This is a genomic window from Thiopseudomonas acetoxidans (assembly GCF_030362935.1).
Taxonomy (GTDB): Bacteria; Pseudomonadota; Gammaproteobacteria; order Pseudomonadales; family Pseudomonadaceae; genus Thiopseudomonas; species Thiopseudomonas acetoxidans.
This window is the reverse complement of the sequence record NZ_JAUCDY010000005.1, coordinates 56,145-113,815: the sequence shown is the minus strand read 5'-3', so window position 1 is coordinate 113,815 and position 57,671 is coordinate 56,145. Positions and strand designations below refer to the sequence as shown.

At 48.8% G+C, this 57,671-nt stretch carries 49 protein-coding genes (2 of these 49 cut by a window edge); 41 read left to right on the top strand and 8 right to left on the bottom strand.

Translation table 11 applies throughout. The features are described from left to right. Nucleotides 1-1,732: the 5' portion of an excinuclease ABC subunit UvrA gene (uvrA, locus tag QEZ41_RS05865; protein ID WP_289410464.1), read on the bottom strand. Its footprint begins 1,094 nt before the window's first position; only the first 1,732 of its 2,826 coding nucleotides appear in the window; its start codon is at nucleotides 1,730-1,732; its stop codon lies beyond the left edge, outside the window. A gap of 163 nt (nucleotides 1,733-1,895) precedes the next feature. Between uvrA and QEZ41_RS05860 the strand changes: the two genes are divergently transcribed. The 15 genes from QEZ41_RS05860 to QEZ41_RS05790 all read left to right on the top strand — a co-directional run bounded on the left by QEZ41_RS05860 (nucleotide 1,896) and on the right by QEZ41_RS05790 (nucleotide 20,375). Beyond that, complete coding sequence (locus tag QEZ41_RS05860; protein ID WP_289410463.1) at nucleotides 1,896-3,287, top strand: MFS transporter; 1,392 nt, start codon at nucleotides 1,896-1,898, stop codon at nucleotides 3,285-3,287. 14 nt (nucleotides 3,288-3,301) lie between these two features. After that, the gene (ssb, locus tag QEZ41_RS05855; protein WP_289410462.1) at nucleotides 3,302-3,829 is read left to right on the top strand and encodes a single-stranded DNA-binding protein; all 528 of its coding nucleotides are present in this window, start codon (nucleotides 3,302-3,304) and stop codon (nucleotides 3,827-3,829) included. Between the two features lie 221 nt (nucleotides 3,830-4,050). Then, the gene (locus QEZ41_RS05850) at nucleotides 4,051-4,707 is read left to right on the top strand and encodes a hypothetical protein (protein ID WP_289410461.1); all 657 of its coding nucleotides are present in this window, start codon (nucleotides 4,051-4,053) and stop codon (nucleotides 4,705-4,707) included. Beyond that, complete coding sequence (locus QEZ41_RS05845) at nucleotides 4,700-5,176, top strand: protein kinase (protein ID WP_289410460.1); 477 nt, start codon at nucleotides 4,700-4,702, stop codon at nucleotides 5,174-5,176. The genes QEZ41_RS05850 and QEZ41_RS05845 overlap by 8 nt, the downstream gene beginning before the upstream one ends. 60 nt (nucleotides 5,177-5,236) lie before the next feature. Then, on the top strand, nucleotides 5,237-6,382 hold the full coding sequence (locus QEZ41_RS05840; protein WP_289410459.1) for a helix-turn-helix domain-containing protein: 1,146 nt from the start codon (nucleotides 5,237-5,239) through the stop codon (nucleotides 6,380-6,382). After that, the gene (locus QEZ41_RS05835) at nucleotides 6,382-6,933 is read left to right on the top strand and encodes a PIN domain-containing protein (protein WP_289410458.1); all 552 of its coding nucleotides are present in this window, start codon (nucleotides 6,382-6,384) and stop codon (nucleotides 6,931-6,933) included. The genes QEZ41_RS05840 and QEZ41_RS05835 overlap by 1 nt, the downstream gene beginning before the upstream one ends. A gap of 97 nt (nucleotides 6,934-7,030) precedes the next feature. Then, nucleotides 7,031-7,255 (top strand): helix-turn-helix domain-containing protein, encoded by a 225-nt coding sequence (locus tag QEZ41_RS05830; protein ID WP_166163631.1) that lies wholly within the window; start codon nucleotides 7,031-7,033, stop codon nucleotides 7,253-7,255. Between the two features lie 12 nt (nucleotides 7,256-7,267). Beyond that, complete coding sequence (locus QEZ41_RS05825; RefSeq protein ID WP_289410457.1) at nucleotides 7,268-9,409, top strand: class I SAM-dependent DNA methyltransferase; 2,142 nt, start codon at nucleotides 7,268-7,270, stop codon at nucleotides 9,407-9,409. Then, nucleotides 9,406-10,614: a restriction endonuclease subunit S gene (locus tag QEZ41_RS05820; protein ID WP_289410456.1), complete on the top strand. Its 1,209-nt coding sequence runs from the start codon at nucleotides 9,406-9,408 to the stop codon at nucleotides 10,612-10,614. The genes QEZ41_RS05825 and QEZ41_RS05820 overlap by 4 nt, the downstream gene beginning before the upstream one ends. Nucleotides 10,615-10,628: 14 nt before the next feature. Continuing rightward, a complete protein-coding gene (locus QEZ41_RS05815) occupies nucleotides 10,629-12,737 on the top strand; it encodes a RecQ family ATP-dependent DNA helicase (RefSeq protein ID WP_289410455.1) in 2,109 nt (702 codons plus the stop codon). Beyond that, nucleotides 12,737-14,086: a DNA-processing protein DprA gene (locus tag QEZ41_RS05810; RefSeq protein WP_289410454.1), complete on the top strand. Its 1,350-nt coding sequence runs from the start codon at nucleotides 12,737-12,739 to the stop codon at nucleotides 14,084-14,086. Before QEZ41_RS05815 ends, QEZ41_RS05810 begins: the two co-directional genes overlap by 1 nt. Nucleotides 14,087-14,098: 12 nt before the next feature. Then, the gene (locus QEZ41_RS05805; protein WP_289410453.1) at nucleotides 14,099-17,341 is read left to right on the top strand and encodes a type I restriction endonuclease subunit R; all 3,243 of its coding nucleotides are present in this window, start codon (nucleotides 14,099-14,101) and stop codon (nucleotides 17,339-17,341) included. Nucleotides 17,342-17,928: 587 nt separating this feature from the next. Then, nucleotides 17,929-18,825 carry a sugar nucleotide-binding protein gene (locus tag QEZ41_RS05800; RefSeq protein ID WP_289410452.1) on the top strand — a complete coding sequence of 299 codons (897 nt, stop codon included), beginning with the start codon at nucleotides 17,929-17,931 and terminating at the stop codon, nucleotides 18,823-18,825. Next, nucleotides 18,822-19,739 carry a 1-aminocyclopropane-1-carboxylate deaminase/D-cysteine desulfhydrase gene (locus QEZ41_RS05795; RefSeq protein ID WP_289410451.1) on the top strand — a complete coding sequence of 306 codons (918 nt, stop codon included), beginning with the start codon at nucleotides 18,822-18,824 and terminating at the stop codon, nucleotides 19,737-19,739. The genes QEZ41_RS05800 and QEZ41_RS05795 overlap by 4 nt, the downstream gene beginning before the upstream one ends. A gap of 51 nt (nucleotides 19,740-19,790) precedes the next feature. Continuing rightward, a complete protein-coding gene (locus QEZ41_RS05790; RefSeq protein WP_289410450.1) occupies nucleotides 19,791-20,375 on the top strand; it encodes a uracil-DNA glycosylase family protein in 585 nt (194 codons plus the stop codon). A gap of 89 nt (nucleotides 20,376-20,464) precedes the next feature. On the opposite strand, the gene QEZ41_RS05785 is transcribed toward QEZ41_RS05790, so the two are convergent. Both QEZ41_RS05785 and glnE read right to left on the bottom strand, forming a co-directional pair. Beyond that, on the bottom strand, nucleotides 20,465-21,388 hold the full coding sequence (locus QEZ41_RS05785) for a branched-chain amino acid transaminase (protein ID WP_289410449.1): 924 nt from the start codon (nucleotides 21,386-21,388) through the stop codon (nucleotides 20,465-20,467). A 47-nt stretch (nucleotides 21,389-21,435) separates the two neighbouring features. Further along, entirely contained in the window at nucleotides 21,436-24,378 is a 2,943-nt protein-coding gene (gene glnE, locus QEZ41_RS05780) for a bifunctional [glutamate--ammonia ligase]-adenylyl-L-tyrosine phosphorylase/[glutamate--ammonia-ligase] adenylyltransferase (RefSeq protein WP_289410448.1), read from the bottom strand. Nucleotides 24,379-24,976: 598 nt separating this feature from the next. Here glnE and aceE point away from each other — a divergent pair. After that, nucleotides 24,977-27,631, top strand: a complete 2,655-nt coding sequence (gene aceE / locus QEZ41_RS05775) for a pyruvate dehydrogenase (acetyl-transferring), homodimeric type (protein WP_289410447.1) — start codon at nucleotides 24,977-24,979, stop codon at nucleotides 27,629-27,631. 14 nt (nucleotides 27,632-27,645) lie between these two features. Continuing rightward, the gene (gene aceF / locus QEZ41_RS05770; RefSeq protein ID WP_289410446.1) at nucleotides 27,646-29,295 is read left to right on the top strand and encodes a dihydrolipoyllysine-residue acetyltransferase; all 1,650 of its coding nucleotides are present in this window, start codon (nucleotides 27,646-27,648) and stop codon (nucleotides 29,293-29,295) included. A 58-nt stretch (nucleotides 29,296-29,353) separates the two neighbouring features. Here aceF and QEZ41_RS05765 read toward each other — a convergent pair whose 3' ends face one another. Further along, entirely contained in the window at nucleotides 29,354-29,803 is a 450-nt protein-coding gene (locus QEZ41_RS05765) for a Z-ring associated ZapG family protein (RefSeq protein WP_289410445.1), read from the bottom strand. Nucleotides 29,804-29,971: 168 nt separating this feature from the next. Here QEZ41_RS05765 and QEZ41_RS05760 point away from each other — a divergent pair, with 168 nt between their 5' ends. Both QEZ41_RS05760 and QEZ41_RS05755 read left to right on the top strand, forming a co-directional pair. Further along, complete coding sequence (locus QEZ41_RS05760; RefSeq protein WP_289410444.1) at nucleotides 29,972-30,616, top strand: alpha/beta hydrolase; 645 nt, start codon at nucleotides 29,972-29,974, stop codon at nucleotides 30,614-30,616. Between the two features lie 12 nt (nucleotides 30,617-30,628). Beyond that, complete coding sequence (locus QEZ41_RS05755) at nucleotides 30,629-31,966, top strand: tryptophan--tRNA ligase (protein WP_289410443.1); 1,338 nt, start codon at nucleotides 30,629-30,631, stop codon at nucleotides 31,964-31,966. A 101-nt stretch (nucleotides 31,967-32,067) separates the two neighbouring features. On the opposite strand, the gene QEZ41_RS05750 is transcribed toward QEZ41_RS05755, so the two are convergent. Together QEZ41_RS05750 and QEZ41_RS05745 are read right to left on the bottom strand one after the other, a co-directional pair. Beyond that, entirely contained in the window at nucleotides 32,068-32,763 is a 696-nt protein-coding gene (locus QEZ41_RS05750; protein WP_289410442.1) for an energy-coupling factor ABC transporter permease, read from the bottom strand. Nucleotides 32,764-32,922: 159 nt separating this feature from the next. Continuing rightward, the gene (locus QEZ41_RS05745) at nucleotides 32,923-33,444 is read right to left on the bottom strand and encodes a GspH/FimT family pseudopilin (RefSeq protein ID WP_289410441.1); all 522 of its coding nucleotides are present in this window, start codon (nucleotides 33,442-33,444) and stop codon (nucleotides 32,923-32,925) included. Nucleotides 33,445-33,570: 126 nt separating this feature from the next. On the opposite strand from QEZ41_RS05745, the gene trxC reads away from it, so the two are divergent. The 5 genes from trxC (at nucleotide 33,571) to QEZ41_RS05720 (ending at nucleotide 39,241) form a co-directional block, all read left to right on the top strand. Next, a complete protein-coding gene (gene trxC / locus QEZ41_RS05740) occupies nucleotides 33,571-34,005 on the top strand; it encodes a thioredoxin TrxC (RefSeq protein WP_289410440.1) in 435 nt (144 codons plus the stop codon). Nucleotides 34,006-34,133: 128 nt separating this feature from the next. Next, nucleotides 34,134-35,540: an argininosuccinate lyase gene (gene argH / locus QEZ41_RS05735; protein ID WP_289410439.1), complete on the top strand. Its 1,407-nt coding sequence runs from the start codon at nucleotides 34,134-34,136 to the stop codon at nucleotides 35,538-35,540. A gap of 31 nt (nucleotides 35,541-35,571) precedes the next feature. Then, nucleotides 35,572-36,033 carry a hypothetical protein gene (locus tag QEZ41_RS05730; RefSeq protein WP_289410438.1) on the top strand — a complete coding sequence of 154 codons (462 nt, stop codon included), beginning with the start codon at nucleotides 35,572-35,574 and terminating at the stop codon, nucleotides 36,031-36,033. A 53-nt stretch (nucleotides 36,034-36,086) separates the two neighbouring features. Beyond that, nucleotides 36,087-36,323, top strand: a complete 237-nt coding sequence (locus tag QEZ41_RS05725) for a TIGR02647 family protein (protein ID WP_289410437.1) — start codon at nucleotides 36,087-36,089, stop codon at nucleotides 36,321-36,323. A gap of 92 nt (nucleotides 36,324-36,415) precedes the next feature. Then, entirely contained in the window at nucleotides 36,416-39,241 is a 2,826-nt protein-coding gene (locus QEZ41_RS05720; protein WP_289410436.1) for a class I adenylate cyclase, read from the top strand. Nucleotides 39,242-39,257: 16 nt separating this feature from the next. Here QEZ41_RS05720 and cyaY read toward each other — a convergent pair whose 3' ends face one another. Beyond that, the gene (gene cyaY, locus QEZ41_RS05715; protein ID WP_289410435.1) at nucleotides 39,258-39,590 is read right to left on the bottom strand and encodes an iron donor protein CyaY; all 333 of its coding nucleotides are present in this window, start codon (nucleotides 39,588-39,590) and stop codon (nucleotides 39,258-39,260) included. Nucleotides 39,591-39,707: 117 nt separating this feature from the next. On the opposite strand from cyaY, the gene lptM reads away from it, so the two are divergent. The 16 genes from lptM (at nucleotide 39,708) to QEZ41_RS05635 (ending at nucleotide 56,430) form a co-directional block, all read left to right on the top strand. Further along, nucleotides 39,708-39,848, top strand: coding sequence for an LPS translocon maturation chaperone LptM (gene lptM, locus QEZ41_RS05710; protein ID WP_289410434.1), 141 nt, complete (start codon nucleotides 39,708-39,710; stop codon nucleotides 39,846-39,848). Between the two features lie 9 nt (nucleotides 39,849-39,857). Further along, nucleotides 39,858-41,105 (top strand): diaminopimelate decarboxylase, encoded by a 1,248-nt coding sequence (gene lysA / locus QEZ41_RS05705; RefSeq protein WP_289410433.1) that lies wholly within the window; start codon nucleotides 39,858-39,860, stop codon nucleotides 41,103-41,105. A gap of 2 nt (nucleotides 41,106-41,107) precedes the next feature. Continuing rightward, nucleotides 41,108-41,707 (top strand): diaminopimelate epimerase, encoded by a 600-nt coding sequence (locus QEZ41_RS05700; protein ID WP_289410432.1) that lies wholly within the window; start codon nucleotides 41,108-41,110, stop codon nucleotides 41,705-41,707. Then, the gene (locus QEZ41_RS05695) at nucleotides 41,704-42,393 is read left to right on the top strand and encodes a DUF484 family protein (protein ID WP_289410431.1); all 690 of its coding nucleotides are present in this window, start codon (nucleotides 41,704-41,706) and stop codon (nucleotides 42,391-42,393) included. Before QEZ41_RS05700 ends, QEZ41_RS05695 begins: the two co-directional genes overlap by 4 nt. A 1-nt stretch (nucleotide 42,394) precedes the next feature. Further along, nucleotides 42,395-43,282 (top strand): tyrosine recombinase XerC, encoded by an 888-nt coding sequence (gene xerC / locus QEZ41_RS05690; RefSeq protein WP_289410430.1) that lies wholly within the window; start codon nucleotides 42,395-42,397, stop codon nucleotides 43,280-43,282. A gap of 175 nt (nucleotides 43,283-43,457) precedes the next feature. After that, the gene (gene waaF / locus QEZ41_RS05685; RefSeq protein WP_289410429.1) at nucleotides 43,458-44,504 is read left to right on the top strand and encodes a lipopolysaccharide heptosyltransferase II; all 1,047 of its coding nucleotides are present in this window, start codon (nucleotides 43,458-43,460) and stop codon (nucleotides 44,502-44,504) included. Further along, nucleotides 44,504-45,514, top strand: a complete 1,011-nt coding sequence (gene waaC, locus QEZ41_RS05680) for a lipopolysaccharide heptosyltransferase I (protein WP_289410428.1) — start codon at nucleotides 44,504-44,506, stop codon at nucleotides 45,512-45,514. Before waaF ends, waaC begins: the two co-directional genes overlap by 1 nt. Before the next feature lie 3 nt (nucleotides 45,515-45,517). Further along, nucleotides 45,518-46,654 (top strand): glycosyltransferase family 4 protein, encoded by a 1,137-nt coding sequence (locus tag QEZ41_RS05675; RefSeq protein WP_289410427.1) that lies wholly within the window; start codon nucleotides 45,518-45,520, stop codon nucleotides 46,652-46,654. 48 nt (nucleotides 46,655-46,702) lie between these two features. Then, on the top strand, nucleotides 46,703-47,509 hold the full coding sequence (gene rfaP, locus QEZ41_RS05670; RefSeq protein WP_289410426.1) for a lipopolysaccharide core heptose(I) kinase RfaP: 807 nt from the start codon (nucleotides 46,703-46,705) through the stop codon (nucleotides 47,507-47,509). Continuing rightward, nucleotides 47,509-48,240 carry a lipopolysaccharide kinase InaA family protein gene (locus tag QEZ41_RS05665; RefSeq protein ID WP_289410425.1) on the top strand — a complete coding sequence of 244 codons (732 nt, stop codon included), beginning with the start codon at nucleotides 47,509-47,511 and terminating at the stop codon, nucleotides 48,238-48,240. Before rfaP ends, QEZ41_RS05665 begins: the two co-directional genes overlap by 1 nt. An 88-nt stretch (nucleotides 48,241-48,328) precedes the next feature. After that, the gene (locus tag QEZ41_RS05660; RefSeq protein ID WP_289410424.1) at nucleotides 48,329-49,081 is read left to right on the top strand and encodes a lipopolysaccharide kinase InaA family protein; all 753 of its coding nucleotides are present in this window, start codon (nucleotides 48,329-48,331) and stop codon (nucleotides 49,079-49,081) included. Then, the gene (locus QEZ41_RS05655; RefSeq protein ID WP_289410423.1) at nucleotides 49,078-50,508 is read left to right on the top strand and encodes a lipopolysaccharide kinase InaA family protein; all 1,431 of its coding nucleotides are present in this window, start codon (nucleotides 49,078-49,080) and stop codon (nucleotides 50,506-50,508) included. The genes QEZ41_RS05660 and QEZ41_RS05655 overlap by 4 nt, the downstream gene beginning before the upstream one ends. Nucleotides 50,509-50,536: 28 nt before the next feature. Beyond that, the gene (locus QEZ41_RS05650) at nucleotides 50,537-52,279 is read left to right on the top strand and encodes a carbamoyltransferase family protein (RefSeq protein WP_289410422.1); all 1,743 of its coding nucleotides are present in this window, start codon (nucleotides 50,537-50,539) and stop codon (nucleotides 52,277-52,279) included. A gap of 70 nt (nucleotides 52,280-52,349) precedes the next feature. Further along, on the top strand, nucleotides 52,350-54,059 hold the full coding sequence (locus QEZ41_RS05645; RefSeq protein WP_289410421.1) for a carbamoyltransferase C-terminal domain-containing protein: 1,710 nt from the start codon (nucleotides 52,350-52,352) through the stop codon (nucleotides 54,057-54,059). Between the two features lie 20 nt (nucleotides 54,060-54,079). Then, complete coding sequence (locus tag QEZ41_RS05640) at nucleotides 54,080-54,979, top strand: glycosyltransferase family 2 protein (RefSeq protein ID WP_289410420.1); 900 nt, start codon at nucleotides 54,080-54,082, stop codon at nucleotides 54,977-54,979. Beyond that, nucleotides 54,976-56,430, top strand: coding sequence for a glycosyltransferase family protein (locus QEZ41_RS05635; RefSeq protein WP_289410419.1), 1,455 nt, complete (start codon nucleotides 54,976-54,978; stop codon nucleotides 56,428-56,430). The genes QEZ41_RS05640 and QEZ41_RS05635 overlap by 4 nt, the downstream gene beginning before the upstream one ends. 179 nt (nucleotides 56,431-56,609) lie before the next feature. Here QEZ41_RS05635 and QEZ41_RS05630 read toward each other — a convergent pair whose 3' ends face one another. After that, on the bottom strand, nucleotides 56,610-57,182 hold the full coding sequence (locus QEZ41_RS05630) for a toluene tolerance protein (protein WP_289410418.1): 573 nt from the start codon (nucleotides 57,180-57,182) through the stop codon (nucleotides 56,610-56,612). A gap of 170 nt (nucleotides 57,183-57,352) precedes the next feature. Here QEZ41_RS05630 and QEZ41_RS05625 point away from each other — a divergent pair, with 170 nt between their 5' ends. Further along, nucleotides 57,353-57,671, top strand: partial view of a GNAT family N-acetyltransferase gene (locus QEZ41_RS05625; protein WP_289410417.1) — the 5' portion only. 581 nt of this gene lie beyond the right edge of the window; 319 of the gene's 900 nt are visible here — the first part of the coding sequence; the start codon lies at nucleotides 57,353-57,355; its stop codon lies beyond the right edge, outside the window.

Here is a 57,671-nt window from a genome sequence, read left to right as displayed (position 1 = left end):
GTTGCGGTGTGCCTTGGGCGACGATTTCACCGCCATGCACGCCAGCGCCCGGGCCGATATCGACGGTATAGTCGGCCAAGCGGATAGCATCTTCATCGTGCTCAACCACAATCACGGTATTACCAATATCGCGTAGGTGGGTCAGGGTGGCGAGCAGGCGCTCGTTGTCGCGCTGATGTAGACCGATGGACGGCTCGTCCAGAATGTAGAGCACTCCAACCAGCCCTGCACCGATTTGACTGGCCAGCCGAATACGCTGTGCTTCACCGCCAGATAGGGTGTCAGCGCTGCGATCAAGGGTTAGATAATCCAGCCCAACGTTCACGAGAAACTGCAGTCGAGCACAGATTTCTTTAAGAATTTTATCGGCAATCTCGCCACGGCGACCGGGCAAGGTTAACTGATGATAATAGGCATGGGCATCACCCACCGGCATGCGGGTGATTTCGGGAAGTGTTTTATCGCCCACCCAAACATGACGCGCCGAGCTGCACAGGCGTGAACCTTGGCAATCTGGACAGGCTTGGGTGCTGAGGTATTTACCCAGCTCTTCACGCACGCTGTTAGATTCGGTGTCGCGGTAGCGGCGCTCAAGATTGGGCACTACACCTTCAAAGGGGTGTTTGCGCTGCACAATATCGCCGCGATCATTGAGGTATTTAAACGCGATTTCTTCAAAACCGCTGCCGTTTAATAGGAGTTGCTGATGCTCAGTATCCAGTTGCCCGAAGGGTGTTTCCAGATCAAAGCCATAGTGATCAGACAGAGACATGAGCATCTGAAAATAATAGGCGTTACGTCTATCCCAGCCGCGCATCGCCCCTTCAGCGAGGGTTAGCTCTGGATTGACCAAACGACGGCTATCAAAAAACTGTTTCAGTCCTAAACCATCACAGGTTGGACAGGCACCTGCTGGGTTGTTAAAAGAAAACAGCTTGGGTTCTAATTCACTGACCGAATGACCGCAGTGGGGGCAGGCAAAGCGTGCGGAAAAGACGCTGTTAATATCCACGCCTTCATCCATGCTGGTTATAGTGGCAATACCGTCGGCCAGTTGCAGAGCGGTTTCAAAGGATTCTGCCAAACGCTGGGCTAAATCGTCACGAATTTTAAAACGATCAACCACCACGTCAATGCTGTGACGTTTTTGTTTGTCTAGCTTGGGCAAATCATCCATTTCATAGACTTTGCCGTTGATGCGTACCCGGATAAAGCCCTTAGCGCGCAACTCATCAAGCACCGTTAAATGCTCACCTTTACGCTCACGAATCACCGGCGCCAGCAGCATGTAGCGGTGTTCGGCAGGTAGCGCCATGGCTAAGTCAACCATCTGACTGATAGTTTGCGCCTCTAACGGTGCATTGTGCGTTGGGCAGTGCGGAATTCCCGCGCGGGCATAGAGCAGGCGCAGGTAGTCGTAAATTTCGGTAATGGTGCCCACGGTTGAACGTGGGTTGTGTGAAGTGGATTTTTGTTCAATGGAAATCGCCGGCGATAGCCCTTCGATGGTGTCCACGTCGGGTTTTTCCATCATCGATAAAAACTGTCGTGCATAGGCTGAAAGCGATTCAACGTAACGGCGCTGTCCTTCCGCATAGAGCGTATCAAACGCCAACGATGACTTGCCCGAGCCGGATAAGCCGGTAATCACGATCAGCTTGTTGCGCGGTAAAGTGATGTCGATGTTTTTTAAATTGTGGGTACGTGCGCCCCGAACAATGATGTTATCCACTGCATGCCTCTGGTGGCAAAGAAACAGAGCATTATACGGGAAAGAGTAAGCACGTGCTGAGTTAAGGAAGCGCTGAAAGCATGCACAGGCATTTTTAGACAGGTTTCTTAGCATTCCCACGATAGCCTGTTAAACTTAGCCGCTTGAAAATCGAGGGGGCTAAATGGCTAAGCAGGTAAGTGATGCAATGAATACAAACGAACGCCGCGCAATGAGCGGGTTATCGTTGGTATTTGCTTTCCGCATGTTAGGCATGTTTATGGTGTTGCCCGTTTTGGCTACCTATGGTCAGGAATTAGAAGGTGCCACGCCCTTGCTGATTGGTTTAGCGATTGGTGCTTACGGTTTAACTCAAGCCGTACTGCAAATACCCTTTGGTATGCTCTCAGACCGTATTGGGCGGATGCCGGTTATCTATGCAGGACTGTTGATTTTTGCCGCTGGCAGCGCGGTTGCTGCCATGGCCAGTTCCATTGAAATGATTATTGTTGGACGGGTTTTACAGGGCGCTGGCGCTATTTCTGCCGCCGTGATGGCGCTGTTATCGGATTTAACCCGTGAGCAAAACCGTACTAAGGTGATGGCGGCAATAGGCATGAGTATTGGCCTGTCTTTCGTTGTCGCCATGGTGTTAGGACCGCTGGTAACCCGCTACTTTGGTTTGTCGGGGCTGTTTTGGTTCACGGCATTAATGGCGTTAGCGGGCATGCTGATTATGGCGGTTTGGGTGCCTAAGCCAGGCCATCAAGTTAAGCATTTGGATTCAGGTGTTAATCCTGATTCGTTTTTAAAGGTGCTTGGCCATGGCCAGTTATTGCGCCTAGATGTGGGTATCTTTGTTTTACATGCCTTGTTGATGGCAAGCTTTATGGCTCTGCCGCTAGCACTCATCGAACAGGGCGGACTGGCGCGCGACGAACACTGGTGGGTGTATCTAATAGCAATGGGCGTCGGTTTTTTCGCGATGCTGCCCTTTATTATTTACAGCGAGAAAAAGCGGCAAATAAAGAAGGTGTTTTTAGGTGCGATTGCCATGGTTTTATTTAGCCAGCTGTACTTCCTGTGGTTGGGTACCAGTCTTGCGCTACTGGTGGTTGGAGCGGTTATTTTCTTTGCTGCTTTTAATTTGCTGGAAGCGACGCTGCCATCACTAATCAGTAAGATTTCACCGGCAGGTTCTAAAGGCACGGCAATGGGAATTTATTCTACCAGTCAGTTTTTGGGCGCGGCGGTAGGCGGTATTTTTGGCGGCTGGTTATTTCAGCTGGCGGGCACCAATGCGGTTTTTGCTGGATGTGCGATTTTGGCTGCACTTTGGCTAGCATTTGCTGTTAATATGCAAGAGCCACCTTATGTCACAAGTACGCGTTTAGAGGTAGAGCAGGCGCCGGCTTTGACTGATGATTGGTTAAAGCAACTGCGCGCGCAGTCTGGCGTAATGGATGCGCTGTATGTGGCAGAGGAAGCTGCAGTCTATGTAAAATTTGACAATAAACGTATAGAACGAGCCCAGCTGGAACAGCTTTTAGCTTCTATTATTGGGCGCGATAGATAATTAGGAGAAGTAAGATGGCACGTGGAGTCAATAAAGTAATCTTAATCGGTAATCTAGGCGCTGATCCGGATACACGCTACTTGCCTAACGGTAATGCGGTATCCAACATCACCCTGGCTACTTCCGACAGCTGGAAAGACCGCGAAACTGGTCAGCAGCAAGAGCGTACCGAGTGGCACCGTGTGGTGTTTTTCGGCAGATTGGCAGAGATTGTGGGTCAATATCTGCGTAAAGGCTCAAAAATCTATGTAGAAGGTCGCCTGCAAACCCGCGAGTGGGAAAAAGACGGCATTAAGCGTTACACCACAGAAGTAGTGGTAGACATCAATGGGCAAATGCAGATGCTAGACGGTCGTGGCGGTAGCGATGATATGAGCGCAAGCCAAGCCCCTCGTCAACAGCAGCAAGCCCCGCAGCAGCAGTCGTATCAGCAACAGCAGCCGTCGCAAGCGCAACAGCCGCGCCAAGCACCGGTGGCGACACCGCCACAGCAACCAGCTGATAACTTCGGTGAGTCGTTTGATAACGATATTCCGTTTTAGCCCTGATAAATATTAATTTGTAACCTTTTAAGTTTAATTGGTTTTAAAAAAGACATATAAATTAATAGGTTAAGTTGATAATTGTCCCTCTCTTGTCTGTAAAGATACTAGAGGGCCAATTTGGCAAAGAATACTACCTAAAAGATCTGTTATTCATTCGTCCTATGGGACTTTCTAGTGGGAGCTACGCGCACTGGCTAGCTACCATTTGCCCCCATGCGATGCTCGCCACATTTCTCCGTTATTTCCCTGCGCTTGCCGACGAATACGCTTCCGGCAGTATCGAGGTGGATTTTACCAGTCACCATTTCCATCACACGCTTAATACCCTGCTTGATGAGGGCGGGTTAAGTGACCTGCTGCAAACTGAATGGTTTGGTCGAACCAACCCAAGAGACACCAAAGCCTATCAGCATACATCCCGCGAAAAACGAGCACTGATGCTCCGTGACGACATCAAAAAAGGTCTGGTTGGAGGTCAGTTAGCTGAGCAAATCAAAGTGGTTCCGGTAGAAATCCAGGATGCCATTCTGAAAGCGCGAATTCAGGCCGTACATGATGTCGGTACCGGTATCTGTATCCACAATTTCTCTCAAACACCCTGCGAGCGGCATTTGCAATGTTCGGCGGACTGCAAAGACTACGTGTGGGCTAAGGATGATAAGGGTCGTCTGGACGAGCAGAAGCGCCAATATGCTCTCACTGCTCTAGCCCGAAAAAATGCTGAAAAGCAGTTGGATAGCACTAAGCCGAAAAAGAGTGCTGACTGGCTAGCACACAACGATAAAAAACTGAAAACACTGGCTTCCCAACTGGCCGACAACGGGGTGGAGCACTTTGATCCCGAAGAATATCTAAATGAGGTAGAGCATGGTTAAGCGCTTCAGACGCATGTCCGACAGTGACATCAATACAATTGTTGCTGACTTGGATCGCTGGGCACTGGGTGAGCTTGGGTCAAAACTCACCTGGGCGGTGCTAGAAGAGCGCTTTGGCTTTAGTCGCCAGTCGCTCCAGGCCAAATCACAAATAAAAGCTGCGTACGATAACGCGAAACGAGCACTGTCGGGCGGATTGGTGAAAACCAAAGAGCAGGCCACCAAAGAGGCCGAAGAGCTTCAGATAGAGGTAGATCGCCTCAAGGCTGAGCTAGAAGCCTACAAGCGAAAGGAAGAGCAATGGCTGCGCCGCTGGCAGCAAATCGCCTTTCATGTGCGGCAGAAAGGCATGCAGATGGCTAGCGTTGATAAGGTCCCGCCAGAAGGGGCTGATCTGCCCTCTAATACTGAAACCGCGCAGATTCTCCGGCCGTTCGATAAAGAGATACCGCCATCTGGAAGGGTTTAGTAGATACTAGTCTGGAAAAGTTAAACTTGACAAAACTTGACTGCTGCATATACTTCGCGCATGCAAAAAAGACTAAATACAGATAAAGCACAGCAGGCAATCGATAAGGCAGGCTTAACCCAAACTGCCGTCGCTGATGCTCTAGGCGTAACCAAAGAAGCCGTTTCCCAATGGCTTTTGCACAAGTCTTTTCCCCGACCTAACAAACTACTTCAGTTAGGCAAGTTGTTAAATCTTGCTTTTGATGATTTGATCATCAAGGAAGATCCGCATGCCCCGAAGGTGGCATTCCGCAAAATGCGCGGTACCAAAACCAAGGATCACCATATCGAAAAAGCGCAAGAGATTGGTCGTTTTCTCCGTCATCTCGTGCCTTATCTGCCGTTTGACACCTTTGAGATGCCGCCGGTGCTTAAGTCTCCGAGTTGTGATTACGACTACCTTCGCACGGTTACAGCGAAAGTCAGAGAAGACATAAATCTTGGCCCAATAGAGTGTGTGGATTTTACGCACCTGATTCGCCGCTTCAGTGAGCTACAGGCCGTTGTGGTTCCCGTTATGTGGGGAGCAAAGCAGCGGCATGAAAATGCGGTGCACATACACCTTCCTGACTCGGGAAGCACATGGGTTTACCTGAATCTGGATACCAATATTCATGACTTCAAGTTCTGGATGGCGCATGAGTTGGGACACTGTCTTTCGCCAAGCCTTGAGGGCGATGATGCTGAAGATTTTGCCGATGCGTTCGCCGCGAGCTTGCTTTACCCTCATGAGTTGGCGGAGCAGGCATACGCCTCAATCATGTCGCAAGTCTCTCCTGCGGCCAAAATTGCACATGTCATCGGTTTGGCTGATCAGTTAACCATATCGCCTTGGACAGTGATTGGGCAGGTGAATAAATATGCCGAGTCCGCAGGGCAGCCTCAAATACAGCTCAGCGAATCGGCTTTCCCTGGTGCGGTGACCAACTTCAATAAGAAGTATAAGAACCTCAGCGAAGCCCTGTTTGGCAATACCGAGCTCGACGAACACGGCCACCCAAGCGCCCGTGACTATATTGAAAAGGCAGAAGCTGCTTTCGAAACTCCATTTTTCGACTTGCTCCGTAAATACCTGAAAGAGCACGATAAAGGGCCAGGTTATGTTCAAACTGTGCTGGATATGCCACTCCTCGATGCACGGAGTATCCACGCAGAGTTGACCTGATGCCGCAATCGAAAATCCTCGTTGATACCAACGCCTACCTAAGGTTGGCCAAAACCATACGCCCCTTACTGTTTGTGCCCTTTGGTGACAACGAGTATTGCCTGTACATTCTGCCTGAACTGAATGACGAGCTAGGTACCAGAAAACTGCAAAGTAAGTTCCCATGGGTGGATGACGAGGAATTCGCCGAGAATCGCAAACACTTCCCCCAAATCGGCAAAAAACAAAAGAAACCCATTCAGCAAACCTTCGAATACGTCTGGGAGCATGTGCAAACTGAATTGCCCGGGCCGTCCCGTGTTGATGCCTGGTATATCGCCTATGCATTGGAGTTGGGTGTTCCGGTAGTGACGGACGATCAGGATATGACCGAGCTGGCTAAAGCCTTCGATGCGCAAGTCATGCCAACCTTAGAGCTGCTCAAAATCATGCTGGACTGTGGTCATACAGACATGAAAACCATCAATGGCCTAGTCGAGTTCTGGAAGTACTTTTCAGACATGCATGCCAACTTCAAGGCCGACTACCAGCGCCTGTTTGGCGATCAATAAGCCTGAGAACCGTTCTTACTTGATCTCTCTCTCAGATCCTATATATTGACAGTTCTGTACTTTTTCGACACCTCCGACATAGCTGAGATATCTCGTCATGAGTGACCCCATATTAACCATCAAAGACGTGGCCGATTACCTCAAGGTGAATGAGCGGACCATATACCGGCTGGCTGCAAGCGGCGAATTACCGGGCTTTAAAGTGGGTAACTCCTGGCGATTCAAACAGAGCGAGCTGGAGCAATACATCGCCGCCCAGCACAACCGCGCCGGTGTCAGCGAAGCAATGAAATCAGCAAACAGTAAATCAGAAGATAACTAGGAATCCGGCCCCATGGCACAACTGGAAAACATCGAAGCAATTGAAAAACGCCTGTGGAAATCGGCTGATACCTTACGCGCCAACTCCGAGCTAGCCAGTAACGAATACTTTTTGCCGGTGATGGGGCTGATCTTTCTGCGCCACGCTTATAGCCGCTTCCTCTCGGTAAAAGACGAGATTGTCGCTACCTTGCCCAGCCGAGGAGGTAAAACCCGCGAGCTCACCAAAGAAGACTTCTCTAAAAAGAGCGCTATCTATCTAAAGCCCGAAGCGCAGTTTGATTACTTGATTGCCCTGACCGATGCGGACAATCGGGCCGAAGCCATCATTCATGCCATGGAATCCATCGAGGCAGATTACACCAACCTTCGCAATCAGCTGCCGAAGCAGGAATACAACAATATTCCTAACGACGTACTGGGCATGCTGCTGCGTACGCTAAACCCAGAGGAGTTAAAAAAGGCTACGGGCGATATCTTTGGCCGTATTTATGAATACTTCCTAACCCAATTTGCCGATCAAGGCGCGCACGATGGTGGTGAATTTTTTACGCCTGTGTCATTAGTGCAATTATTGGTGAATGTGATTGAACCCGACCACGGTAAAATTTTTGACCCGGCTTGTGGTTCCGGCGGCATGTTCGTACAAAGCGCCCACTTTATGGAACGCCATGCGCAAGACCCACACGAGCTGACTTTTTACGGCCACGAGAAAAACCGGGTGACCACACGCCTGGCCAAAATGAACCTGGCGGTACACGGCCTTGAAGGCAATGTGGAGGGTGGTGAAGGTGCCATTACTTATTACAACGACCCTCACGAAGGCCTGTTCGGCACTGTCGATTATGTAATGGCCAACCCGCCCTTTAACGTGGATGAAGTCGACGCTGATAAAATCAAAGGCGATAAGCGCCGCCTGCCTTTTGGCTTGCCGGGCGTGAATAAAAACAAAAAAGTCAGTAATGCCAACTATCTGTGGATTCAGTATTTCTATAGCTATCTCAACGATACGGGGCGAGCAGGTTTTGTCATGTCATCCCAGGCTTCAAGCGCTGGTCGCGACGAGGCCAAGGTGCGCGAGCAGTTAGTCAAAACCGGCCATGTGGACATCATGGTCGATATTCGTGGCAATTTCTTTTATACACGCACCGTGCCGTGCCAGCTGTGGTTTCTGAATAAAAACAAGCCTGCGCATCTGAAGGACAAGGTGTTAATGCTGGATGCCCGCAACGTCTACCGTAAAGTTACCCGCAAGATTTACGACTTCAGCCCTGAGCAGCAGCAGAACCTGACCGCTGTGGTCTGGCTCTACCGTGGCGAAGGTGAGCGTTTTGTTGAGCTGGTGCAGCAGTATATCGACAAGTCAATTTTCGAAGCTCGTTCCTGTGAACAATCTGAGGCGTTAGCCCGCGAGCCGATACCAGACTTTATCACTCAGTTGGAAAAACTCAGCCAAGCCTTTCAACCTTTTATGAACAAGCTGGAGCAAGACGGCGTGAGTGTTGAGCCCTATGTCGACTTCCTTAATGCTAAGGGCTCGGTCGAAGGCGGTTGGTCCGCGTTTCAAATCCTGACCAACGAACTGCAAAAGTGGTGGAATGAATACGAATATAACGACGCTGCCAGTCTGCTGGATTTCATTGATAAAGATGCCTGCCTTAAAGACCTTGCTGAACAAAGCCGCAACCTGATTAAAGAAATTGATCTCGCCTATAAGCTGGCAACCCGCGTGATTGAACTGGCCGAAGCCAATGACGCCAAAGACAGTGAACTCTGGGATAACACGCTGTTAAATGGTCGTGGTCGCAGCAACTTAAAGAAAACCGCCGATGAGGCCCGCAAGCTGGCCGTGGAACAACTCAAGCAGGTACGCTACTTCTACAAGCAAGCCCACTGGCTGTTAAGCCGCTTCCCGGAAGGCAAGCTCTGTGATGTGGAAGGCCTGGTCAAACTGGTAGATATCAAAGCGATCGAAGCCGCTGACTGGAGCCTAACGCCGGGCCGCTATGTGGGTGTGGCGCCGGAAGAAGTGGATGAGGACTTCGATTTTGAAGAAACCTTGCGTGATATCCATATCGAGCTGCAAGGCTTAAATACCGAGGCCGCAGAGTTGGCCGAAAAGATTGCCCGTAACTTTGAGGAGTTGGGGGTATGAGCTGGCAAAGCGAACCTCTGTCAGCGTTAACCCTCAAAATTGGTAGCGGTTCAACTCCAAGAGGTGGTGATTCTGTCTATATATCTGAAGGTACAACGTTAATCCGTAGCCAAAATGTATATAACAATGAATTTTCAACGGATGGCTTAGTTTATATCGATGAAAAAACAGCAGAAAAAATGAAAGGCGTTAGTGTTGAGAAGGAGGATGTTCTTGTCAACATTACCGGCGATTCTGTTGCACGATGCTGTTTGGTCCATGATGCAGTACTCCCAGCAAGGGTAAATCAGCACGTTGCGATTTTAAGAACAAATCCAAAGAAGCTTCTGCCACATTTTCTTGCTTTCTACATGGTATCACCCTTCATGCAGGCCAAGATGCTTTCTTGGGCTGGTACTGGTGGAACCAGAAAAGCACTGACAAAAGGCATGCTAGAGGGATTTGAAATACCACTCCCCCCTGTTGATGTTCAAGATAAAATCGTCCAAAAGATTAGGACTTATAACGACCTCATCGAAAATAACCGCCGCCGCATTCAGTTGCTGGAAGAATCCGCTCGCCTGCTGTATCAGGAATGGTTTGTTCACTTGCGCTTCCCCGGCCATGAGCAAGTTAAGATTATTGATGGTGTGCCAGAGGGGTGGCAAAAGCAACTTCTTTCTGAGCTTTGCGTGGATATAAGAGAGACTGTCAAGCCAGACTCAATCAAGCCGGAAACACCATACATTGGTCTTGAACATATCCCAAGAAGATCAATCACATTGTCCGATTGGGATTCCGCTGAGAAAGTCACCAGCAATAAATTTCGATTTCAAAAGTCTGATATTATTTTTGGAAAAATCCGACCATATTTTCATAAAGTAGGGTTTGCTATTTGTGATGGTATTACGTCATCAGATTCGATTGTTATTAGGGCGTTAGATAATTTTTATTACCAATATTTGCTTATGTATCTTTCCTCAGATTACTTTGTAGCCTTGGCCTCCAAAACATGCAAGGAAGGTTCGAAAATGCCAAGAGCAGATTGGAACTATTTGCAAAGTACAGATGTTTTAGTTCCCAGTGATTTTTTGCTCGAACAGTTTTCTGAACAAATAAATATGATCATCGGCCAGCTTGAAGTTTTGGCTAGATACAATAAGTCTTTGGCCCAAGCCCGCGACCTGCTACTCCCCAAACTCATGAGCGGCGAGCTAACAGTGTAAATCAAGGAATGATGATGAATCCCAATACCGAAAAACAGGAAGCCCAGCAGTTACTACAAACCGCGCTAGCCAATCCGGCCGCCGAATTCCGTGATGGTCAGTGGGAAGCGATTGATGCCTTGGTGAATCACAGGCAAAAGCTGTTGGTTGTGCAGCGCACCGGTTGGGGTAAAAGCTCGGTTTATTTTATCAGTACTAAGATCTTCCGTGACCGAGGCCTAGGGCCGACTATTATTGTTTCGCCCCTGCTGTCATTAATGCGTAATCAAGTCGATGCCGCTGTTCGATTGGGACTTGAAGCTGTTCGCTGGGATTCGACAAACCGCGAAGACAGGCCAAACATACTGCAAAGACTGCAACAAAATGAAATAGACGTGCTTTTAATTCACCCGAAGCAGTTTTCTAATCAAGAATTTCTTGATGATGTTCTTGCTCCTATTTCAGACCGATTAGGATTGATGGTAGTTGATGAGGCCCATTGTATTTCTGATTGGGGGCACGACTTCATTCCCGAATACCGACTCATCTCTAACATCCTACGCGGATTACCTGCAAATACTGGTGTACTGGGTACTACAGCAACAGCCAATAACCGCGTTGTCGAGGACATTCAAACCCAGTTGGGTGATATCCAGATTCACCGTGGCCCTTTGACCCGGGAAAGTCTCGCATTGCAAACCATGGTATTGCCCGATCAGGCCTCCCGCTTAGCGTGGTTGGCGCAGGTCATACCAACTTTACCGGGTACCGGTATTGTCTACGTCTTAACAGTGCGCGACGCCGAGCAGGTGGCGGAGTGGTTGGTTTCAAATGGCATTGATGCCAGGGCTTACCACGGCAGTGTTGAGGCTGAAGGTTTTGAGAACAGTAATGTCTATCGTGAGCACCTTGAGGAACAATTACTTAACAACCATTTAAAAGCTTTAGTCGCGACAACAGCATTAGGAATGGGCTATGACAAGCCGGATTTAAGCTTTGTTATTCACTATCAAGCACCGGGTTCCATAGTTGCTTATTATCAGCAAGTCGGTCGTGCAGGGCGCGGTATTGACCATGCCGTTGGTGTGTTGATGTCGGGTGTGGAAGATCAGGATATTCACGAATTTTTCCGGGAGTCGGCCTTTCCATCAGAGGTCCAGGTGAATGAAATTTTGCAGGTGTTGGAGCAGAGTGATGGATTGTCACTGCGCAGTATTGAAGAGCAAACCAACCTGCGTCACGGTCAGATTGAAAAAGTGCTGAAGCTGCTGAGCGTGGAAAACCCGGCGCCGGTCATAAAAGACGGTAGCCGCTGGGTCAGAACCCCTATTCGCTATCAAATGGATCATGCACGTATTGCTCACTTAACCGGACAACGTGTACAGGAATGGCAGGAGGTTCAGGCGTATCTGGATGATGCTGGCTGCAAAATGACCTTTCTGCGGCAGGCGTTGGACGATCTCGATCCTACGCCTTGCGGTAAATGTTCGTCTTGCCTGGGGCGGCCTGTGATCAATGTAGCTGTTGATCCTGTTTTGGCACATCGAGCGGGTACTTTCCTTAAGCACGCGGAAATGGTGATCACCCCAAAAGCACAGGTGGCGGCCAATGCGTTTTTGGAATACGGCTTTCGAGGCAATCTACCCCAGCATCTTCGCGCACAGGAAGGCCGTGTTTTATCCCGCTGGGGCGATGCAGGCTGGGGACGGACGGTTGCTGATAATAAACATGCCAAGCGTTTCAGCGATGAACTGGTCGAGGCCATGGCAGAAATGATTCAGCAGCGTTGGCAACCTAACCCAGCGCCAGAGTGGGTGTGCTGCGTGCCATCGCGTAATCATCCCGATCTGGTTCCGGATTTTGCCCGCCGCTTGGCTGAACGTTTGGGGCTACCGTTTTTGGACGCCATTAGCAAAGTTAAAGACAATCAGCCGCAAAAAGGTCAGCAGAATCGTTTTCATCAATGCCGAAACCTTGATGGTGTGTTTGAAGTGACTCAGTTTTATCAGGGGCTCCCGGTTTTATTAGTGGATGATATCGTGGATTCCGGTTGGACGCTGACAGTCATTGCGGCTCTCTTACAGCAAGCAGGCAGCGGTGTGGTTTACCCCGTTGCGCTGGCTTCATCTTCGGTGAAAGACTAATGAATGTATCCAGTTTACTGTCGCCCACAGCGCAGGCGACTTTGTTGTTGACCAGCTATTTTTCAAAAGCGAGCAACGAAAGTGCAAAACCGTTAACTAATTCGGAGTGGGGGCGCTTCGCTTTGTGGTTAAAGGACAAGTCCACCACACCTGCCGACCTATTGGTGACTGACCCGAAAACGTTGCTGCAAGGTTGGCACGATGCGCGCATTAGTGCGGAGCGAATTATTGAATTGCTGAGCCGTGGCCACAGCCTCGCACTGGCCCTAGAAAAGTGGCAACGGGCTGGCCTGTGGGTGGTCACCCGTTCCGACCCTGAATATCCAAGGCGTTTAAAGCGGCGGCTGAAAACTGATTCTCCGCCAGTGCTGTTTGGTTGTGGTAACAAAGCCTTGTTGAATGCAGGTGGCTTGGCGGTTATTGGCTCGCGCAATGCCAGCGAAGCTGATTTGGCTTTTACCGACCAAGTGGGTGCTAAAGCCGCTAAAGAGGGTTTTGCTATTGTCTCTGGTGGTGCTCGGGGTGTCGATGAAACAGCAATGCTGGGTGCTATGAAACAAGGTGGTGTGGTGATAGGCGTGATGGCCGATAGCCTGCTAAAAGCAGCGACCAGCAGTAAGTGGCGCAAAGGCTTGATGGATGATCATGCCGTGTTGGTATCGCCTTTTTATCCAGAGGCAGGATTCAGTGCTGGAAATGCCATGGCCCGCAACAAATACATCTATTGCCTGGCAGACAGCTCTCTGGTGATTCATTCGGGCAAAAAAGGCGGCACGCTAAACGGTGCAGAAGAAAATCTGAAAAAAGCATGGGTACCGCTGTGGGTTAAGCAGACAACGGACAAAGATGCGGCCAATGCCGATTTGGTCGCCAAAGGTGGCCGTTGGCTGGAGGCTGATACTGAAGCCTTCAAGATTTCGGAATTAATGTGCAATGAAGGTGGCCGTGCGAATCAGATGAAGGAACCAATGGGCGATCTCTTTTCCATGCCTGCACAGCCCGAATTGTTTTTTGAGCCTGAATCTAATCCTGAGCCAGAATCTGGGCCTGAAGAAGTTATAGAGTCAGAGCGCGAGATAGTCGTTAGCGAAAGCCAGACAAAGATTCAGGCTATTCCACAGCAGACTGCCGAAAGCGACGCTGCCCCAACAGATCCTATCGATTTCTATCAGCTGTTTACCTCCGAGCTGCAGCGCTTGGCAGAGAAGCCAGTTACTGTCGAAGAATTAATTGAAAGCACTCAGCTTAATAAATCTCAGTTAACTGAATGGCTGAAACGAGCTGTTGATGATGGCGTAGTGAAGAAGCTCAATCGCCCTGTACGCTATCAAGTTAAGAACAAGAAATAGAAGGATTTGCTCATGGCCATGACAGAAGAAACCCTGGTTCAGGAAGTCACTGCAGACTACTTGCTGAATCAGTTGCAGTGGGATGAATCTGTCCTGGGCATGTATGAAAAGCTGGGCAAGGAGGGTGATTTAGGTCGGCTTTCAGAGCAAGAGGTGGTGTTAACCCGCTATTTGGGCGAGAAACTGATAGAGCTCAACCCTGGCTTGCCGGATGTCGCCTACCAGGAGGCATTGCGCGTGGTCTGTGAGATGCCAGCATCCACCAATATTGTTGCCGTGAATAAGGAGAAGTATTCCCTTCACAAAAATGGCGTGGAAGTGAGCTTCCACAACGACAAAGGTGAGCGGGTAAAGAAGCGCCTACGCCTGTTTGATTTTGATAATTACGAAAACAATCACTTTTTATTGGTCAGAGAGTTTTGGATTAAAGGCGATATTTATCGGCGCCGGGCAGACCTTGTCGGCTTTGTGAATGGCATTCCGCTGCTGTTTATGGAGGTGAAAAACGTTCACAAGGATATTCGTGCAGCCTATGAGCAAAATCTTGCTGATTACAAAGACACTGTCCCGCACCTGTTTTATCACAACGCCTTTATTATCTTGGGCAATGGCATTGACGCCAAGATTGGCTCCGTTTCCAGTAAATTTGAGCATTTCAATGATTGGAAACGATTGAAAGAGAGTGAACCAGGCGTTGTGGATATGGAGACCCTGCTTAAGGGAACCTGTTCCAAAACCAACCTTATGGACATCTTTGAAAACTTCACTTTGTTTGACCAGAGCTCTGGTCGCTTGGTGAAAATCGTTGCCCGCAATCACCAATACCTTGGTGTTATCCGTGCAATTGATGCCGTTGTGAATCGAGGTGAGCGTTTGGGTAAGTTGGGGGTTTTCTGGCACACCCAGGGTTCTGGCAAGTCTTATTCGATTGTATTTTTCGCCCAGATGGTGCATCGAAAGCTAGGTGGCAACTATACCTTTGTGGTGTTAACAGACCGCGAGGATTTGGACACGCAAATTTATAAAACCTTTGCAGGTTGTGGCTTGGTCGATAACGATAAAGACCCGTGCCGAGCTGATAGCGGGAAAGACCTCAAGGCGCTGATCGGCCAGCAAAAAGCTTTTGTGTTCACCCTCATTCAAAAATTTAACGAAAAAGTCGACCCTAAAAAGCCTTATTCCGAGCGCGACGACATTATCGTCATCACCGACGAAGCGCACCGCACACAATATGGCACCTTGTCGCTAAACATGCGCAACGCCTTGCCCAATGCCAGCTTTATCGGCTTCACCGGAACGCCATTATTTAAAGATGATGAAATAACCAAGAAGGTTTTTGGTGATTACATCTCTACCTATGACTTTCAGCGGGCTGTCGAGGATAAGGCGACAGTGCCCTTGTACTACGATGCCCGTGGTGAAGAGTTAGTGTTTACCGATGAGGATGGCAATGAGCATACGGTTGCGGACCCCAAAGGCATCAATGAGCGCATAGCGGAAAAGCTGGATGAGTTGGAAATTGAGGATGTAGACGTTCAGCAAAGGTTGGAGCGAGAGCTGAAGCGTGATTATCACATCATTACTGCAACAAGTCGGTTGGATCAGATAGCACGTGACTTTGTGGCTCATTATGCCAACGCTTGGGAAACCGGCAAGGCGATGTTTGTGTGCCTCGATAAGATCACTTGTGTACGGATGCATAAGTTGATCGATTTTTACTGGCAGCAGGAAATTAAAACCAAAGAAAAAGCACTTGCGTCGGCTACGGATGAGCAGGACCTGGCCTGGCGAGAGCGCCAATTGGCGTGGATGAAAGACACCCTGATGGCAGTTGTGGTCAGTGAAGAGCAAGGTGAAGTTGCCAAGTTCGAAAAATGGGGGCTGGATATAAAACCACACCGCCAGTTGCTTAAAGCCGGATTTGAACTGGCTGATGGCTCTCGGCTGGATATTGAAGAAGCCTTTAAATCCAGCGAGCACCCATTCAGAGTGGCTGTTGTGTGTGCCATGTGGTTAACCGGGTTTGATGTGCCAACACTTTCCACCCTTTATTTGGACAAGCCGTTGAAGGCGCACACCTTGATGCAGGCCATTGCTAGGGCAAATCGCGTGGCGGAAGGCAAAAACAATGGTTTGATCGTGGATTACTGCGGAATACTGAAAAACCTGCGTAAAGCCTTGGCGACCTTCGCCGGTGCTAGCGATGAGGGGCACGGTGGTGGTGAGGGCGAAAATGAACCAGCCAAGCCTAATGAAGAGTTGCTGGAAAGTCTGAACGAGTCGATCAGCTTTGTAACCGACTTTTTGCGAAAGCATGATTTTGAACTAAGCCGGATTATTACAGAAACAGGTTTTGCTAAAAATGCAGCGATTGCTCAAGCCAAGGAAATCATCAATCAAAATGACGAAACACGGAAACGTTTCGAGGTAATGGCCAGAGAGGTGTTCAACAAGTTTAAAGCCTGCATTAACGTGCCTGGCGTTAATGGTTATCGTGATATGCGTGATGCAATCAACGTACTCTATAAGAGTTTGCAGGCAGATAAAGAGAAAGCCGACATCTCCGACATCATGAAAGAGCTGTACGAAATTGTTGACGGTAGTATCGATACCACACATAAAGTCAAAGAGCCGAAACCGGATGGTGATCGAATTTACGATATCAGCAAGATCGATTTTGAACGACTCCGCCAAGAGTTTTCTAGGTCAGAGCGAAAGAATACTACAGTGCAATCGCTCAAGCACACGGTTGAGAAGAAGCTAGCCCGGCTCATGATGCAAAATCCGTTACGTACCGATTATCAAGAGCACTACGAAAAATTAGTTAAGGAATATAATCAGGAAAAGGATCGCGTTGTTATTGAAAAAACCTTTGAGGCACTGCTAAAACTGAATGAAGAGCTTTCTCATGAAGAGAGGCGAGCAATCAGGGAAGGCCTGGATGAGGAGACTTTGGTATTGTTTGATCTCCTCAGTAAGCCGAGTTTGCAGCCAAAAGAGATTGCTAAGATCAAACAGGTTGCCACTACTTTGCTGGCAACGCTAAAGGCAGAGCGGCTGAAAGTTGCGAACTGGCAGCAAAAAGAATCTACTCGCGACGCGGTTAAGCAGCAGATATTTGATTTTCTTTACGATGAAAGAACAGGGTTGCCCGTTGAGCAATATGAAGAGGATGAGATTTCTCATATCACTGAGAGGGTATTTCTTCACATATATAGGGCGTACCCCGAACTGCCATCGCCTATTTATAGGTGAAGAATTACGCGGAGTTACGCATGTGGCGCGTAATTGTGCGTAACTTGAGGTAACTCTATCTCAAAATTCAAATCGGGCAGCAGCCTGCTGGATTGACTCTTGGTCTGAGGGGCCCTTAGCCGGTGATGGCTTGAAAACGGGTGTAAATACCAAGGTTTGACATAGAGTTGATGGCAAGAGCGGGAAATGGGTTTTATTTCGCCGAGATCTTGCTAAAATGCGATTCAATGTTTGGTAGAAACAACCAGTCTTCCAATACCCGCCTTTTTTGATTTTGGGTGTTGGAGCCGCCTGAGTTGATCAGGTGCTGTCGCTGAAAGTGTCAAGATTCTATCTTTACGCTTGGCGGCTAATACTTCTAGAGTGCCTGCCCAGAAAGTTGACAATATTGGGCTTAACTTAACAGTTTTGGCTATCTTTATGATAAAAACCAATATTTTCAATGGGTTAAATGGATTCTTCACCGTTTTATGTGAACTACCGTTTTAATCCGTAATAGCAGTTGGCAGGTAAAGCACACAGGGCGCCATTGATGCAGCCCTGTGTAGGTAAAAGCTTATAAAATAGCGGCATAACAAGAGGCTGGCATGCGTTTAAGACTGGTTTTATTGGGTGCAGGCAATGCATTAGGGCAGGCGCTAATACGCCATGGCGCTGAGTGCGATATTTCTTTTCTAGCGCCACGGCCAGAGCAGGGCGTGTGGACACCTGCCAGTCTCACAGAGTTAATCGATGATGTACGTCCAGATGTGGTTATTAACCTGGCGTATTATTTTGATTGGTTTCAATTAGGTCGTGTTGTTTCAGATAAGTTTGCGCCGCAAGAGCAAGCTGTCCAGCGCTTGGCGCAACTGTGTAAGCATTACCAGTGTGTTTTGCTACAGCCCTCCAGCTACAGAGTTTTTGATGGCTATCGTGCCACAGCTTATAACGAGCAGCATGAATGTAACCCGTTGAGCCCACGGGGGCAGGCGCTTTTGCGTATGGAGCAAAGCGTACGAGCGATTTGTTCCAAGCATATAATTTTGCGTTTTGGCTGGCTGTTGGACGACAGCCTTGAGGGTATGCTTGGGCGGGTTTTACAACGTGCACAAGCGGGTGGCACTATGGAAATGGCTGATGATAGACGTGGCAATCCTACCCCTGTTGAAGATGCAGCACGGGTTATAATTGCGATTCTCAAGCAGCTGGACTGCACTGCGCCGCTGTGGGGTACTTATCAGTATGGCGGGCAAGAAGCAGCGACAACCTTAGCCGTGGCAGAAGCTATTTTGTACGAAGCGAAGGCCTGGGACTCCAGCATTAGTCAAGAAGTGATCCCGCGGCCACATGCACACTTTGAAGACGCTGCCATAGAACCCCAGCATGGCGTGCTCGATTGCAAGAAAATCACCCACACTTTCGGGGTCAAGCCAAGAGCTTGGCGCACAGGCATGGCCGAGTTGCTGGACAGTTACTATCGCAAGCTTAACGGTGCTAAGTGACGGGCGTAGTCGCAACGCAAATACAACAACTACTGACCGATTTATTGCACCAGCGTTTGCCGTGGCGCAACTACTGCCAGACCATGCCGGGTATGTGCGGTGTTGATGTGTTACGCACCGACTTAGTGCATCCGCTGTTATCAGGCAATAAAGCATTAAAATTGGCCGGTTGGTGGCAACGCTATACCAAAGGTCAGTATCAAAAAATCATCACCTTTGGCGGCCCGTACTCGAATCATTTGCATGCCACCGCAGCGTTTGCGTATGTACTGGATATTCCTTTGCTGTGCATGGTGCGTGGCTATGCCACGGCTGAATTGACGCCAACCCTGCAAGAGTGCCGTAATTGGGGTGCACAGCTGCAGTTTTTAGATCGACGCGCTTATGCGGCGCGCTATGATCTGATTTTTCAACAGCAGCTTGCTGAGCAACATCAAGCATTGGTCATTCCAGAGGGCGGTGCAGGCGTTGAAGGCGAGCTTGGTTGTCGTTCAGTGGCTGATTTTGCCCAGCATTATGATCAACTGTGGCTGGCGGCTGGTAGTGGTGCTACGGCTCAGGGTGTTGAGCAAGGTTTGCAGCAGTTGCGCGCAACAACTAATCTGGTTGTGGTTAATGTGGTGGCTGATCAGGGCGCCTTGGCGCAGCACTGGAAAGCAACAGCCGCACGTGCAGATAAAGTGCGGGTACTGGATGGGGCGCTGGGTGGTTTTGCTAAACAAACGCCTGAATTAATCGCTTTAATAAAGCGTTATGACCAGCTGGGTTTGCCGCTCGACCCTGTGTATACCGCTAAACTTGTGCACACCTTCGAACAGTATCAGCTCAGCCGCTCAGCTTCAGCGTCACAAAAAATCCTCTTGTTGCATAGTGGAGGCCTACAAGGACGTGCTGATCGTCAAGCGTACACTTAAGAAGCTAGCGGAGTCTTAGATTAGGCGTAAATCAGTAAGAGGTGGCAAGCCGTGGTTAAACTAATCCCTTTATTGCAAGAAATACGCAGCTGCCAACTATGCGCTAAGTACCTGCTTTTAGGACCAAGGCCGGTCGTACAGGCGGGTGCGCAGGCGCGCTTGTTGATTATTGGTCAAGCGCCCGGATTGCGCGTACATAAAACCGGCGTACCCTTTAATGATGCCAGTGGTAGGCGATTGCGTGAGTGGCTGCAAATAAGCGAAGAGGATTTTTACGATCCAGACAGGGTAGCCATAATGCCGATGGGCTTTTGCTATCCTGGCAAGGGTAAGAGCGGTGATCTGCCGCCGCGTCCAGAGTGCGCACCGCAATGGCATCAACCCATATTGGCTGAATTGCCGCAAATACAGCTTACTTTGTTGGTGGGTCAATACGCGCAAAAATATTATTTGCAGGATGGCTATAAAACCTTGACCGAGCGAGTGAGAAATTGGCGCGAGTTGCCTGAAAACATCCTGCCTTTGCCGCATCCTTCGCCCCGCAATCAAATCTGGCTGCATAAAAATCAATGGTTCGAGCAGGAGGTGGTTGCCGAGCTGCAGCGGCGGCTAAAAAAGATATTTTGGGAAACCTAAACAGTTAGAAGGTTGGTTTTGTTGCACAAGTGTTCAAGTCTTTAACAACCCTGCGTGCTATCCGTAATCGATAGCACGCAACAGTTGGCTTACTTCACCAATGTGCGCCACTCAGGATGGGCATCTGTTTTGCCGGTGACCAGATCAAAGTAAGCTGTTTGTAGCTGCTCGGTGATCGGGCCGCGGCTGCCACAGCCGATTTTACGACCGTCTACTTCGCGGATTGGTGTGACTTCAGCCGCTGTACCGGTAAAGAAGGCTTCGTCAGCGATGTACACTTCGTCACGGGTAATGCGCTTTTCTACGATTGGAATATTTCTTTCGCCGGCCAGCGTCAGGATAGTGTTACGGGTAATACCATTGAGGCAGGCAGTAACTTCTGGAGTGTAAATCACGCCATTTTTCACAATAAAAATATTTTCGCCTGAACCTTCAGCCACATAGCCTTCTGGATCCAGCAACAGGGCTTCATCAGCACCGCCGGAAATAGCTTCTTGCAGGGCCAGCATCGAGTTGACATAAGCACCGCTGGATTTAGCGCGAGTCATGGTGATGTTGACGTGGTGACGGGTGAAAGAACTGGTGCGGATGCGAATACCGCTTTTCAGCGCTTCGTCGCCCATATAGGCGCCCCAGTGCCAAGCGGCAATAATCACGTGTACTTTTAGGTTGTCTGCACGAATGCCCATACCTTCAGAGCCGTAGAATGCCAGTGGACGGATATAGGCGCTATTTAGCTTGTTGTCGCGTACCGCCGCGATGGTGGCAGCGTTGATTTCGTCATGGGTGTAAGGGATGTTCATGCCCATGATGTGGGCTGATTCGAATAAGCGGTCGGTGTGTGCTTGCAGACGGAAAATTGCGGGACCTTCTGGGGTCTCATAGGCGCGTACACCTTCAAAAACTCCCATGCCGTAGTGGAGTGAGTGAGTGAGTACGTGGGTGGTTGCGTTACGCCATTCAACCATCTCGCCGTCGTACCATATAAGACCATCACGATCAGCCATCGACATTTTTGTAGCTCCTGAAAATAGGTAGTAAACGAACCCCTCGTCTGGGTTTATTGACCAGACTCTGGGTGATAATTAAGTTTTAATGCGCGCCACATACGCATAACGTTATGGCGTTCACTATGGAATTGGTCACCACTCACCACGCCGCGCTGTTTTTGCAGGGCGAGGCGGTGTGCGGCTGCGCGGTAAGCCTTGTAAGCTTCCTGTAGCATGTGTACATCGTCCATGCTGAGCAGTTTGGCTGCGCCTAGCTCATCAAGAATGCGGATGTTGTCCGTGTAGGTCACGAGCTGTGGGTATTGCCATGACCAAGCTAGCACAGCATATTGCACCATAAACTCAAGATCGACAATACCACCAGCATCCTGTTTGAGATCGAAGCTAACGTCCGCGCAAAACGCGTTGTCGGCCAAGCCGCCTTGAGTAGTTGCTGTGCCATGATTATTGCGCATTTTAGCACGCATTTGGCTAACTTCTTCACGCAAATGAACCAGCTCACGCTGGCGTCCTAAAATCTGTAAGCGAACTTGTTCAAAACGCGCGGTCAGATCGCGACAGCCAGTCAGTATGCGCGCGCGGACCAATGCCTGATGTTCCCAAGTCCAAGCCTCATGTTCTTGATAACGAGCAAAGGCACTCAGTGAGTTAACCAGCAACCCAGAGTCACCACCAGGACGTAAGCGCATATCAACTTCATACAGAGCGCCTGATGTGGTGCGGGTGGTGAGCATGGAAATAAGTTTTTGTCCAAGGCGGGTATAAAATTGTGCGCCATCCATGGGGCGCGGACCATCGGTTTCAGCCAGTGGATCAGCGTCATAGAGGAACGCTAAGTCCAAGTCGGAGCCGTGACCCAGCTCGATACCGCCTAATTTGCCGTAACCGATAATCACAAAATCAAGTTCACAGGGGCTGTTGTCATAGCGTTTGGGTTGACCGTGCTTGCGCACCATGTCCTTCCAAACCAGCTTTAGTACCTGCTCCAAGATGGCTTCGGCTAACCAGGTTAGGTAATCGCTCACTTTCATCAGTGGCAATGTGCCGGCTATTTCGGAGGCAGCGACACGCAAACGGTGTGCTAATTTAAAGTGACGCAGCACGTCCATTTGTTGCTCTAAATCGTCTTCGGGGATGCGCATTAAGCGTTCGCGTAACTCGGCAGCCAATTCAGGTGCCAGGGGCGGACGGTAAAGGCGACCGGCGTTGAGTAGCTCATCGAGCAGCGCTGGAAACAATGCAAGCTGCGTGGCAATCCAAGGGCTAGCGGCGCACAGCTCAATCACACGCGAGAGTGCGCCGGGATTTTCGGTTAACAGTACTAAATAGGCGGAGCGTCGCGCCACAGCTTCAATAAGGGGGAGTACGCGTTCGAGTACCAGATCAGGCTGCTCGTGCTCAACCGCATGACATAAAAGTCGCGGCATAAAAGCATCTAAGCGTTCGCGACCGACACGCTGCATAGCGCGAACTTGGCTGCCATTGCGTAGTTGCAGCAGTCGCTGCCAAGCGGTACTGGCATCATTAAATCCAGCTTCGCTTAGTTGTTGCAAAATACTGCTTTCTTCAATGGATGCTTCCCAGACGGGTAGCCACTCGCCGCCAATATATTCTTCGTCTTCTTTGTCCGGATCGGCAATCACGTCGCGAAAGTGCTGCTCAATGATTTGTCTTTTGTTGTGCAGTTGTTGCTCAAACTCAGACCAATCTGCAAAACCCATAATGGCGGCTAAGCGGGCGCGCTCTACTTCGCTGCTGGGCAGTTGCTGGGTTTGTAGGTCGGCAATCGCTTGTAAGCCATGCTCAGTAAAACGTAAAAAACGATAGGCGTCTTTGAGTGCTACAACAGAGTCTGTCGGCATATAGCCCTGAATGGCTAGGGTGTCTAGGGTGACCAGTAGGTGTCGTTGTTGCAGGCTTAGATCGCGGCCGCCATGAATCAGTTGATAGGCTTGTGCAATAAATTCGACTTCGCGGATACCGCCTGAGCCGAGCTTAATGTTGTCGTCCATGTCCTTGCGGCGTACTTCTTGCTGGATGAGCTGTTTCATCGAGCGCAGCGCTTCAATGGCGGAGAAGTCTAGGTAACGGCGGTATACAAAGGGTTTGAGGATGTGCAGTAATTTGGCTCCGGCGCTTTGATCGCCCGCCACGACCCGTGCTTTGATCATGGCGTAGCGTTCCCAATCACGACCTTGGTTTTGATAGTACTGTTCAATGGCGGTGAAGCTAAATAACAAAGGGCCGCTGGAGCCGTAAGGGCGCAGGCGCATATCCACGCGAAAAACAAAGCCGTCCAGTGTAATGCTGTCGAGGGCTTTGATTAGTTTTTGCCCTAGGCGGGTGAAAAATTCTTGGTTATCTAGGTTACGTTTAGCGCCTTGGGTTTCGCCTGCTTCTGGGTAGGTGAAAATTAGGTCTACGTCAGAAGAAAGGTTTAGCTCGTAAGCACCCAGTTTGCCCATGCCCAGAACCACCATGTGTTGAGGTTGTTGACTGTGGCGGCCTATGGGTGTGCCGAATAGTTGGCAATGCTGTTGATAAAGCCATTGGTAGGCGGTTTCAATGCAGCTGTCGGCTAGGGCGGACAGTTCTTGGCAGGTGCCGTCGAGATCCGTTAAGCGGTTAAGTTCGCGCCAGATAATCCGCAAGTATTGGCGGTTTCTGTATTTGCGTAGTTGTTCTAAAAGGTTTGCTTCATCAAGGCTTTGTTGGGTGATTTCAGTGAGCTGTTGTTGAAAGCTATCAGGATTTTTTCCTTTGTCGAGTTCGCCTTGGTTGAGTTGATCGATGAAGTACTGGGGATCGCGGCAGGCTTGGTTAAGGACAAATTCACTTAAAGTAAAGGTTCTGATGCATTGCTCGAAAAGGGCTTGCGGCCAGTTCGGTGGGTTGATTTTTTGTTCTGCTAATGCAGTGTGCCAGCTTTGTTCGGCGTGTTGGCGCAGGGCGAATAATTGGCTGGGCAATTCGGTAAGGAGGTTGGGAATCATACTGTGCTCAAGGTCGCTGCTTGGTGGTAAAAGATACCTGAAATGAAGGGCGTTCACCATGGGTGGTAGTTGGGTTGGTGGTGTGGGTTTGTTCTGGTTTGAGTGTTGCAGTATCCGGCAGTTACTCCATAAAGACGCCGCGAGTACGTCCTTGTAGGCTCCCTGTCGCCATCCTTGGCGACAAAGGCTTTATTGCGCAACTACCGGCTGCTGTTTGGGCTGGGTTGGTGGCTTGCTGGTCTGGGTTAGTTTTCGTTTGGTTTGAGTGGTGCAGTAACCGGCAGTTACTCCATAAAGCCGCCGCGAGTACGTCCCTGTAGGCTCCCTGTCGCCCTCCTTGGCGACAGAGGCTTTATTACGCAACCGCCGGCTACTGTTTGGGCTGGGTGGGTGGCTTGCTGGTTTGTGGTGTTTTTTATGCAGCTGTCGTCAGAGACCGCTCAGCCTATTGTGCTAAAAGGGACTAGCAAAGAGGTGACTAATGCGTCATTATGTAGTAAAACTACAAAACGATAAAGGCTCGAATCAATACAATACTTCCATAAGATGTATAGTACGTAAAAAGCCTCTACCCTAGGCAGAAAGTTAGGAGTCCGCTATGCAAGATCTTGATCCAGTAGAAACCCAAGAATGGCTTGATGCACTCGAATCCGTGCAAGAGCAAGAGGGTGAAGAACGTGTGCATTACCTGTTATCACGCTTGGGCGAGTTAGCCAGTCGTGAAGGTATTCGCTTACCCCATGCAATCACTACCCCTTACCGCAACACCATTCCCGTTACTCACGAAGCCCGTATGCCGGGTGATTTGTTTATGGAGCGTCGTATTCGTTCCTTAGTACGTTGGAATGCGTTGGCGATGGTGATGCGCGCTAATATTGCTGACCCTGATTTGGGCGGGCATATCGGTACGTTTGCATCCAGCGCCACTCTATACGACATAGGCTTTAACTATTTTTTCCAAGCGCCGACTGAAGAGCATGGCGGTGACTTGATCTACTTCCAAGGCCATGCCGCGCCGGGTATTTATGCGCGCGCCTTCTTGGAAGGGCGCATTAGTGAAGAGCAGCTCGAGAATTTTCGTCGTGAAGTAGACGGCAAGGGTTTGCCTTCTTATCCACACCCCTGGTTGATGCCTGATTTCTGGCAGTTCCCGACTGTTTCTATGGGTTTGGGGCCGATTCAGGCGATTTATCAAGCGCGTTTTATGAAATACCTTGAGCATCGTGGTTTTATTCCTGCGGGCAAACAAAAAGTGTGGTGTTTCCTTGGCGATGGTGAGACTGATGAACCAGAAGCGCTTGGTGCGATCTCGCTTGCAGGTCGTGAAAAACTGGATAACCTAATTTTTGTGATTAACTGTAACTTGCAGCGTTTGGATGGTCCTGTGCGTGGTAATGGCAAGATTATGCAAGAGCTGGAAGGCAACTTCCGTGGTGCTGACTGGAACGTGTTGAAAGTGGTTTGGGGTCGTTACTGGGATCCGTTGTTTGCTAAGGACACAGACGGTGTGATGCAGCAGCGCATGGACGAAGCTTTGGATGGTGACTACCAGAACTACAAGGCCAATGACGGCGCCTTTGTGCGTAAAGACTTCTTTGGTACTGATCCACGCTTAGCGGCTTTGGTTGAAGATTTAACCGATGCTGAAATCTGGAAGCTTAACCGTGGCGGCCATGATCCATTCAAGGTGTATGCGGCTTACCATGCGGCGGTTAACCATGTTGGGCAGCCAACGGTTGTCCTCGCTAAAACCATCAAAGGTTACGGTACAGGCAGTGGCGAAGCACAGAATATTGCTCACAACGTTAAGAAGATTGATATCGATAGTCTGCGCAGTTTTAGAGACCGTTTTGCTATTCCGGTGGATGACGATGAATTAGAGAAACTGCCTTTTTACCGTCCAGCCGACGATAGTGCGGAAATTAAATACTTGCAGAAGGCGCGTAGCAAGTTAGGTGGCTATGTGCCCCAGCGTCGTCAGCGTAGTATGAGCATTCCCGCTCCGTCACTGGATACATTGAAAGCTATTTTAGATGGCAGCGGCGATCGTGAAGTGTCCACCACCATGGTGTTCGTGCGCATTCTCGCGCAGCTGTTAAAAGACAAAGACCTTGGTAGTCGTATTGTGCCGATTGTGCCGGATGAGGCGCGTACCTTCGGTATGGAGGGTTTGTTCCGTCAGCTAGGAATTTATTCAGCAGTGGGGCAGTTGTACCAGCCGGTGGATAAAGGCCAGGTGATGTACTACAAGGAAGATGTCAAAGGGCAACTGCTGGAAGAGGGTATTACCGAAGCCGGCGCGATGTCCTCGTGGATTGCTGCAGCGACTTCATACAGTCATCATAACCAGCCGATGCTGCCGTTCTATGCGTTTTATTCCATGTTTGGTTTCCAGCGGATTGGCGACTTGGCTTGGGCAGCGGGTGATATCCGCGCGCGTGGTTTCTTGATGGGCGGTACGGCAGGGCGCACAACCCTGAACGGTGAAGGCTTACAGCACGAAGACGGTCACAGTCATATTTTGGCGGGCACTATTCCAAACTGTCATACCTACGATCCGGCTTACGGTTACGAAATGGCGGTGATTATCCGCGAAGGGATTTATCAGATGGTTGAGCAGCAAAAAGACTGCTTCTACTACATTACCATGATGAATGAGTCCTATCAGCAGCCAGCGATGCCACAGCGTGAGCATATTGAGCGCGATATCATTCGCGGAATGTACTTGCTAGAAGAAGATAAGCGTAAGAGCGAGCTACATGTGCAGTTATTGGGTAGTGGCACTATCTTGCGCGAAGTGCAGGCTGCCGCACAAATTCTACGTAATGATTTTGGCGTTGGCGCTGATGTTTGGAGTGTAACCAGCTTCAACGAGCTGCGCCGTGACGGTCTGGACGTGGAGCGCTGGAACAGGTTGCATCCGCGCGAAGAGCCGCGCTTGAGTCATATTGAGGTCTGCTTGCATGAGCGTCGTGGTCCTGTAGTGGCTTCGACTGACTACATGAAGCTCTATGCCGACCAAGTACGCCAATGGGTGCCGCAAAACACCTATAAAGTGCTGGGTACGGACGGTTTTGGCCGCAGTGATACGCGCAAAAAACTGCGTGACTTCTTTGAGGTCGACCGCTACTGGGTCACTTTGGCGGCACTAGAAGGCTTGGTCAAAGAAGGGCAGTTGGATGTGCAGGTGCTGGAAGATGCTATGACTAAATACGGTATCGATGCTAATAAACCCAACCCGCTAGACTGCTAAGGAGGACAATAGCGATGACTACAGAATTAATTCGCGTTCCCGATATTGGCACGGGCGAGGGTGAGGTTATTGAGATCCTCGTCAATGTTGGTGATGCCATCGAAGCCGAGCAGGGGTTATTAACCTTGGAGTCGGATAAAGCCAGTATGGAAATTCCCGCGCCTAAAGCTGGGATTGTCAAAAACATTAAAATTAAGCTGGGTGACCGTTTAAAAGAAGGCGATGCGCTGCTTGAACTGGAAATAGATAGCCAAGCAGTTGACAGTTCGGCTGCGAGCTCAGCGGCTGTAGCTGACGAAGCGCCAGAACCCTCTGCAGAGAGTGCAGTGGTTTCTCAGCAGGTGGCAGATATTCTTAAAACGCAACACGGTGTCACCACTGAAAGTGGTGCGTGCATTAAAGAAGTGAAAGTGCCTGATATTGGCTCTGCTGAAAAAGCCCAGGTTATTGAATTGCTGATTGCTGTTGGCGATCAGGTAACAGAGGAGCAATCTCTGCTTACGCTTGAGTCGGACAAAGCCAGCATGGAAATTCCTTCACCTGCTAGTGGTGAAGTGATTGAGGTGTTGGCTAAACTCAATAGCGAAGTAACCGAAGGCGACTTGATTTGCCGCATTCGTATGGAGCAGGAAGTTTGCGATGTGCTGCAAGCCAGTGTTACTCAGCCTGAGTCAGCACCTGTTACGGAGCAGCTGGTTGATGGTGGTCCCGTTTCGGTAGCACCAGCCAGCCAGCCGAGTAAGCCCGCCAAACAAAGCGGCCCTGTGCATGCAGGTCCTGCAGTGCGCAAGTTGGCGCGTGAGCTTGGTGTAGACTTGTCACAAGTCAGTGCAACAGGCCCACACCAGCGAATAGTCAAAGAAGACGTTCAGCTGTATGTGAAAACTAGACTCAGCACGCCTGACGCGCCCCAAAATATGCAGGGCAACGGCATTATGCCGATCCCAGCGGTTGACTTTAGCCGCTTTGGTGAGACAACAACTGCACCGATGACACGCTTACAGCAGCTTGGTGCGGAAAATTTGCACCGCAGTTGGTTGAACGTACCGCATGTTACTCACTTTGAGTCCGCAGATATTACCGAGCTGGAGGCCTTTCGAATCACGCAGAAAGCGGTGGCTGAAAAAGCAGGCACTAAACTTACAGTACTGCCTTTTCTTCTCAAGGCTTGCGCTTATATGCTGAAAGAGATGCCTGAGTTTAATAGCTCGCTGGCACCTAACGGCAAAGAGCTGATCATGAAGAAGTACGTCCATCTAGGCTTTGCGGTGGATACGCCGGATGGCCTATTGGTGCCGGTAATTCGTGATGTAGACCAAAAGAGTCTGTTACAACTAGCGATTGAAGCGGCTGACTTGGCAGACAAAGCGCGCAATAAAAAGCTCAGTGCAGAACAAATGCAGGGTGGCTGTTTTACTATTTCTAGTTTGGGGCATATTGGCGGTACTGGCTTTACGCCGATTGTGAACACGCCAGAAGTGGCCATTCTAGGAGTGTCGCGTGCGACCATGCAGCCCGTGTGGGATGGAAAGGATTTTGCTCCGCGACTGATGTTGCCGTTGTCGCTCTCCTATGATCACCGCGTCATTAACGGTGCTGCTGCAGCGCGCTTTAGCAGAAGGCTGAGCGACTTGTTAGCGGAAATACGTAGCTTATTGCTCTAAAAACTAAGCTTGCCAAGGAGGTAATTATTCCTTGGCAAGCTGTTTTTTAACCCATAACTTATTTGGCTTTACCAAAGTTTTCATCTAGCGTGCCAGGCTCACCTTCAGCCTTGGGCGCGTAATCTCTAGGTGGTTCCGGCGGCAACTCTTCTTTTTTACTTGACTTACTGGGTGCTGAAATGCGCTCTTTTACTGAGCCATCAGTCAAGCAAGCCAACAACCTTTCACGTGACTGCTCATCTATCGCCAATCGTTCGGCTGAATGCAACATATGCTCCTGCACATTCTGATAACTTTCCGTTAACTTGCTAATCAGCTCAGCGGTGGTGCTGAAGTTGCTGATCACTTCGTTTTGATAGCTATCAAAGCGTTCTTGCAAATCGCTCAGCTGGCTTTGTGTGCTTTTCGGTGATGAGGCTTGCAGTATCCGTGCTAAAATAACGCCGATAATAATGCCGCCAACTAAAGTAAGGGTGGGTATTAACCAGATAGGTAGTGAGTTTTCCACGGGATAGTTTCCTAAGCAAAAAACAGTGTAGTTAAATGAAATCTTACAATAACGCTTTGCTCGGCTAGCGCCGATGAGCCAGTCTTTATTGACGGATTCCTAGTTGAGGTTGTGCAGATAATACCCGCAACTACAGCAAATTACATGAATAAAGTCACGGAGTAAGTATTGTTAGTACGTGAAGAAAGACTAATGGTTCCCGGTCCAGTTGGGGACTTGGAAGCCATGTATTTAAATAACGACAGCGCGCAAGGCATTGCGCTGCTCTGCCACCCGAACCCTACTCAAGGCGGAACCATGCTTAATAAAGTGGTTTCCACCATGCAGCGCACAGCTCGGGATCAGGGTTTGGCCACGCTGCGCTTTAATTATCGTGGTACAGGTAAAAGTGCAGGCGCCCATGATATGAAGTCTGGCGAAGTGGATGATGCTGAAGCCATGCTAGACTGGCTGCGGCAACGCCATCCTGACGCGCCGATTTATTTGTTTGGTTTTTCCTTTGGCGGTTTTGTGGCGGCCAGCTTATCTGGACGCTTGCAGCTGCGCGGCATTAAACTAGCACATCTGTGTATAGTGGCCCCAGCCGTAACCCGTCTACAATCACCGCACAGAATTAGCAGCGATGGATTGTTGACGATTATACAGCCGCAGGATGATGAGGTGATTGAACCTGAACAGGTGTATCAATGGGCTGAGCAGCTTTCGCGTAGCCATCAGTTGCATAAAGTGCCGCACAGTGGGCATTTTTTTCATGGCAAACTAGTTGAGCTAAAAGAGATTATTTTGCAGCAGGTTTTTGCTGCGCAGTTATAAGAAATCAAAATAATGAAAACAAGAGTATTAACAGGTATTACCACGACAGGAACACCGCATTTAGGTAACTATGCCGGCGCTATTCGCCCTGCTATTACGGCCAGTAAAGCGGCTGATGTGGAGTCATTTTATTTTCTGGCCGACTACCACTCCCTAATTAAGTGTGATGATCCAGCGCGTATTCAGCAGTCGCGTTTAGAGGTGGCGGCAACCTGGCTAGCCGGTGGGCTGGATACACAGCGCGCTACTTTTTATAGTCAGTCCGATATACCGGAAATTCCCGAATTGACTTGGTTGCTAAGTTGCATTGCGGCAAAAGGCTTGTTGAACCGCGCGCATGCGTATAAAGCTGCTGTGGATCAGAATACCGCTGCCGGTGAAGATCCTGACGCGGGCATTACCATGGGGTTGTACAGTTATCCCGTGTTAATGGCGGCTGATATTTTGCTCTTTAATGCCAATCGCGTGCCGGTAGGGCGTGATCAGATTCAGCATGTGGAAATGGCGCGTGATATTGGTCAGCGTTTTAACCATTTGTTTGGTCAGGGGCAAGATTTTTTTGTCATGCCAGAGGCGGTTATTGAAGAGGATGTCGCGACTTTACCGGGTCTAGATGGGCGGAAAATGTCCAAGAGTTACAACAACACCATTCCATTGTTTTCTTCAGCGAAGGAGCTAAAGACGGCTATTGCGGGAATTGTTACCGACTCAAAGTTACCGGGTGAGGCTAAGGACGCGGATAACTCGCATTTGTTTACGCTGTATCAAGCCTTTGCCAGTCGTGAACAAAGTGCGCAGATGCGCGCGGATTTGTTGGATGGCTTGGCTTGGGGTGAGGCTAAACAACGCTTATTTGAACAGTTGAACGCTGAGCTAAGTGAGCCGCGTGAGCGTTACCACCAGCTTATTAGCAAGCCGCATGAGTTGGAGGAAATTCTGCAAGCTGGCGCAGCGAAGGCGCGTAAGATTGCCACGCCTTTTATGGCGCAGTTACGGGATGCCGTGGGTTTGCGCAGCTTTAGTCAGGTTCAGGTTGCTGAGCCGATAAGTAAAAAGAAAGCAAAGAAAACCCCTCGCATCGTCAGCTTCCGCGATGAGCAGGGTTTTCGCTTTCGCGTGCTGGATGCGCAAGGTGTGGCTGTGTTGTTATCCGTAGCCTTTGCCGATGGACGCAGTGCAGGTCAAGCGCTTAAAGCATTACAGGCAGGTGAAGCCGATCTGCTGGTGGTTGAGCAACAAGTTCAAGCGCTGCAAGCCGGAGAGTTAATCGCCCAGAGTGAGAGCTACGCCAGTGTGGCGCAAGCTGAACAGGCACTTGCCTCTGTACAGCAGGCCATGGCTGCCGACTAAATCGGTACTTGTAGGAGCGTTTTTTTAAAGCGTGATTGGTATCGGTCAGTAACAGCTAGATTTAGACTGGTTGTTACTGCATCACACAAAAACTGCGCTTCTTAACGCTTGTTGTCAGAATTTTGCTCCTTCCAAGGCGCTTGAAAATAGCGGCTGCGGTTAAAGGTTTCGAGCCATTCGGGTTGATACACCACGAGCGCGCTAATGGCTGTGCCGTTGATAAAGGCTTCAGGGAAGACCACCATGATGACCAAGGCGTAGAAGTCTTCTAGCCATGGAGGGAAGTCAAAAAGGCCGTTGCTCAGTATCACCAAAAAACCCAATGCCGCACAGACTGCAGCTGTAAGAGCGGCGGGAAAAAAGCACGAGCAAAAAATATATACAAAAAGGTTTTCAGGACGAAAACGCTCAACCCAGCGTGCTGCCAACTCAGTAATCGCAACAGGCACAATGACCAGCAGCAAACCATTAACGCCAAGGGCGAGTAGCTCAGGCTTGCCAAAGGCGACCAAAACCAGTTGAGCAAATAAGCCCGATAACACAGCCAGCGGCCAGCCAAGTAACAGGGTTACAGCCGTCATGCCAATAAAGTGTACGGAAATACCGCTGGGGAAGTCGCGTCTGAGCAGCCACAACGCGCAAAGCACAATAACCGTACCAAAAAGCAGGTGTTGGCGGCGGCTATCGCTAAACAGCTCAACCCAGGGGGTTTTCCAGATAGCGATTAATAACAGCGGGGCGTAGAGCAGCCAGCCAATCCACAGGCTGAACTCTGTTAGCAGCATGCTGGCGATCATATGTGCCTTCCTTTGGTTAGAGTGTGCAAACAGAAATGACATCTCGTCTGCTTAGCGTAGCAGAGTTGCGCCTCGGTTGCAGGTTGGTCAAGCGGGCTAGGGCGGCACTGATTTTAGCATTGATTTGTGTTCTTAAGTGTGCGACTTAGACGCACAAGCTTATAGGCAGCGCCGATCTTCGTTTCTATTTTCTTGCTCGGTGGCTCGTCTTAAACGACCTTGGCGGTTTAAAACTAGCTGCCAGTCTATTTGTTGTTTACGGCAAACAAAAAAACGCCCGTTGCTGGCGCTACTCAAACCTGAATTATGAAAAATAATACGCTGCTGGAATCCTGCCCACTGCAGCTTTAGCTCAGGTTCATCGAGTGAGTTAATGTGCAGCGGTGTATTTTGACTCGCAGTGTCTGCGGCAGCCTCGCGAATTAGCCAGCCTTTTGACCAGTCGCTGTGACAGTGGTTTTGGTCTAATGAACCGCATAATTCAGTTTTAATTCTATGCGTAACCGCCATTGAGCGCGCATGATGGATTGCGCTTTCAACGCTGTGCATGAGCGCTTGTGAGCGGTTTTTGCTAATAAATTCCTGCCAAGCTGGCAGGGCGATTTGAGCCATAATGGCGAGTAAGGCAATGGTTATCAGTAGCTCAGTCAGGGTAAAGCCTGTTTGTGTAGTGCGCTGCATAATGTAGCCTCCATGCTGATGTAGCGATCCTTCTTGTGTAAATATAGACCGTCACAAAAGGGTTGCTTGAAAAGCGCAGAGCAGGCTTACTATGCCAAAGAGTAAATTGTTAAAGGAGGCTGGATTATGTCCGCAACCGTTATTATTCCCTGTGCACATTGCGACTCATTAAATCGCGTGCCACAGGAGCGTTTAGCCGATACGCCCAAATGCGGTGTGTGTAATAAAACAGTGCTGAGCGTTAAGCCAATTGACTTAACCGCGGCAAGTTTCGCCAAGCAAATTAAGGGTGATATGCCTGTATTGGTGGATGTATGGGCGGGTTGGTGTGGCCCATGTCGCCAGTTTGCACCGACATTTGCGCAAGCAGCCGAGCAGCTGCAGGGTCAGTGTCGTTTTGCCAAGATTGATAGCGAGGCTGAGCAAGGCTTGGCAGGTCAGTTGAATGTACGCTCCATTCCGAGTTTGATTTTATTTAAAAACGGCAAAGAAATTGCTCGGCAAAACGGTGCTATGGCTTTACCAAAACTGCTGTTTTGGTTGAATAAGCACGGAATATAAATCTTGTTCGCCGCAGATTAGCGTAGTTAACCCGCGTATAAACAAGCTGGCGACCATAACGCATACTCGCGCTTGCCGTGCATCCTGCTATCATAGGCGCATGTTATTAAACCTTGCTGGATGATTTTATGAGCAGTGAAAAAACCAACCAATCTTGGGGTGGCCGTTTTAGCGAGCCGGTCGATGCCTTTGTAGCTCGTTTTACCGCGTCGGTCGATTTTGATAAACGTTTATACAAGCACGATATTATGGGATCCTTGGCGCATGCCAAGATGCTGACTCAGGTTGGCGTGCTGAGCGAACCTGAGCTTAAAGCGATTGAGGACGGCTTAACCGCCATCCAGCAGGAAATCGAAGCGGGCGAGTTTGACTGGCGTGTCGACCTAGAAGACGTGCACATGAATATCGAGGCGCGCCTCACTGAGCGTATCGGGATTACGGGTAAAAAACTGCATACCGGGCGCAGTCGTAATGACCAAGTAGCGACCGATATTCGCCTGTGGTTGCGAGATGAAATTGATCAAATATTAGCGGAAATCACCCGCCTGCAAGAAGGCTTGTTGGGCTTGGCCGAGGCTGAAGCTGATACCGTCATGCCCGGTTTTACCCATTTGCAAACCGCCCAGCCGGTGACCTTTGGTCATCATCTGATGGCGTGGTTTGAAATGCTATCGCGTGACTATGAACGTTTAGTAGACTGCCGCAAGCGTACTAACAGCATGCCTTTAGGCAGTGCTGCTCTGGCAGGAACGACCTATCCGATTGACCGCGCTCTTACTTGTGAGCTGCTGGGGTTTGAAGCCATTTCCGGCAACTCGTTGGATGGCGTGTCGGATCGTGATTTTGCTATTGAGTTTTGTGCCGCCGCCAGCATAGCTATGATGCACATGTCGCGCTTTTCAGAAGAGTTGGTGATGTGGGCTTCAGCGCAGTTTCGTTTTATTGACTTGCCGGATCGTTTTTGCACCGGCAGCTCGATTATGCCGCAAAAGAAAAATCCAGATGTGCCCGAGTTAATTCGTGGCAAAACGGGTCGTGTCTTTGGTGCGCTGGTGGGTCTGTTAACCCTGATGAAAGGTCAGCCGCTGGCTTACAACAAAGACAACCAAGAAGACAAAGAACCTTTGTTTGATGCCGCGGATACGTTGCGCGATAGTTTGCGTGCTTTTGCCGATATGGTGCCCGCGATCAAACCTAGGCGCGAGTTTATGAGAGAAGCTGCGTTGCGTGGTTTCTCTACCGCAACAGACTTGGCCGACTATTTGGTGGGCAAGGGTCTGCCTTTTCGTGATTGCCATGAAATTGTTGGTTTGGCCGTGCGTTATGGTGTGGATCAGGAAAAAGATTTAGCAGAAATGAGTCTAGAAGAACTGCGCCAGTTTAGTGAACATATTACTGAAGATGTGTTTGCGGTGCTGACGTTGGAAGGTTCAGTGAATGCACGCGACCATATTGGTGGTACGGCACCGGCGCAGGTGCGCAAGGCTGTAGCGCGTGGGCGTGAGCTGATAGCGGCACGCTATAGCAATCGCTAAGTCCAGAGTAAGTAGATGCAGAGGCACATGAATGACAGATAAACCAAGAGATGCACGCTACCAAGTGTCGGCAGACCGTGAGTCGGCGGTGCGTCGCGTCCGCTATGTAGAAACCAACCGTGGTGATGCAGACGAATGCACGCTGTGCCAACTGGATGAAGGCGTTATTGAATCTGCTGCAGGCAGTGCGTTGGCAGCCAGTGAGTCGCAGGATGAGCAACAGCCAGAAACAGAAGAAGCGCAGTTTGTTCGTCAGCAGTTATTTGAGGCCATTGAAAATCAATTGCGCGATAATGATCCACCTTTCGTGCAATCTGTACTGAATAAACTTGTACTAGTTGGGATTGGGCGAGAGGAAGCTGTAGAAATGATGGCGTACATCTTGTCCTTGGAAATACAAAAGACTCTGAGCCAGGACAGTGGTTTTGATCTGCAGAACTACGAAAAAATGTTGCGGGCGCTACCTGACTTGCCCGATGATGAAGATGCATAAAACCGTAGCATTAAGCCACGGTACTGAATTTATTTCGCCACTTAGGAGGCATTATGTCTTGGACTGATGAATTATTCGCTGAGCTGGAAGTGCTGAGCCTATACCCTTTAGAAAGCGCCCAAGAGGGCATCAAGGTTCACAGCAGCGCCGATCCCATTAAAGTGGCGGCGGTTGAGCGTTTGTTTGACAAAGGCTTGGTGGACCAAAAAGATGGCGGTTATTTGACCTCGCTGGGTTTGGAAGCAGTACGCAACCTCAGCACACTTAAAACAATTCTGACCACTCCCTAGTTAGTAGTTATCGGGTATGCCAAGTTACGCAATGTTACTTGGCGTATTCTCGACTTAAATCCATTCCAGATACCCTCATATTTTAAATAAACATGGCAGAAATTCGTCCCAATATAGATGAAGGCATTGACCGCAAGGATTTAACGCGTTTACAGCAGCGTTTCCTGATGGTTAACAACAAGCGTATCGAGCGTGCTAATTGTACGCTGTCGAGCCGACAACAGTTGGTGCTGCGTCTACTGCCATTATTGCTGCATACCAACCATCCGCTACTACCGGGTTATGTCTCAGGAACAACGCCGGCTGGGTTTACTACCTATGAGCCTAAGCCTGAACTGGTGCAGGAAGCGCAGGGTTTGGCACGCTCTTTTGTCTATCGTCCCGCCCGAGGTTATAACCAAAATCAGCTTTATAGCCTGTTTTTAATGGGCAGTTCAGGCTCGATTGGTTATGTAGAACAAAGTGATATGGATTTCTGGCTTTGTTATGACCCCACGCTGGATCCGCAGTCCGTGGCTGAGCTACGCCGTAAATGCGATGACTTGCAAGTCTGGGCGGCCAGTATGGGCGCTGAAATACATATATTTTTGATTGATCCACAGCAGTTTGCCTCGGGTGAAAAAGAAGGGCAGTTAACCTCGGATGACTGTGGTACCACGCAGCATTATTTATTGTTGGATGAGTTTTATCGCACCGCTGTTTGGTTAGCCGGACGTACGCCTATTTGGTGGTATGTGCCTGTGTATGAAGAACATAGGTATGCAGAGTATTGCAAAATATTGCTCGATAAACGCTTTGTGCGTGAGCATGAGGTGGTGGACCTGGGTCACTTGGCGCGTATTCCGGCTGGTGAGTTTGTCAGTGCTGGTATGTGGCAACTCTATAAGGGTATTGAGGCGCCCTATAAATCGTTACTAAAGCTGCTGTTGATTGAAGTGTACGCCTCTGAGTACCCAACCGTTGACTGCATTAGCCTGCAATTCAAGCAAGCTATTTATCAAGACACTATTAATTTTGATGAGCTTGATGCCTATGTGATGCTTTATCGTCGTTTAGCCAAGTATTTAACAGAGCGTGGTGAAAACGAGCGTTTGGAATTAATGCGTCGCTGTTTTTATCTGAAAGTAGAAAAAAAACTCACCCAAGGGCTTACTCACCGAAATAAAAGCTGGCAGCGCACCCTGTTGGAGAAGCTTACCCAACAGTGGCAGTGGTCAGAAAAAGAGCTGCAGCATTTAGATGGCCGCGATCAATGGAAAACCATGGAAGTACAGGTTGAGCGGCGGCTCTTAGTGTCAGAGTTGATGTACAGCTACCGTTTTTTAAGTCAGTTAGCGCAACGGCTGCAAGTGGTCAGTGCGATTAATGCGCGGGATTTGGCCATATTGGGACGACGCCTGTATGCAGCGTTTGAGCGTAAGGCCGATAAGGTCGAGTTTATTAATCCGGGTATTGCGCCCAACTTAGCCGAAGATACACTCACGCTGGTTGAGTGCTTTGCCGATGACAGGTCAGAGCATTACTGGGCTTTGTATCCCGGGAGCGTGACCCAGCAAAACTGGCGCTACCATACCCCGCTTAAGCGTATGCGCGAGTTGATGGCTTTGTTGGTATGGGCGCACTTTAACGCTGTGGTGGATGCCGGCACGCGTATTAGTGTGCTGACGAGCACCAGCGATCTGCGTGAGCGTGAACTGTATGGGATTTTCCAAAGTTTACGGCAAAACTTTGCTTTGCCCCTGCGCAAGGTTTCAGAAACTGAGCTGTTGAGCCAGTCCTATCCCGTACGAGTACTGTTGTTGGTAAACGTGGGTGTCGATCCACTGCCTTTGCTCAGTCAGCACAATGTGCACATTGCTACCGAGCAAACCAACGTGTTGGATTTTTCTGGGCGACGTGAAAATTTGGTACTGACCTTGGATCATATCGTTATCAATAACTGGAACGAAATGCTGGTGCGGCGTTTTAGCGGTGAAAGTGCTTTGCTGGATTGCTTGGCGGCACTGCTCAATGAGTATGCCAAAACCACAGTGATACCTGATGTGCAGGTGGAGTGTTTCTGCCGTAATCGTGCGCGGGCCATTTCCCAGCGGGTTAGCGATGTGGTTATTCAGGCTTTTATGCATGCACGTAATTACCCGAGCAGTCGTTACTTGTTGCAGGTGCAGGATTACTTCCAGATTTTAGAGCTTAAAGACGGGGTTGCCAGCCAGCATACAATGCCTAGTCTGGCAAGCCTTGAAACTTATTTGGGGCGTAACCAAGCAGAGTGCCTGCCTTGGCAAATTGATGAATACAGTCTGCAGGGGCATGCCTTAAAGTATATTTTGCCTTTAGCGCAGCCGCATAAGGTGCAGGTGTATTACCGTATCCAGGGTGAAGAAGCAGAGATACATGTGCTCGACGAGCGCAACAGTCTGTTTAAGCAGCGCCTAGCATTTACCACTGAACAAGCCTTGTTGATGCCCCTGCAACGCTTTTTTACTGCTTTGCAGTATCGCCGCTTTGCTACCGAAGTTATTGAACAGCCGAGCTTTGAGTTGCCGTATCAGCTTGAATACTATCGTTTATGGCCTGACGGTACCTACGCTGTGCAGCGTGTTGAGCCAGCACAACCTGCCTTGTTGGGTCAGGATACGTTTTACTCGGTACAGGCCATTATCAGCAGTGCTGGCGCGGTGACGCTCTACTGTAATCACCAAGAGTTTACCGAGCTTGAATATGGCGACAAGCTGTACGAAAAAGTTGCAGGTACTATTTTGGCGATGCGTCGCTCAGCCGAGCCTTATCCGTGTTATATCACGGATTTGGATTTATCCAGACGCTTGCCCGCCGAAGAGTTGCAAACCGTACGCTTTTTAAAGAAAAAAGCGGAGCTGGAGCGGCGACTCAATACCGCGATGCAAGCCTTTGTTTAAACGGATTCTCTGCTGTTTATAGTGGTGGGAAATCGAGCGCAACTTCTGCTTGTTCAGCAAAGATTTTGTTGAGCATGGCGTCTAAATATAGCTGCTCTGTAGCGCAATACCAGCGTTGCTCGGTGTGTAGGTAATCAAAATGAAATCCACCGCTGCGTGCGGCTAACCACAGTTGTTTAAGGGGTTCTTGACGGCTGAAAATCAGCTGGCTGCCATTGGTGAAAATAATGGTTAATATGCCGCCTTGGTTTTCTATATCTAAATCGAGTTCGGACTCATCAAACAAATCTTCTAGCTGCTCTTGCAGCGTATCAATCAGATCGTGAAATTGGCTTGAATTTAGGGACATTGGCTTTTCCTCGGGCAGGCTCTGAATGGTGCAAAGCTGCTAAACTAAAAATTAGTCAAGAACTTGCGGTGTGGGTATACTCGCAACAATTTATCGCAACAGTATAGGATGTTCCAGATGAAACGCCTTGCGCTTTCTTTTATTGGCTTGATTGCAATTTGCGCCGTGCTCAGTGGTTGTGGACAAAAAGGGCCACTGTATGATCCTGAAGACGAAAAAGCAGCCCACGAGCATCGCCGCGATCGTTATGAGTTATAGGATATTAATGTGAGTCAATTTGAGTATCGTGACGGTCTGCTATACGCCGAAGATGTAGCCTTGACCGAAGTGGCCAAGAAGTTTGGCACGCCTACTTATGTGTATTCCCGCGCTCATTTAGAGCAGCAATACAACAGCTACGCCGATGCCCTAGATGGTATGCCGCATTTGGTATGTTTTGCTGTAAAAGCCAACTCTAATTTAGCGGTTTTGAACGTGTTGGCACGACTAGGTGCTGGTTTTGATATTGTTTCTGGTGGCGAGTTAGAGCGTGTGCTGGCTGCTGGTGGGCAAGCCAATAAGATAGTGTTTTCAGGTGTAGGTAAAACTCGAGCAGAGATGCATCGTGCGCTACAGGTGGGAATTCATTGCTTTAATCTGGAGTCATTGGACGAGCTTGAGCGACTGCAAGAAGTCGCCGCAGAGTTGGGCGTGCAGGCGCCAGTCTCGGTACGCGTCAACCCCGATGTTGATGCGGGTACGCACCCCTATATTTCTACAGGTCTTAAAGATAATAAGTTTGGGATTGCCATCCATGAAGCAGAGGCGGTTTATCAGCGCGCGGCACAACTGCCGAACATCACCATTTTGGGTGTGGATTGCCATATTGGCTCACAACTAACCAGTCTTGAGCCCTTTTTAGATGCACTTGAGCGCGTGCTTATCTTGGTTGATCGCCTGGCTGAATTAGGCATTAACATTGAGCACCTCGACTTGGGCGGCGGCTTGGGTGTGCGTTATCGTGATGAAGAACCACCCTGTGCCGGTGACTACATTGCTCAAGTTAGACAGCGCTTGGCAGGTCGTAAGCTAACCCTTATTTTTGAACCCGGTCGTTATATCGCGGCCAATGCCGGTGTCTTGCTCACGCAGGTAGAGTATTTAAAACATAGCGCTGACAAAGACTTTGCCATTGTTGATGCGGCGATGAATGATTTGATTCGCCCTGCGTTGTATGAAGCTTGGATGGATATCAAGCCCGTGGTGCCGCGCGAAGGCACGCCACGCCACTATGATGTGGTGGGGCCGGTGTGTGAAACAGGTGATTTTTTGGGTAAAGACCGCCCGCTTTGTTTGCAAGAAGGCGATTTGCTAGCGGTGTGCTCGGCTGGTGCGTATGGTTTTGTGATGGCCTCTAATTACAACAGCCGCGGCCGTGCTGCTGAAGTGATGGTCGATGGTGAGCAAATGCAGGTTGTGCGTCAGCGTGAAACCATCGCTGAGCTCTATGCCAATGAGAGTTTGCTACCGGAGTAAATATGTTACTACGCTTTAGCAAAATGCATTGTTTGGGCGACGACTTGATGCTGGTTGAGCTGCTTAGTCAGCATGCGTTTATCAATCCTCGCCAAGTACAGCAGTGGTCATCGCGCGCACGTGGCGTAGGCTTTAAGCGTTTAGTGCTGATCGAAGTGCCGCGGCAACCGGAGGTGGATTTTAGCTGCCGCGTATATGCACAAGACGGCACGGAACTCGATTGCTCCTTTGTCGACCTATGCTGTGTGACTCGTTTGCTAATGGAAAAAAAGCTTACTACACAGCATGAGCTTAGATTCGATACCCGCACCGGACAGCAAAACACATGCTTATCAATTGATGGTTGGGTGAGCGTCGAATACCCGCTACAAAACTTTACCCAACTAGAATTTGCACAAAGCTGGCAGGTTGATCTGGGTGAAAACTATCAAGACACCAATCTAGCAGCAGCGCTATCTGTTAAACAGCAGGACGGGCAGCACAATAAGCTGCGTCTTGAATTAGTAAAGGATGAGCTCAGCCTTAGCCTGTGTTTTGAACAGCAAAAAGTAGAGTTGCGCGGCTTGGCTACGCGTACTTTTGAAGGACAGATTAGGATATGACTGATACCCAAGGTGAAGTGAAAATACTGGACGATGCGCTAGTGGCTGATTATCTGCGCCGGCATCCGAATTTTTTTCTAGCACAGGATGATCTGCTGGCAGATTTAAAAATACCCCATGCGCGCGGTACATCGGTGTCGCTGGTTGAACGGCAAATGGCTGTTTTGCGTCAACGTGGCTTGGACATGCGTAGTCGCTTAACGCAGTTGCTCGAAGTGGCCAGAGATAATGATCGTTTATTCCAGCTAACCCGTGATCTGACCTTACAGCTATTAGAAGCGGACAGCTTAGAGGCGCTGGTTGCCGCGCTGGAAGACAGCCTCAAGCAAAAGTTTAAAGTTGAGTTTGTTGGTTTAGTCTTTTTTGCGCAAGAGCCTTTAGCTGTGGGTCGCACAGAGACCTTGACTGATGCGCAAAAGAAAATCTCGGGTTTATTGGTGGGCATACCTGTGTGTGGTGCGTTGCGTGAGTCTGAGCTGCAGTTTTTATTTGGCGAGCAACAGGCGCAAAGTATCCAGTCGGCTGCAGTTATCAGTATTGCCCATAAAGAAAAGCTAGGGGTTTTAGCGTTAGGCAGTGAAAACCCGCAACAGTACAGCAATGCGGTAGATACTTTATTTTTAGACTATATTGCTCAAGTTGTCGCGCGTTTATTACCAACGTTGCTAGCGTCCACCAAGAATTAACATGCAAGTGCAGGTCGAGCAGTTTCTTAATGCACTAATAGCGCAGCGTCAGTTATCTGCCCACACCCACAGCGCTTATCAAAGCGATCTCAACCAGCTACTTGCATGGTTACAGCAACAAGCAATTACCGATTGGCAACACCTTGAACCTATGCATGTGCGCGCATGGATGGCTGAACTGTATCGTAGTGGGCATGCGGTGCGCAGCATCACGCGTAAACTTTCGGCATTGCGCAGTTTTTATCAGTATTTAATTGTAGAAGGCATGGCGAAAAACAATCCAGCGCAAGGGATTCGTCCGCCGCGTGGTGAAAAGCGCCTGCCCAAAACTTTAGATGTAGACCGAGTCGATCAGTTTCTTGAGCAACTACCGCAGCAAACGCCACTCGATAAGCGTGATCGGGCTATCTTGGAATTGTTATACTCCTCGGGTTTGCGTTTAGCTGAGCTGGTGGGGCTGGATTTGCCTGACTTGGACTTAGAGCAGGGCTTGGTGCGCGTGTTAGGTAAGGGTAATAAAGAACGTATCCTGCCTGTAGGCCGGCAAGCACGAGTAGCTTTGCAGAATTGGCTGGATGTGCGTGAACAGTTAACTAAGGATGCGGCAGCGGTTTTTGTCGGCGCGCGCGGACAGCGTATTAACCCTTCGGTGGTGCGCGAGCAAATTAGGCGCGCCGGTAACTTAGAGCTCGGGCAGCATGTGCATCCGCATATGCTGCGCCACTCTTTTGCCAGTCATGTTTTAGAATCTTCACAGGATTTGCGTGCGGTGCAGGAAATGCTTGGACATGCCAATATCAGTACTACGCAGATCTATACGCACTTGAATTTTCAACATCTAGCCCAGGTTTATGATCAAGCTCATCCGCGTGCTAAGCGTAAAAAATAACCCGCAGCAGCGACTGACTGAATGTACTGAATGCACTGAATGCACACATCACACTGTTGCATAACGGTTTTTATAGCTGGTGCGCAGCGCACAACTTTTCTGGAGTGCGCTAATCATTAATCGCTTGATAGTGTAAGATAGCAGCATCTTTAACAGAGCTTGTATACCCGCATCTATGAATATACTCATTGTAGGCCCCAGCTGGGTCGGCGATATGGTAATGGCGCAGACGTTGCTTATGTGTTTGAAGCAGTGTCATTCAGATTGCACTATTGATGTGCTAGCCCCAGAGTGGAGCCGGCCTATTCTTGAGCGTATGCCTGAGGTTCGCCAAGCGTTGAGTTTTCCGCTGGGGCATGGCGTATTAGACCTGCGCACTCGTCGCCGCATTGGTCGGCAAATGAAGGGGCAATATCAGCAAGCTATTGTGCTACCTAACTCTTTTAAGTCTGCTCTAACACCGTTTTTTGCGGATATTCCTGTGCGCACAGGCTGGAAGGGTGAAATGCGCTATGGATTGCTCAACGATCTGCGTACGCTGGATAAACAGCGTTACCCGCTAATGATTGAGCGGTTTATGGCCTTGGGCTATGACAAAAATACGGAGTTGCCCAAGCCTTATCCACGCCCGCATCTGGACGTTATTGCAGAGAATCGAGATGCAGCGTTACAAGCATTTAAGTTAACCACCGAGCAGCCCGTTTTGGCGCTCTGCCCAGGTGCTGAGTTTGGTGAAGCCAAACGCTGGCCGGCAGAACACTATGCTCAGGTTGCCGAGCACTATATTCGTCAAGGTTGGCAGGTGTGGATTTTTGGTTCTAAAAAAGATCATCCAGTAGGCGAGGAAATTCGAGCCCTACTTATTCCAGGTTTACGTGAAGAAGTGGCTAACTTAGCTGGAGAAACCTCTTTAGCTCAGGCTATCGATCTTATGTCCTGTGCGGGCGCCGTAGTGAGCAACGATTCCGGTTTAATGCATGTTGCAGCCGCGTTAAATTTACCTTTGGTGGCAGTCTATGGCTCGACCTCGCCCGATTTCACTCCGCCGCTTGCTGAACAGGTGGCGATAGTGCGCACGGGAATTGAATGCAGCCCCTGCTTTGACCGCACTTGCAGATACGGTCATTACAACTGTCTGCGACAGTTACCGCCATCGATGGTTATTGATGCGTTAGCCCAGCTGGTAGGTGTTCCTGTTACATTGCAGGAGTTAGACGGCTAGTGCGCGTGCTCTTAATTAAAACCTCCTCCATGGGTGATGTGATTCATAGCCTGCCTGCGCTGACTGACGCGCAACAAGCCATCCCGGGAATTCGCTTTGACTGGGTGGTAGAAGAAGGCTTCACCGATATTCCGGCGTGGCATCCTGCGGTAGATAGAGTTATTCCAGTGGCGATTAGACGCTGGCGTAAAAATCTTTGGCGTACTTGGCGCAGTGGCGAGTATCGCGCTTTTAAACAAACACTTAAGCAAGCCCAGTACGACCTAGTGCTGGATGCACAGGGTTTGAGTAAAAGTGCTTGGCTGACGCGCGGCTCGTCAGTACCCGTTGCTGGATTGGACCGCGCCAGTGCGCGAGAACCTTTGGCCAGCCTGTTCTACGACCGCCGCTATGCAGTCAACCCGCAATTGCACGCCGTTGAGCGTGTACGTTTGCTGTTTGCTCAAGCGTTGGGTTATCCCATGCCCGAAACGATTGGTGATTACGGTTTAGACCGCCAACAAATCGCACGGCAGTGTGCGGATGTGCCGAGCGAGCCTTATTTAATGCTGTTGCACGGTACAACTTGGCCGAGCAAACATTGGCCAGAAAATCACTGGCGCACTTTGGCGCAGCACTATAATGCGCAAGGGCTAATGATTTTATTACCGTGGGGAAATGCTGCCGAACAACAGCGGGCTGAACGCATTGCCGCTGATTTGCCCAGGGTGCAGGTGTTGCCAAAACTGAGCATCGCGCAAGTAGCGAGTTATTTAGCCGGTGCCAAAGCCTGTGTGGCCGTGGATACAGGGCTGGGACATTTAACCGCCGCCTTGGCTACGCCCTGTGTGTCTTTATATGGCCCAACCCGGCCTGAGCGCGTAGGGGCTTATGGTGAAAATCAAATTCATCTGTGTGCGACTGGCCCTTATGCGGGCAAGGGCGACAAAGAGCAGCCCTGTTTTGATGGGCTAGGTCCAGAGCAGGTAATCCAAGCATTGGCGCATTTAGAAAACACAGAAGACTGTTAAGTTATGCAATTAGCTTTTGTTTTATACAAATATTTCCCTTTCGGTGGTTTGCAGCGTGATTTTTTACGCATCGCCCTTGAGTGCCAAAAACGTGGCCATAGCATTCGGGTGTATACGCTGAGCTGGCAGGGCGAAATTCCAGAGGGTTTTGATGTGCGCGTAGCGTCCATTAACAGCCTGTTTAACCATCATAAATACGTTAAATTCCAACGCTGGTGGCAAGCCGATAATGCGCATAACCCAGTCGACCGTGTGGTGGGCTTTAACAAAATGCCTGGGTTAGATGTGTATTACGCAGCCGATGCCTGCTATGAAGATAAAGCTCAAAATCAACGCAATCCCCTGTACCGGATGTGGGGGCGTTACCAGCATTTTTATAATTACGAAAAAGCAGTATTTGAGCCGAGTGCGCAGACGCAGATTTTGATGATCTCAGCGCAGCAGCAGCCTTTGTTTGTCAAACATTATCAAACCCCTGCAGAGCGCTTTCACTTATTGCCGCCGGGTATTAGCCGCGATCGCCAAGCTCCGCCTAATGCAGCCGACATTCGCCGCGGCTTTCGCCAAGAATTCAAACTGGCTGATGATGATTTGTTGGTGCTGCAAATAGGCTCAGGCTTTAAAACCAAAGGGCTGGACCGTAGCTTAAAAGCCATGGCCAGCTTGCCGGAGGCCATCAAAAAGCGTACCCGACTGATTGTGATTGGGCAGGATGATCCCAAGCCGTTTTTGGTGCAAATACAAACTCTAGGTATTGCTAAGCACGTCAGTATTTTAAAGGGCCGTGATGATATTCCACGTTTTCTATTAGGTGCCGATATGCTCATACATCCAGCCTATAATGAAAATACCGGTACCGTGCTGTTAGAGGCGCTAGTGTCTGGCTTGCCGGTGTTAGTGACGGATATCTGCGGTTATGCTTATTACATAAAAGAGGCCGACTGCGGTCAGGTGTTGAGTAGTCCTTTCGCGCAGAAAAAACTTAATCAAACGTTGGTGCAGATGCTGGAAAACTCCGAGCAGCGCAAAGTCTGGGCGCAAAATGGGTTAAACTACGCGCAAAATGCCGATCTGTACTCCATGCCAGAGCGTGCCGCGGATGTGATTTTAAATGTAGCAGCGCAACCATTGCGCGATTGAATGCCTAGCAATAGGTTACTTTCAGTAAATAACAAGGTAGCGTCCCTAATGAAACCCTTTTTAGCCGAACCCTTTGCCAGCCTATGGGCACAGCAAGACATATTTGCTGCCGCTGAAGCCTTGCAGGGCCAGGTGTATCGTGAGTTAGAAGGGCGACGTACTCTGCGTACCGAAGTGGGCGGACACGGCTATTTTGTCAAAATTCATCGCGGTGTAGGCTGGGGTGAGATTTTTAAAAACCTGCTCACTGCTAAGCTGCCAGTGTTAGGTGCGCGTAACGAATGGCTCGCTATCGAACGCCTCAAACAGGCTGGCGTCGACACCATGACCGCGGTGGCCTTTGCTGAGCGTGGCAGCAATCCAGCCAAACAGCATTCCTTTATTATCACCGAAGAATTAGCACCGACCATTAGCCTAGAAGACTACTGCATGGACTGGCCGCACAATCCACCCCCGCCAGCCATCAAACACGCACTGATTAAGCGCGTTGCCACCATGCTCGGCACCATGCATCGCGCTGGGGTGAATCATCGCGATTGCTATATCTGCCACTTTCTTTTACACACGGATAAGCCCATGCAGGGGGATGACTTCAAGTTGTCCTTGATTGATTTGCATCGGGCGCAAACACGTAACGCGACGCCGCAGCGTTGGCGTAACAAAGATCTAGCGGCCCTGTATTTCTCCGCCTTGGATATAGGCTTAACCCAGCGCGATAAGCTACGCTTTTTAAAGAGCTATTTTGTCCAACCCTTACGCCAAGTCTTGCAGGATGAGGCGCAGTTGTTGAGCTGGCTTGAGGTCAAAGCAGGCCAGCTCTATGAGCGTAAACAGCGCTACGGGGATGCGCTCTGATGTCTGATTGGTATTTGCATTCTGACTATCAACATCTAAGAGAAGAGTTTGGCAGCTTGGAAGCGGTGTTTAATCTGCAAGGCGAGCGTGTCACCCACGACCCCATTTCTGAGGTTATACGCGTCAGTCGCGCGGCAGTGGTGTTTTATGTTAAGCGCTACCGTCGCGCCATTGGCTGGCGCAAGTACTTACCGCGCCAACGCATACAGGCTGAGTGGGAAAATCTAGAGCATTTTGCTAGCTGGGGTATTCCCACCGCACAGGTTATCGCCCATGGTTTGCAGCGCCGTGCTGGTGCGTTTGTGCGCGGGGCGATGATTACTAAAGAAATTCCTAATACGACGGACTTGGCTGCTTTGGCTCATGACGGCAGCCCGTTATTGCTGGATAATGACTGGGTGCACAGCGTTAGCCAGCAAGTGGCAGGTTTTACTCGTGCAATGCACCAGCAGAGCTTTGTGCATAATGATTTGAAGTGGCGCAATATATTGGTCGATGAGGCTGGCGCAGCCTATTTAATTGACTGCCCAACCGGTGGGTTTTGGTGGGGACCCTTTCTGCACTATCGGATTATCAAAGATCTAGCCTGCTTAGATAAAGTGGGTAAATATCATCTGAGTCGCAGTCAGCGCTTGCGTTTTTATTTGCAGTACAGTCAGCAGCAACGTCTTACCCCTACGGATAAAAAACGTATCGCTAAGATTATTAGTTTTTTTGCCGGGCGTGAATAAAGCGGTTTGGTTGTTTACAGGGCTAGGCGCAGGTCGCACAGAAGGCGTAACCCCACTATAATGCACGACTCTAAAAAGAGGATATGTCTTGCAGGATTATACAGACCCTAGTCTTGAGCCATTACTAGCCGAGCATCAGCTAAATGATTTTGCGGCACTGTGGGCGCTGCAACTTGAAGCCGTAGATGTGCCCAACACTGAACGTGGCGGCTGGAGCAGCGTGGCGCGATTACAGCTCGGGGATCAGGGTTTGTATCTTAAGCGACAAATCAATCATCTGACCCGCAGCTTTCGCCACCCCCTAGGCGAGCCAACCTTTGCGCGTGAGTTTCGCACCATACAACAGTATCAACGCTTGGGTATTCCCGCCTTAAAAGCAGCTTACTTTGCACAGCGCAAGGTTGGGAGCGAGCAGCGTGCCATTCTGATTACCTATGCGTTAGATGATTGGCAGGATCTGGATGATTGGTTTGAGCAGTGGCCAGAGCTGAGCCCGGCGGAACAAAAAGGCATTATCCACGCCTGCGCGCACTTAGCGAAAACCCTGCACACTGCGGGACAGATGCATGGCTGTTTTTACCCCAAGCATATTTTCCTGCAGCGCACCGACGAATCTGGTTTTGCCGCGCAATTGATTGATTTAGAGAAAACCCGCCCTCTGTTGTTAGGGCAGCGCGATCGTATTAAAGATCTTGAAACGCTGGTGCGCCGATCACAGCGCGTTTGGGGCGCAGAGCAGTGGCGTGATTTCTTGCACAGCTATTTAGACGATGGCGCCGCGGTTGAAAACTGGCTGAAGCGTTTACAGGCACGGCGCAAAGATAAGGAAAATCGCGCATGAATAGCTCGCTTTTACAGGGAAGAAGCCCCAGCTTGCCCCTAACCTTGGGACTGCATACCGGCGATAAGCTGGTTATTACTCAGTGGCTGCGCGTATTACCAGGGCAACGCTATGTCGGTCGGGGGACTTGGCAAGGGCGCAGTGTTTTAGCCAAGCTGTTTGTTGGTACAAAAGCCCAGCGGCACTTTCAACGTGAATTAACCGGCGTGCAAAGTTTGGCGCAGCAGCAGCTAAATACACCACAGCTACTGGCCAGTGATTTTGACGCTGCTTTTGGTGGCTGGATTTTATTTGAATATTTAGCAGACGCGCAAAGCCTTGAACAACAATGGCAGCAACATGCCGCTGAGCCCATGCTCAGCACCGCGCAAGAAAAAGTCTTAGCCCAAGCTCTCACCAGTATTGCACGCATGCATGCACAAGGACTGTGGCAAAAAGACATTCATCTGGATAACTTTCTGCTGCATAATCAGCAGCTGTACATCATTGATGGCGGCGCTATTGCTCAGCAAACGCTGGGGCAGCCGATTAACCAAGAAGCGGCACTAAAGAATTTGGCGGTGTTTTTCGCGCAATTGCCACGTGCACTCGAAGCCCATGTGCATGACCTATTAACCCATTACATGCAAACCAACGCCACTCACGCGCTGCCGTTGCAAGAGTTACACAGCAAAACTCAACAGGTACGTGACTGGCGCGTTAAAGACTACCTTAAAAAAACCGCACGCGATTGCAGCCTGTTTAGCGTGCGTAAAAACAGTCGCGGCATTACCGCTGTTCAGCGTAGCTATGTGGCAGAAATTGAGCCGTTGCTGGCTAATCCAGATCAGTTTATCGAGCAAGGGCATATCTATAAAACAGGCGGTGCAGCAACAGTGGCACGGGTCGAGCAGGGTAATAAAAGCTGGATTATCAAGCGCTATAACATTAAAAGTTTTTCGCATTGGTTAAAACGCTGCTGGCGGCCAACCCGTGCGTGGCATAGCTGGCAAGCAGCGCATCGCTTGCAACAGTTGGAAATCCCTGTTGCCAACACCATTGCGGTCAAAGAGCAGCGTACGCTGGGTTTGCGCCGAACAGCTTGGCTGGTGACCGAATATTGTGGTGAACAAGACTTGATTGCTCGCTTTCAGCCCTATATTGATAATGCCCAAGTGCCTGAAGCAGATTTAACGGCGTTGCAATTGTTGCTCAATAGTATGATTCGCGAAAAAATCAGTCACGGAGATCTAAAAGGACATAACATTCTCTGGCATAATGATCGCTGTTTATTAATAGACCTAGATGCGGTGCGAGCGCACAGCAGCCCGCGCAGCTTTGTACGTGCATTCAGTCGCGATCGTGCACGCTTATTACGCAATTGGCCGCAAGAAAGCCCATTGTATAAATTATTAGATCAGCACTTACCACAGCTGCTCGACAACTGAATTGAAGACTAAGAGGCAAAAAAGACCCATGGCACTGACTATTCTTGGCCTATCTGGCGCACTTAGCCATGACCCATCGGCAGCGTTATACATTGATGGAAAACTTATTGCTGCTGTTGAGGAAGAGCGTTTAGTACGCGACAAGCACGCAAAAAACCGCATGCCCTACGAATCTGCTAAGTTTTGCTTAGAGCAAGCCGGAATCACGCCAGACGATGTGGATGTGGTCGCCATCCCTTTTGCACCTATCAGCATTTTTGAAAAAGCCCGCTGGCATTACGCCAAGCGCTACTGGTACGCGCCGGATCGTGCTTTAGATGCTATTTTAATGGGCAATCGCCGCTACCAGCGTTATTACAAAAAAATCCAATGGTGCCTGCAGCAACTAGGTTTTGACTTAAAAAAAGTCACCATTAAACCTGTTGAGCACCACATTGCTCACGCCGCCAGCGCCTACCTGTGTTCCGGCTTTAAGGAAAAAACCGCCATCCTCGGCATTGACGGTAAGGGCGAATACGCCACTACCTTTTTTGGCTACGGCGAAAACGGAAAAATCCATAAAATTAAAGAGTTCTACGATCCAGACTCATTGGGCGGTCTTTACGGCGCTTTGACCGAGTTTCTTGGCTTTGAAATGCTTGACGGCGAATTCAAAGTGATGGGCATGGCGCCGTACGGTAATCCGGACCTATATGATTTATCGCGTTTAGCTAAGTTTGAAAACGGTGAGTTAGTCATTAACACCGAGTATGCCAACGTCATTGGCTTGCGTCGCTATAAAGAAAAAGGCAAAGGCTTTTACTTCTCACCTAAGCTCATTGAATGGTTAGGTCCAAAGCGCGAGGGCGATATCGCCGATGATCCTTACATCCATTACGCTGCCAGCGTGCAAGCGCTGTTTGAAAAGCTGGCGCTAGAAATGATGGATTACTATCTGGGTGACATTATCAAAGAGACCGGCCGCATCGCCTTTGCCGGCGGTAGTGCCTTGAACGTGAAACTCAACCAAAAAATTATTGCTCGCGATGAAGTTAAAGAGCTGTTTGTGCAGCCCGCGGCTGGTGATGCCGGTACCGCGGTAGGCGCTGCCGCCTATGTGTCACAACGCAAAGGCGTACCTGTTGAGAAGATGGAACACGTCTACCTAGGCCCTGAATACAGCAACGAAGAGATCATCGCCGCCTGTGCCAAACACCCAGGTCAGCCAAAGTGGCAAAAAATTGATAACGTCCCTGAACATATCGCCAAAATCATGGTGGAAGGCAATCCTGTGGCGTGGTTTCAAGGCCGCATGGAGTTTGGGCCGCGTGCCTTAGGTGGGCGTTCGATCATTGGCTGTCCAAGCGTTCCTAATGTGGCTGATCGGATTAACGCACAAATTAAGTTCCGTGAGCGCTGGCGTCCATTCTGCCCGTCGATGCTGGATACTGTGGCACCGAAAATGCTCAAGGTGGATCACCCATCACCTTTTATGACCTTTACCTTTGAAGTCAGTGATGAGTGGAAAGAGCGCGTGCCAGAAGTGGTCCACGAAGATGGCACGTCGCGTGCGCAAGTACTCGAACGCCAATACAACCCGCGCTGGTATGACCTGATGGTCGAGTTAGAAAAGCTCACTGGTAATGGGGTTTCGCTCAATACCTCACTCAACCGCCGCGGCGAAGCCATGGTCTGCTCACCCAAAGATGCATTGGATATGTTCTTTGGCTCGGATCTGCAGTATTTGATTATGGAAGATGTGTTGGTGGTGAAGGAAGGCACAGAGCATTAATTAAGTGATAAAAATAATGCCTCAGTTATTGAAAGTATTTGGGATACGCTACGAGTTTTAGGAGATGTTGATGTATATTCTAGGTGTTCATACGGGGCATGATGCTGCGGCCTGCGTATTTAAAAATAATGAACTAGTTGCATATGTTAAAGAAGAGCGGATAACAAGAATTAAAGGCGATGGACGATACTTTCATTTAAAAGCGATTGATGAGGCGTTGAAGATTGCAGGAATCAGCCGGAAAGAACTAACAGCGATCGCATTAACTCGGATGCACCTACCTTTGTCTGTCTATAAGTTTTCTAAGCTTAGCATGAAAGACAAAAAAAGAAGAATTGTTAATAAGGTTAAAAATCTATCTTTAGCAAGGTATTTATTGAAAAATAAAACCACTGATGCTTCTGAGTATGTGTGCTTCGAAAAGTTGAGGGCAGAGTTTGGGGTGAGTGAAAACGTAGATATTTTATTTTCAAATCACCATTTTTGCCATATTCTTTCATCCTTTAAATTTATAGACTGGGCCAATGACACTTTACTATTAAGCTGTGATGGTGGGGGGGATGGAGCACAGTATTCCGCGTACCATTATAATGGTAATGAATTAGTCGAGCTTTTTGGTGGTGAAGAAACAATCACTGAGGCACAACAAAATGAAGCGGCCTCAATAGGCTTGGCGTATTCTTATGCAACAGAGTTGTGTGGCTTCAAGCGAAATAGTCATGAAGGGAAAATTACTGGTTTGGCGGCGTTTGGCAAGCCTGTAGTAGCTAGTGAAGTTTGTAAGCTTTTTGAAATTTCAAGTTGTGGTCGAATTTACAGTAAGCTTACAGGAAAACAGAGGCTTGAAGAGCAGCTTGACGTAGTGTTTTCTGGGCTGAGTAAAGAAGAAATTGCAGCGTCAATTCAAAAAGCAACAGAAACCTTATTGGTTAGCTGGGTTATGGCTCTGCTGAACAAGACAGGAAGTAAGAAGTTAGCACTTAGTGGTGGTGTTTTTTCTAATGTTAAGCTTAATTATGAACTATCAAAATTAGAGCAGGTGCAAGAGATTTTTGTGGTTCCTGCTATGGGCGATGAAGGATTGCCAGTAGGAGCGTGTGTCAATTACTTGTTGAATCTGCATGGTTTACAGAAGCTGACAAGAAATCGACTAGATAATGTATACTTTGGGTTTCCATATAAAGCATCCAGTCTCAAGGAGCTTGCAATAAAAACAGGTTTTAGATTTATTGAGCAGCAGCCAGCTTTACAGGCAGCTACTTTACTTTCAGAGCATAAAGTGGGCGCTATCTTTTACGGTGCAATGGAAATGGGGCCAAGGGCACTGGGTGCTAGAACGATACTGGCGAATCCAAGTAAAAGAGATGTAAATGATAGTATTAATAATAGATTGCAACGAACGGAGTTTATGCCATTTGCTCCTTATGTGTGTGACAAAGATGCTAGAGATGTATTTTACATAGATGAAAAAATAGAATACGCCTGTAGATTTATGACTGTTGTCACTGAGGTAAAAGAGGAGTGGGTGGATAAAATAAGAGCGGTTGTTCATGTTGACGGAACAGCGAGACCACAAGTTGTTTGTAGAGATGATAATCCTTTGTATTATGATGTGTTGTGTGAGTTTAAAGAAATTACAGGGTTGCCTGTGTTGGTTAATACCAGCTTTAATGCCCACGAAGAGCCTATAATCAATACACCAGAAGAAGCGATTGCTGCATTGAAAGAGAATAGGGTTGATTTTCTTGTTTGTGACGATGGTGTTGTGTTAAGAGATTAGGGTTTTAAGTAGGAGTCAGCATGCTAAAGAAAGTGAGTGTTATTATACCGGCATATAATTACGCCCATGTTTTACCAAGGGTGATTAAGTCTGTAGCTCTACAGCTTGCAGAAGACTGTGAGCTGATTGTTATTGATGATGGATCAACGGATGATACTCCTCAGGTAATACGTCAGTTGCATGATCAGTTTCCTGGCCAAATTCGTAGTGAACAAAAAAATAATGGTGGAGCTGCATCTGCAAGAAATCGAGGCATAGAACTGGCCAGTAGTAATTGGTTTGTTTTTCTGGATGCTGATGATGAGATGGCAGAAGGAGCTCTTAAACAGATATGTCAATATTTAGAAGCTAACCCGGACAGCAGGTTTGTCATAGGTGGGCACATTTCAGTTAGTGATGATGGTAAATTCAGTCAAGTCATACCCGATCAGTTGGCCGCAAACCCAGTGGAGCGAGTGCGGAATTATTTGCTAGACAAGAAATTGTCATTATCAAATGGCGCTTGCGTCATGCATCGGGAAATATTCAAACATGGGTTATACCCTGAGCACTTTAGGAATGCGGAAGATATTCCAGTGTTTGCTCAAGCTTTGGCTCACACTAACTGTGTCATTCTGAAAGAGCCTTTGGCAATCATCCACAAGCACTCAACCAGTTTGCGGCACAATGTCCAATATGATATGGGCGTTGGAATGCAGCTGGTCGATGAGGTTTTTGAAACGGGCCGGCTGGGACCAGAGTTTAAGGAGCTCAAGGAAGAGTTTATTTCTCAAAGAGCATTATCTCTATTTCGAGGCTATTATGTGGCCAAGATGTACGAAGAAGCTAAACGGATGTATCGGATTGCGATTGTAAACAGATGGACATCAGTTTTTAAAATGTCCTATACAAGGAAATTTATAAGGATCATATTCAAATGAAACAGAGGATTTTACTTGAGCTCAAAACGCCAGAAATGGCTGCTTTTCTTTTAAGTATACTGTTGTCTTGTATAGCAATTGGAGGCGTTGTTACGATCGGTAAGGATGCTGCATTCTATATGGATATTGCGAGGGAGGTCAGTGAGGCAGGGGTTGTTGTTGCATTTGATCGGTTTAACTGGCCATGGATCAGTGTGTTATTCGCCTATACTCATAAAGCTACAGGGCTGGGCTTTGAAACAGTCGCTTATCTGTATTCAATATTTTTTATGGCGGGAATGTCGTACTTGCTGGTTTCTATGGTTAAAGAAAAAAATCAAGAAGCTGCGTGGTGGGCTGTGCTGTTGGTACTATCAGTTCCAGTATTTAACAGTTTTAGAGATGAAATTATTCGTGAAACAGGTTGTTGGTTTTTTGTGGTTTTGTCAATTTGGCTTGTTTCTAGGGAAAAAGAATTAAGCTGGACAACAGGAGTGTTGTTTCAAGTTGCTATTGCTTTCGCTATTTTATATAGATTTGAAGCGGTTTTTATACTTCTTGCAGTGTTTTTGTATTGTGTGTTTGAGTTTAGAAAGTTTGGTGTAAGAAATGTTTTTATAAGTCAGCTTAAAGTAAGCTGGATATATTTGTTGGGTGTCGGTGTTGCTGTTGTATTTTTTGCTTCATTGGAACAAGAAAAACTATCAAGGATAGTCCATCAGATTTCCCTTTTGAATCCGCTTTTAATTTTTTCATCGTTTATGGAAACGAGCGATAAATTAGCAGATGTCGCATTAATGAAATGGTCGTACTCTGATGCTCCAAAAATCCTGTTGGCAGGAATTGGTTTTGCGTTGTTGTATCGCCTGGTTACTTATATTGGGATTGCCAGTTTTTTTCTGGTCAGCCGGAAAGCGAGATATGAGGCTGTTAAACAATTCGCCAAGTTTCGCTTAAATACAATTTCTGCAGTAATTTACTTCTTTATTTTGTTTGTTTTTTTTATTCAAGTTAAATTTGTCAATTCGCGGTATATGGCTCTTCTGGTTATTTTGTTAATTCCAGCGCTTAGTGTTGTGATAGCCAAGATTTTTGCTGAATATCGAAAATGGGCTTATCTATTTATTGTTGCGTCGGCACTGGTTGCTATATCTAATGTTGTATCGTTTGGAGATAAAAAAACTCACTATTTAGAAGCTGCAGAATGGCTTCGAAATAATACAGCTGATGATTCTATTATTTATTATGAAGATGCGCGTGTTCAGTATTATGCAGGTAGAGGGTACGGGAAACATCATTCTGGAGATATTTCAACTATTTCAGATGCAGATAAAAATTTATATGAATACTTTGTTGTTGAGCAAAGCTTAAAAGCAGAAGGGAAATATTTCCTTGAGCAGGGTTTTGATATTATGAGTAGTTTTTCATCGAAAAAGAAAACGATTTTTATTCTTCAAGCTATAAAAGGATAGGTTTATGGTGGCCATTTTTTTTGAATTTACTCAGGAAGAATAAATTTTATGCTAAACGGTCGCTTTTCTATATAGCTAAATGTAATGCTCCAGCTCTTTGGTAATTTCTCCGTTAAACAGTGGGGATTACCATGGCATTTTCCTTTGATGATAATACCTGGCAGGAATTCAGTAGGACATTACATGATTCTTTTTCTTGAAAGCCAGTAGCCGTCAGTCTTGTCTTTGTTAATATGCACCCAGTTTCTCTTTCTCAGGCCCTTACTCAAAGGGCCTTTTTTTATCCGCATGTCTGAAACATCAATCAGTCCCAGCTCCCCTTCTGGCGTGAGCACCACATTACCCAAGTGCATGGATCTAAAGTAAATACCTAGATTTTGCACTTTTTCGACAAAAGCAAAAAACTGCTCACGAATATCTTCGGGGCAGTCACCTTCGCCATCACGTAACTGGCGTAGAGTCAGGCCGGGTAAAGGATGGTAATGCACTGCATCACGCTCAATGCTGGGTATGCGGTATACCTGAATGATTTTCGGGCAGGGAATACCTAGCTCTTCTAGCTTCTTGGCATTGTCGGCAAAACGCTGTGCGTAGGGCCAGATAGCGGCAGAGCTGATCAAACGCTTGCGACGGAACAGTTTTAGAAAAGTGCCGTCTTGCAGGATGATTACTTTGTCGCCAAAGCCGTCTTGTTCTATGACTTTGCCTTGGTGGCGCAGGGCGAGGTAGTCTTCGTGATTTAGCAGTTGCATAGTTTTTCCATTGTCTGAGCCGCGCAGTTTACCTTAAATCATTCATCACGGCATCTGTACGAGTGCTCATGTTGCTTAGTTTGCGCTCAATAAATTGCCTGCCCTTGTAGTACCTGCTTGCTATACTGTGCGGCATTCTTTTGCTTACACATCAAGGCGTATTGCTCTATATGTTTAGTTTTTTCCGTAGTTGGCGTGAACGCGGTTGGTCTTCTATTTCTGCTGAGGACTACAGCGCAGCTTGGCATCGTTGGGGTGGCAGCGTGGCTACGCACCCTGATTTTGTCGCGCGCCTGTCTGAGCTTTCCTCCATATCTGTTGCTTACTTGGGTTGGCTAGTGGATGGTGAGTTGCAAGCGGTTATTGCCGTGTGGGGTCGTCACCTTGCTTTGTCTAAGTCGGGCTTAAAACAGCACAATAAAAGACGGTTTTTCGATCTGGGTAATGCCGAGGTGATTATTCCGCAGGCTGCTGGCTCTCAGGTCAGTG

Bases quoted from the DNA above. Each gene is read 5' to 3' on its own strand.
- QEZ41_RS05860 (WP_289410463.1), top strand. From the start codon at position 1,896: ATGGCTAAGCAGGTAAGTGATGCAATGAATACAAACGAACGCCGCGCA.
- ssb (WP_289410462.1), top strand. From the start codon at position 3,302: ATGGCACGTGGAGTCAATAAAGTAATCTTAATCGGTAATCTAGGCGCT.
- QEZ41_RS05850 (WP_289410461.1), top strand. From the start codon at position 4,051: ATGCTCGCCACATTTCTCCGTTATTTCCCTGCGCTTGCCGACGAATAC.
- QEZ41_RS05845 (WP_289410460.1), top strand. From the start codon at position 4,700: ATGGTTAAGCGCTTCAGACGCATGTCCGACAGTGACATCAATACAATT.
- QEZ41_RS05840 (WP_289410459.1), top strand. From the start codon at position 5,237: ATGCAAAAAAGACTAAATACAGATAAAGCACAGCAGGCAATCGATAAG.
- QEZ41_RS05835 (WP_289410458.1), top strand. From the start codon at position 6,382: ATGCCGCAATCGAAAATCCTCGTTGATACCAACGCCTACCTAAGGTTG.
- QEZ41_RS05830 (WP_166163631.1), top strand. From the start codon at position 7,031: ATGAGTGACCCCATATTAACCATCAAAGACGTGGCCGATTACCTCAAG.
- QEZ41_RS05825 (WP_289410457.1), top strand. From the start codon at position 7,268: ATGGCACAACTGGAAAACATCGAAGCAATTGAAAAACGCCTGTGGAAA.
- QEZ41_RS05820 (WP_289410456.1), top strand. From the start codon at position 9,406: ATGAGCTGGCAAAGCGAACCTCTGTCAGCGTTAACCCTCAAAATTGGT.
- QEZ41_RS05815 (WP_289410455.1), top strand. From the start codon at position 10,629: ATGAATCCCAATACCGAAAAACAGGAAGCCCAGCAGTTACTACAAACC.
- QEZ41_RS05810 (WP_289410454.1), top strand. From the start codon at position 12,737: ATGAATGTATCCAGTTTACTGTCGCCCACAGCGCAGGCGACTTTGTTG.
- QEZ41_RS05805 (WP_289410453.1), top strand. From the start codon at position 14,099: ATGGCCATGACAGAAGAAACCCTGGTTCAGGAAGTCACTGCAGACTAC.
- QEZ41_RS05800 (WP_289410452.1), top strand. From the start codon at position 17,929: ATGCGTTTAAGACTGGTTTTATTGGGTGCAGGCAATGCATTAGGGCAG.
- QEZ41_RS05785 (WP_289410449.1), bottom strand. From the start codon at position 21,388: ATGTCGATGGCTGATCGTGATGGTCTTATATGGTACGACGGCGAGATG.
- glnE (WP_289410448.1), bottom strand. From the start codon at position 24,378: ATGATTCCCAACCTCCTTACCGAATTGCCCAGCCAATTATTCGCCCTG.
- aceE (WP_289410447.1), top strand. From the start codon at position 24,977: ATGCAAGATCTTGATCCAGTAGAAACCCAAGAATGGCTTGATGCACTC.
- aceF (WP_289410446.1), top strand. From the start codon at position 27,646: ATGACTACAGAATTAATTCGCGTTCCCGATATTGGCACGGGCGAGGGT.
- QEZ41_RS05755 (WP_289410443.1), top strand. From the start codon at position 30,629: ATGAAAACAAGAGTATTAACAGGTATTACCACGACAGGAACACCGCAT.
- QEZ41_RS05750 (WP_289410442.1), bottom strand. From the start codon at position 32,763: ATGATCGCCAGCATGCTGCTAACAGAGTTCAGCCTGTGGATTGGCTGG.
- QEZ41_RS05745 (WP_289410441.1), bottom strand. From the start codon at position 33,444: ATGCAGCGCACTACACAAACAGGCTTTACCCTGACTGAGCTACTGATA.
- trxC (WP_289410440.1), top strand. From the start codon at position 33,571: ATGTCCGCAACCGTTATTATTCCCTGTGCACATTGCGACTCATTAAAT.
- argH (WP_289410439.1), top strand. From the start codon at position 34,134: ATGAGCAGTGAAAAAACCAACCAATCTTGGGGTGGCCGTTTTAGCGAG.
- QEZ41_RS05730 (WP_289410438.1), top strand. From the start codon at position 35,572: ATGACAGATAAACCAAGAGATGCACGCTACCAAGTGTCGGCAGACCGT.
- QEZ41_RS05725 (WP_289410437.1), top strand. From the start codon at position 36,087: ATGTCTTGGACTGATGAATTATTCGCTGAGCTGGAAGTGCTGAGCCTA.
- QEZ41_RS05720 (WP_289410436.1), top strand. From the start codon at position 36,416: ATGGCAGAAATTCGTCCCAATATAGATGAAGGCATTGACCGCAAGGAT.
- cyaY (WP_289410435.1), bottom strand. From the start codon at position 39,590: ATGTCCCTAAATTCAAGCCAATTTCACGATCTGATTGATACGCTGCAA.
- lptM (WP_289410434.1), top strand. From the start codon at position 39,708: ATGAAACGCCTTGCGCTTTCTTTTATTGGCTTGATTGCAATTTGCGCC.
- QEZ41_RS05700 (WP_289410432.1), top strand. From the start codon at position 41,108: ATGTTACTACGCTTTAGCAAAATGCATTGTTTGGGCGACGACTTGATG.
- QEZ41_RS05695 (WP_289410431.1), top strand. From the start codon at position 41,704: ATGACTGATACCCAAGGTGAAGTGAAAATACTGGACGATGCGCTAGTG.
- xerC (WP_289410430.1), top strand. From the start codon at position 42,395: ATGCAAGTGCAGGTCGAGCAGTTTCTTAATGCACTAATAGCGCAGCGT.
- waaF (WP_289410429.1), top strand. From the start codon at position 43,458: ATGAATATACTCATTGTAGGCCCCAGCTGGGTCGGCGATATGGTAATG.
- QEZ41_RS05675 (WP_289410427.1), top strand. From the start codon at position 45,518: ATGCAATTAGCTTTTGTTTTATACAAATATTTCCCTTTCGGTGGTTTG.
- rfaP (WP_289410426.1), top strand. From the start codon at position 46,703: ATGAAACCCTTTTTAGCCGAACCCTTTGCCAGCCTATGGGCACAGCAA.
- QEZ41_RS05665 (WP_289410425.1), top strand. From the start codon at position 47,509: ATGTCTGATTGGTATTTGCATTCTGACTATCAACATCTAAGAGAAGAG.
- QEZ41_RS05655 (WP_289410423.1), top strand. From the start codon at position 49,078: ATGAATAGCTCGCTTTTACAGGGAAGAAGCCCCAGCTTGCCCCTAACC.
- QEZ41_RS05650 (WP_289410422.1), top strand. From the start codon at position 50,537: ATGGCACTGACTATTCTTGGCCTATCTGGCGCACTTAGCCATGACCCA.
- QEZ41_RS05645 (WP_289410421.1), top strand. From the start codon at position 52,350: ATGTATATTCTAGGTGTTCATACGGGGCATGATGCTGCGGCCTGCGTA.
- QEZ41_RS05640 (WP_289410420.1), top strand. From the start codon at position 54,080: ATGCTAAAGAAAGTGAGTGTTATTATACCGGCATATAATTACGCCCAT.
- QEZ41_RS05635 (WP_289410419.1), top strand. From the start codon at position 54,976: ATGAAACAGAGGATTTTACTTGAGCTCAAAACGCCAGAAATGGCTGCT.
- QEZ41_RS05630 (WP_289410418.1), bottom strand. From the start codon at position 57,182: ATGCAACTGCTAAATCACGAAGACTACCTCGCCCTGCGCCACCAAGGC.